A 55899-nucleotide genomic window follows, 5' to 3' on the forward strand; every position below is an offset into this window, starting at 1 on the left:
CTCGTCCGTGAGAACCAAACGGTCGTGATCGAGGACCTGACCGTCCGTAACCTGCTGAAGAACGGCAAGCTCGCGCGCGCCATCTCGGATGCGGCGTGGACGGAACTGCGCTCCATGCTGGAGTACAAGTGCGCCTGGTACGGGCGCGAACTCGTCGTAATCGACCGCTTCTTCCCCAGCTCGAAGCTGTGCGGGGTCTGCGGCACGGTTCGCGGGAAGCTGCCGCTGAACGTCCGCGAGTGGACGTGCGCCTGTGGCGCCGTGCATGACCGCGACGTGAACGCGGCACGCAACATCCTGGCCGCCGGGCTGGCGGCGTCTGCCTGTGGAGACGGTGTAAGACCTCAACGGGAGTCCTCCCGGACGGGGCGGTCGTCGGTGAAGCAGGAACCCCAGCGGGCGACCGCTGGAATCCCCCGCCTTTAGGCGGGGGAGGAAGTCAACGGGATGCCCTCCAGATACTCCCTGGGCAGGTCGAACGCCTCGACCAGGTCGGTCATGTGCGGTGCGAGGTCGCGCAGGACGTCGTCGAGCAACTGGGGGAGGGCGCGTACCTGATCGCCGGACAGGTGGCCGTCGGCCAGCAGGTCGCCGGTGAACTCACCGAGCTGCTGCAGCAGGAACAACCGGCACACTTTCTCCAGCAGTTCGCCCGCCTCCGGGTGCCGCGCCCGGGCCACCGCGGCCAGGAAGGCGTCGGCCGCCCGCAGCCGGGCGTGCACCGAGACCATCTCCAGGGCTGCGGAGGAGGCGCCGTTCCACCGCTGCACCGGATCACCGGACGGCCCCCGGCGCAGCGCCGCCCGCGCCCGGTCCTGCCAGACGGCCTCGGCCCGGGCCAGCAGCCCGCGCAAGTGCCGGACGTCCGCCAACCGCTCCACACCGCCCGGGGGTTCGGGGTCCTGGCGGGGCGGCTGATGCTCGAACAGCATCTCGGCGGCCGCCTTCACCCAGATCACCAGGTTGTCGCCCTCGGCGGTGATGGTGCCCTCGATGTACTGCGGGAACTCCGACAGGCCGTTCGCGGCGAACAGGCCCCGGGCGCCGCAGCGTTCCCGGCACTCGACCGCGATGTCCCGCGCCTGCCAGGTGATCCAGCCCTTGGCCACGGCGATCAGCCGCTCGGCGTCCGCCCGCTCCCCGGCGTCCGCCGCGGTGTGCGCGGAGGCCCAGCGGGCGAGCGCCGCGCGGTGCAGGAAGGTCATGGCGTAGGCCGTGGCGACGCCCTTCAGCAGCCGCCCGTGGTGCGAGCGATGGGCGTTCACCGGGATGCGCTCACCCGCGCGGGGCCCGCTGACCAGCCGTTGGCCGCCGTAGTGCACGGCTATCGCGAGCGCGGCCCGGGTCGCGCCGACGGCGGCGCCGCTCATGCACAGCTTGCCCATGGTCACCCGGCCGATGGAGTGCAGGAACCGCTTGCGCCGGTTGCCGAGGCCGCTGTGCAGCCGGCCCTCGGTGTCCAGCCGGCCGTGCTCGGACTCCAGCAGGGCCTCGCGCGGCAGGATCACCCGGTCGAACGAGGTCAGGCAGTGGTCCACCGGGGCCCCGGTGCGCAGCGGCAGCCGGCGGACCCGGACGCCCGGCAGCAGCCCCCGCTCGTCGCTCAGCGGGGTCAGGAACAGGAAGACACCCTCGTCCCGGCCCTCGACGATGAGGCGGGCGGCGACCACGGCGCTCTTCGGGCCGCCCGTCATGCTGGTGTTGGGCATGAACTTCTGCGCGCCCGGGTGCGGGGTGTCGAGCACGAACCGGCCGGTCACCGGATCCAGTTCCGCGGTGGTCTCCAGCGCCGAGGCGTCGTTGCCGTGGTCCAGCTCGGTGCACAGGAACGTTCCGGTGCGCCGCAGGGCCGTGAAGTCGGACAGGTCCCGGCGCCCGGCGCCCCCGTGGTCGAGCAGGCTGCCCAGGAAGAGGTTGTAGTGGATGCTCGCCACCGTGCACAGGCCCCCGCCGCCGTCCACGATCGCCGCCCACTCGTGCAGTGCCGCCAGCAACGGGGGGTCGTTCGCGAGCCGTTCGGCCCCTCCGGCCGTGTCGTTCACCAGGCGCAGCCACTCGTAGGAGAGAGCCGCGCGCTCGGCGGCGCCGAGTCCGGGGCGGTGGCGGAACGTGTCCTTGGCGATGAGGTCGCGCCACATACCGTGGACGCGCTCGCGGTCGTCGCCGTCGAAGAGGAGCCGGGTCAACTCGCCGTGGTCCTCGATCTCCGGCGAAGGAGGGAGATGTACCTGGGACGTCAAAAGGGTCATGACCCTCTCCCGTGGTCGCAGATCCGGCAGGGTGGGTTGCGCAGAGTCAGAAGATACGGACCTCCCGGTTTGCTTATCAAGCCAAATTTCTGCCAACGGTGGCCGAACAGGAGCGTCTTGTGAACCCCGGCGGACTCCGTCGGGAACGGAATGACCAACTCCCCGGGGGTGCGGCCTCCTTCCTTGTGCGGACAGGTCCGACGGGGCATTGAGATACCGGGCGACAGGTTTTATCGTGGCGTCGGCGACGGCCCGGGGAGCCCGTGCACCGGGTGAGGGGGAGGTATCCATATGGTTGAAAGGGCATCTTCCGCGGTGGCACGATACGTACCTGTCGGTTTCTTTTCGTGGCCGACCGGTCCGTGAAGCGAGTGCGGAGGATGTGCCGTGGCCCTGCAGGAGCGAGCGATCAGGACGAGGCGCAACATCCTGGTGGCAGCCGCCGACGTGTTCGCCGACGTCGGCTACGAGGCCGCGACCATCTCGGAGATCCTCCAGCGGGCGAACGTCACGAAGGGTGCCCTCTACTTCCACTTCGCCTCCAAGGAGCAGCTCGCCCAGGCGGTGCTCACCGACCAGCTGAAGTCGGTGCCGGAATCGCCGCCGCGGGAACTGGTGCTCCAGGAGGGGCTGGACGCGGGCTTCCTCCTCGCCCACCTGCTGGGCTCGGGGGATCCCATGGTGCGCGGCAGTATCCGCCTCACCGTGGACCAGGGCTCACCGCACGACGGGCTGGACCGGCGGGTGCCCATGGCCTCCTGGGTCGACTACAACGCCATGCTGCTGGAACGGGCGAAGGCGAACGGGGAACTGCTGCCCCAGGTCGACGTCCGGGCCGCGGCGAAGGCGTTCGTGGCCGCGTTCACCGGGGCACAGGTGCTCTCCAAGATCATGAACGATCACTCGGACCTGATGGAGCGGGTGGTCGACCTCTACCGGCACCTGATGACCAGCATCGCGGTCCCCGCGGTCCTGGTGCGCCTGGACATGTCGCTCGACCGGGGCAGACGCGTCCACGAGGAGGCCATGGAGCTGCGCGGGGAACCGCAGGAGGCCCCGGCCGCCGGCTGACCGGGAGCCCTCCGCGGAGCACGGCCGCCGGTCCTCTCCCCGAGTGGGGGAGCGGACATCGCTGCCATGGGCGCGTCGCCACGCCACAACGTGATGCAGGACCGACCCAGGGAGCACACCGATGGAACAGAACGCCTGCCCTTACGCCTTGGACCTCATGGGCCGGGACCACATGGGTGAGGCAGCGACGCTGCGCGCCCAGGGCCCCGCGGTACGGGTCGAGTTGCCCGGCGGAGTCCTCGCCTGGGCCGTCGTGGGGCAGAGCCACGTGGAGCGGCTGCTGACCGACCCGCGCGTCTCGCGCAGCGCGCGGCTGCACTGGCCGCCGTTCATAGCGGGGGAGATCACCGAGGAGTGGCCGCTCTACCCGTGGGTGGCGAACGAGAACATGCTGTTCGCCTACGGGGAGCACCACACCAGGCTGCGCCGCCTGGTGGCGGGCGCGTTCACCGCGCGGCGCTCCGAGGCGCTGCGGCCCCGTGTCCGGGAACTGTCGGCCGAACTGCTCGGCGAACTCGCCGCCCTGCCGTCCGGCACCCCGGTCGACCTGCGCACCGCCTACGCGGAGGTGCTGCCGCTCAGGGTCATCTGCGAACTGTTCGGGGTGCCGCGGGGCGCCGAGACGGACGCCCTGTCCGCCGCGCTGAGCACCGTGTTCAGCTCCACCGTGCCGGGCACGGAGATGGAGGCCGCCCGGCTGGAGGCGTTCGGGCGGCTGGCCGCGCTCGTCAAGGACAAGCGGGAACGGCCGGGCGACGACCTGACCAGCTCGCTGATCGCGGCCCGGGACCACGGTGACCGGCTGACCGAGGACGAACTCCTCGGCTCCCTCTTCATGTTCATCGCCGCGGGCCAGGACACCACCGCCACCCTCATCACCAACGCGGCCGGCGCCCTGCTCACCCACCCGGACCAGCTCGCGCACGTGCGCGAGGGCCGCGCCACCTGGGCGGACGTGGTCGCCGAGACCATGCGCGTGCACACGCCCGGTGCGTACGCGCCGATGCGGTTCGCCGTGGAGGACATCGACCTGGACGGGGTGCTGATCCGCAAGGGCGACTGCATCCTCGTCAACTTCGCGGCGGGCGGCCACGAGACCGAGCGGCACGGGCCCGACGCGGACCGCTTCGACCTGCTGCGCGACCGCGACCGGGACATCCTCGGCTTCGGTCACGGACCCCACCGCTGCCTCGGTGCCCCGCTCGGGGAGATCGAGGCGGCCTCCGCGCTCTCCCGGCTGTTCGAGATGTTCCCGGACGTGGAACTGGCCTGCACGCCCACGGAGTTGGCGCCGCTGCCGACGTTCATGCTGAACGGCTACCGGTCGCTGCCCGTCCTGCTGCGCCCCCAGGACTCCTGAGCGCGCGGGCGGCCGCCCGCCGGAAGTCCGCCGTCCAGCCCGGGCGGCGGACTTCTCCCGCTCCCCCGCCGACCAGACGCGCGGTTTCCAACGGTGAGTCACACCGCGTACTCCCCATGCGACAAGGGCATTTGAGAGCGCTTACGGGTTTTGGCACCCGGCGTGACGCCAGGCCTTGCCGTGCCCGTCCGGCATAAACATACTGAACATGCGGTTTACGGGGCTGAGGAGTGGCCCGCCTCCGCGCAGGCCCAGGAGGAGGGCGTCATGGTCAAGCAGGTACGGGCGGTTCGCACCCGGCAGGCCCTCATCCGCGCGGCGGCGGAGGCCTTCGCCCACGACGGCTACGCCCGCGCCTCCCTGCCCGCGATCAGCGGACGGGCCGGGGTCAGCGCCGGCGCGCTGCACTTCCACTTCCCCAGCAAGGACGCCCTCGCCCGCGAGATCGAGGGGGCCGCCGCCTGCTCGGTGAGGGAGTTGGCCGAGTGCGCGCGGTCCACGGAGACCGGGGCGGCGGGGACGCTGGTCGCCGCGATCCGCCGGCTGGTGGTGGCCCTGGCCGCCGATCCCGTGGTGCGCGCCGGGTTCGTACTGAGTGCCGATCCCGCGCGGCACAACGGGACGGCGGTGCTCGACACCTGGCACGACTGGGTGCGCGACACGGCCCGACGAGCCCACGCGGCGGGGGAGTTGCGGGACGGCGTCTCACCCGAGGGCGTGGCCACGGTCGTGGTGGCGGCGACGGTCGGCTTCGAACGGCTCGGCGGGCCGGACCGCGACCCGGAGTCGGAGGACCGCATGGTGGAGTTCTGGACCTGTCTGCTGCCCCGGCTGACCGCCGCTCCCGCCGCCGTCCCCGCCCGGCCGCCGGCCGGTGAGCCGGCCGTCGGCCGGGGCGCCGAGAACAGCATGGCCGGTCTGTAGGCCGCCGTCCCGCCGGTTGAGTCACGAGCGGTCCGCGGCACGTACCGGGGCACGACGAGGAACGCCCGGATGCGAGGATGAGGCGCGATGACGGCAGGGTGGGGGTCGCGCGCGGCGCGTGCCGCGGTGTTCGCGGCCGTCTGTGTGCTGCTCGCGGCCCTGGGCCACGTCCTGATGTCCGGCCGGCACGTCCCCGGCTGGGCGCTCGCGGCGGGGCTGGCCGTGACCGGCGCCGCCGGCTGGTCGATGACGGGACGTGAGCGCGGCCTGCCGCTGGTCGTGGCGGTCGTGGTCGCCGCCCAGGCGGTGCTGCACGAGGCCTTCTCACTGGCCCGGCCGGCCTCCACCGCGACGACTCCCATGGACCCGGCCTCGATGCGGACGGGCTCCACGGGCTCCCTCGGCGCAGGTTCCGCCGACATGGGCGCCATGGACATGGGCTCCATGGGCTCCATGGGCCCGGACGGCACCGGCCTCATGAGCCACATGGCGCACATGGCCGGCGCGGGGCACACGCGGCACTCCCCGGACAGCGTCGGCTCCTCCGCGGGCATGCTCGCCGCCCACCTGCTCGCCGCGCTGCTGTGCGGCCTGTGGCTGGCGTACGGCGAGAAGGCCGCGTTCCGCATCCTGCGGGCCGCGACGGCCCGGCTGGCGGCACCGCTGCGACTGCTGCTGGCCCTGCCCGCCACCCCGGCGCGTCCGCACCCGCGGCTCCGCCGCCGCCGTTCGGCACGGGCGCCGCGGCTGCTGCTCCTCGTCCACTCGATCGTCTCCCGGGGTCCGCCCGGCGGGGCCGCTGCCGCCTGACGGCAGCAGGAACCCCGGGGCCGCTCCGCGTGCCCCGGGCCCCGGCCGTACCCGCGCACACCCCGCACCTCCGCGCGCGTGCCGCGGCGGCCGGCCCCCCTCACCGGACCGCCGGCGCCGAACCGTGCCCGCGGCCCGGATCCGGACGATCCGAGAAGGACACCAGGTGATCACTCCTGCCCTCCTGCCCACCGCACCCGAAGATCCCGCCCCGGCCGACGAGCCGGTCACCGCGTGGGCCCTCGCGGCCCGGGCCGGCGACCCCCGCGCGCTGGAGCACTTCGTCCGCGCGCTGCACCGCGACGTGCGGCGCTACGTCGCCCACCTGTGCGCCGACCCCCAGGCCGTCGACGACCTGGCCCAGGACACGTTCCTGCGCGCGCTCGGCAGCCTGCACCGTTTCGAGGGCCGTTCCTCGGCGCGCACCTGGCTGCTGTCCATCGCGCGCCGCGCGGTCGCCGACAGTCACCGGCGCGCCGCCGCCCGGCCCCGGCTCTGCGACGCCCCCGACTGGCAGACCGCCGTGGAGGGCGCCCAGCCGCGCGGCCTGCCCGGATTCGACGAGGGCGTAGCCCTGCTGGACCTGCTGGCCGCGCTTCCGGACGAGCGCCGCGAGGCGTTCGTGCTGACCCAGCTGGCCGGGCTGCCGTACGCGGAGGCGGCGCGGGCCGGCGGCTGCCCGGTCGGTACGGTCCGCTCCCGCGTGGCGCGGGCCCGGGCGACGTTGACCGGCCTGCTGGACGAGGCCGCCTGACGGAGAATCGCCCCGTGTCCTGCCCCCGGCTGCGTATCCGCGCCTCCGGGGGTACCCGTGGGGCATGGCACGACTGCATCTTCCAGGGCACAAGGACCATCACGACGACGAGACCAAGGCGCCCGAGCCGCCGTCACCGGAGGAGGCCGGGCCCGGCCCGGAGGTGGAGCGGCGCGCGCCGGACGCGCCGACGAAACTGCCGAAGGCCGCGTGGGGCCGGGTTCTCAAGGGCTCGCTGCGCGAGTTCAAGGACGACGAGCTGACCGACCGGGCCGCGGCGCTGACCTACTACGGCGTGCTGTCCCTCTTCCCGGCGCTGCTGGTGCTGATCTCCCTGCTGGGCATCACGGGGAAGTCCGCCACGGACAAGGTGCTGACCAACCTCAAGCACCTCGCCCCCGGCCCGGCCCGGGACATCCTCACGCGCGCGGTGGAGCAGTTGCAGGGCAGCGCGGGCACCGGCTCCGTCCTCGCCGTCGTCGGCGTGGTCCTGGCCGTCTGGTCGGCCTCGGGCTACGTCGCCGCGTTCATCCGCACGGCCAACGCCGTCTACGACGTCCCCGAGGGCCGGCCGATCTGGAAGATCCTCCCGGTCCGCCTCGGTGTGACGGTCGTCCTGATGGTGCTCGCCGTGGTCAGCGCCCTCATCGTGGTGTTCACCGGCGGCATCGCGCGGCGCGCCGGGGAGGCCCTCGGCATGGGGGACGCGGCCCTGACGGCCTGGGCCATCGCCAAATGGCCGGTGCTGGTCGTCCTGGTCACCGTGATGATCGCGATCCTGTTCTGGGCGACCCCGAACGCCAAGGTCAAGGGGTTCAAGTGGATCACCCCCGGCAGCTTCCTCGCCCTGCTCCTCTGGCTGCTCGCGTCGGCCGGGTTCGCGCTGTACGTCGCCGGGTTCGCCTCGTACAACAAGACCTACGGGGCCATGGCCGGCGTCATCGTCTTCCTCGTCTGGCTGTGGATCAGCAATCTGGCGATCCTGCTGGGCCTGGAGTTCGACGCGGAGACCGCACGGCAGCGGGCGATCGCCGGCGGGAACCCGCCGGAGGCGGAGCCGTACGTCGAACCGCGCGACACGCGCGCGTGGGACGAGGAGGACGTACGCCGGCTGGACGACGCGTGAGCCTGTCCGGCCGGAACCCGGTAGGGCGGCCCGCGCGCGGGGAACCTGTCGTCGCATGCACATCGATCTGACTGGACGCACCGCCCTCGTCACCGGTTCGACGCAGGGCATCGGTGCCGCCATCGCCGCCGGTCTCGCCCGTGCCGGCGCCCGGGTGGCGGTGAACGGACGCAGCGAGGAGAGTGTGTCGGCCGCGGTCGCGGCGCTGGCCCGGGAGGTCCCCGGCGCGCAACTGGTGCCGCTGGCCGCGGACGTGGCGGGTGAGGAGGGCGCCGACCGGGTGGCCGGGCTGCTGCCGCGGGTGGACATCCTCGTCAACAACCTCGGCATCTTCGGCTCCGCCGACCCACTGGAGATCACCGACGCCGAGTGGCGGCGGTACTTCGAGGTCAACGTCCTGGCCGCCGTACGGCTGACCCGGACGTACCTGCCCGGTATGACCGAGCGCGGCTGGGGGCGGATCCAGTACGTCGCCAGCGACTCCGCCGTCGTCATCCCCGCCGAGATGATCCACTACGGGATGTCCAAGACCGCGCTGCTCGCGGTGAGCCGCGGATTCGCCAAGAAGGCGGCGGGCACCGGCGTGACGGTGAACTCCGTCATCGCCGGGCCCACCCACACCGGCGGGGTCGAGGACTTCGTGTACGAACTCGTCGACCGGTCCCTGCCCTGGGACGAGGCCCAGCGGGCCTTCATGCGCGAGCACCGCCCGCAGTCCCTGCTGCAACGCCTGATCGAGCCGGAGGAGATCGCCAACATGGTCGTCTACCTCAGTTCCGAGCAGGCCTCGGCCACCACCGGGGGAGCGCTGCGCGTCGACGGCGGGTACGTCGACGCGATCCTGCCCTGACCGGCCCCGCGCTACCAGGTCACCGGCAGGACGCGGGGCCCGCGGATCAGCCCGTCGCGCTGGAACTCCACGTCCTCGGCCGCCACGGCGAGCCGGAGCCGCGGGAACCGGCCGAGCACTGCCCCGATCATGACCTCGGCCTCCATCCGGGCCATCAGGGCCGCCAGGCAGAAATGCGGTCCGTGTCCGAAGGCGAGGTGCCCGGCGCCGTCCCGGGAGAAGTCGAGCGTGTCCGGGTCGGGGAAGACAGCGGGGTCCCGGTTGGCGGCGACGTAGGCGTTGTAGACGACATCGCCGCTGCGGATGAGCCGGCCGCCGACCTGCACGTCCTCGGTGGCGACCCGGGGGATCCCGACGCCGTTGCGGTGGGGCACGAACCGGTACAGCTCCTCCACCGCCTTCGGCACCAGCGACGGATCGCGCCGGAGCCGGTCGCGGTGGGCCGGATGGGTGAGCAGCGCGTACATCATGGAGCCGCTGTTGTTGCGGACCGCGTGACCGCCGCTGACGTAGACGGCCATGGCGAGCGAGACCGCTTCGTCGTCGCTGATCTCGCCCGCCGCGGCGGCCTGGGCGAGCACACTGGCGAGATCCTGCCGCGGCTCCTCACGCCGGCGCGCGAGCAGATCGACGACCCGGCCGCGGGTCGCCTCGCGCGCCGCCCGGTTGCGGTCGCCGCCGTCCGGGTCCTTGGTCAGCAGCGCCTCGTTGTTCCCGGCCCAGTCCCGCCAGTCGTCCTCGTCCGCGCCGAGGAAGAAGCACACGACGGCGATCGGGAACGGCGTGTGCAGGTGCTCCATCAGGTCGGCCGGCGGTCCGGCCTGCTCCATGCCGTCGAGCATCCGTTCCGCGGTGCGCTCCGCCAGCGGGCGCAGCCGGTCCATGCCCTTCGCGGTGAACGCCCGGGCCACGACCCGGCGCAGCCGGGTGTGCCGCGGCGGGTCGATGTACTGCAGCCCCGCCGTCTGCGACGCCACGGCCTGCGGCGCCATGCTGGTCACCGTGCGCCCGACCAGCTCCGCACGGGAGAAGCGCGGGTCGGAGGTCACGAAGCGGACGTCCTCGTAGCGGGTGACCAGCCAGGCGTCCCCGGAGCCGTACGGCAGCGTGATCCGGGTGACCGGTTCGTCGCGGAGCACCTCGTCCAGGAACGGGTCGGGCTCCAGGGCGGGCAGGTCGTCGACGGGCCAGTGCCGCACCTGCGGGGCAGGTGCCGAGGGCTCGGTGTCGAAGCTCATGTCGCATCACTCCTGACTGTCCCCGAGTCCCAAGCGCGGCTCCGGCGAGCGGCCGCGCGTCAGCAGGTCCCGTGCTCCACGCCGGAGTATCCGGGGGAGGGGCCGTCGCGGTGCGGACGCGGTGCCCGCCGTACGACCACCCGGACCGGCCGTGGGGTCCGGGGCTGCCCGCCCGGTCGAGGGGCCGGCTCGTGTGCTCGCCCGGCGCCGTCCGCGCTGCCTCGCCCGGACGGCCGGGGCGGTCTGCCGCCGTCGGCCACGCTGCGTCCCTTCGCCGAACCTGTCTGTAGCGTGCCGCAGCCACCGACGGCCCGCACGCCGGGGGTGACGGCGACACCCACCGGCGGCCGGCGCGCCGAACCCCGGCGGCATGTGTGCTCATGCCATCGCTGCCGCTTTCGATGTGTGGCTGTCGACCATGGCCGGGCGGGCGTGGGAGGCCAAACATGTGCACGGCACGCTCCAGCTCCCTCCGTACCCGCACCACCGGACCCGGAAGGCCGCACCATGCACCCCAGCCGTCGAAGCACCCTCCTGTCCGCCGCCCTGCTCGCGGCGGCGTCCGTCACCCCCGCGGCCTCGGCCCGGGCCGACGACGGCTCGCCCGGCCGGGGCGGCGGCCGGCGCCGGATCACCGTTCCGGGCGCCGAACTGCAGCAGATCTCCCGCCACGACGACCTGACGACCAGCGCCCTCGCCGGCACGTCCTACACCGACACCGCGGACTGGGCCGGGCTCGCCGCCAAGGGCACCCGCAACCCCACCGGCGTGCCCGGTCTGCAGATCGACGGCTACTTCCCCGGCTCCTCGCGGCTGAACACGCTGCACGGCTGGAACCACGACGCCCAGTTCGTGATCCGGCTGCCCGAGGACTGGAACGGCAAGCTGGTCGTCACCGGCGCCCCCGGCGTGCGCAAGCAGTACGCGATGGACACCCTCGTCTCCGACTGGGTGCTGGCCCAGGGGTACGCGTTCGCCGCCACCGACAAGGGCAACAGCGGGCCCGACTTCTACACCGACGGCAAGCGTCCCGGCGACGCCGTCGTCGAGTGGAACCGGCGCACCACCCAGCTGACCCGTGCCGCCAAGGCGGTCGTCGCCCAGCACTACGGACACGCCCCGCGCCGCACCTACATGACCGGGATCTCCAACAGCGGCTACCTCACCCGGTGGCAGCTGGAGAACCACCCCGAGCTGTACGACGGCGGGGTGGACTGGGAGGGGCCGCTGTGGCGCCCGGAGGGCCCGAACCTCTTCACGTTCCTGCCCACCGCCGTCGCCCGCCAGCTCGGCCGGGCCGGCGACGAGGACATGTACGCGGCCGGGTTCGCCCGCGGCTCGGAGTTCCTGTGGCCCTACCACGAGAAGGTCTACTGGGGGCTGACCCAGAAGACCTACCGCGCCGAGTTCGACCCCGGCTACGACCCCGACCGCCCCGGCGCCTCGGCCGGTTCGACGGTCGAGGAGATCCTCGCCCCCTGCCCCTCCGACGCCGGCTACGACTACGCGTCACGGCCCCGCGCCGTCCACGACGCGGTCGCCCGGGTCTCGCTCACCGGCCGGATCGGCAAGCCCATGATCACCGTGCACGGCACCCTGGACGCGCTGATCCCCATCCGGGTCCAGTCCGACCTGTACGCGCGGATGATCGCCGAGCAGGGCCGCTCCCGGCTGCACCGCTACTACCGCATCGAGGGCGGCACCCACGTCGACAGCCTCTACGACACCTACCCGGACCGGCTCCGCCCGATCCTGCCCTGCTACCGGGCCGCCTTCACCGCGCTGACGGACTGGGTGGAACACCACGAGGAACCCCCGGCGAGCGGCACGGTGGCCCGGCCGGCCACCGGTGACCTGGTGAACTCCGGGTCGCTGACGTGACGGTGGGCCGGCCGTCGCCGAGGGCCGCGCGACCCGTCCGGCACCGGCGCGTCGCGAGCGGCGCACCGGCCGGCACACCGGCGAGCCGACCGGCACGGGGCCGCGGGCCCGACCGCGTGACGGCTCCCCCCGAGCCGAGGCGCCCCGCCGGCCGTCCCCGATGGCGCTCCCGAGGGGCTCGCCGGATGTGACCTCGTCGGCAAGCGTCCCCGGGTACCCGGTCCGGTGCGGGCCGGGCGGGGACTGCCCGGACTCAGCGGTGCCCGGCGGCCGCCCGCTCCAGTGCGTCCCGGGCGGTGGTGAGTGCCTCGGTGCGGTCCTCGGGGACCAGGCCGATCCGGGTGCGGCGGTCCAGCAGGTCCGACGCCTCCAGGGCGCCCTCGTGCAGGGCGGCCCAGACGAGCTCGGCCCGGGTGACCGGATGGCCCGGCAGAACCGGTTCGGCCAGCGCCGGATCGCGTGTCGCCAGGGCCTGGACGGCCGGCGCCTCGGTGCCGTGCCGGCGGACCAGGCGGCGGGGCGCGGGCAGGGCCCGCAGCAGTCCGGGCGGGGCGGCACCGACCAGCGGGAGATCCATGGTGGGGGAGGGCCGGGCGGACAGGCCGCGGGCCTCGAGGGCGGCGTCCACCGCGTCCTGCGCCATCCGCCGGTAGGTGGTCAGCTTGCCGCCGACGACGGTGGTCACCCCGTCCGCCGAGGTCAGGACCGCGTGCCGGCGGGAGATGTCGGAGGTCCGGGCCGGTGCGTCGCCCGCGCCCCGGGACCCGCCCGTGTCCAGCAGGGGCCGCAGCCCGGCGAAGGCCCCGACGACCTCGTCCCGGCGCACCGGAACGTCCAGGACGGACCCGAGCACGTCCAGCAGGAATCCGATGTCGGTCTCGGGGACCTCCGGCACGTCCGGCAGGGGGCCGTCGACCGGCTCGTCGGTGAGGCCGACGTAGACCCGGCCGTCACCCTGGGGCAGGACCAGCACGAAGCGGTTGGTCTCGCCGGGGATCGGGATGTGCAGCCCGGCCGGCAGCGTGCCGAGCCGCTCCGAGCGCAGGACCAGGTGGGTGCCGCGGGAGGGGCGGATCCGGATGCCGTCGACCAGCTCGCCCGCCCACACGCCGGTGGCGTTGATCACCGCGCGGGCGCGGATCTCGCCCTCCTCCCCGGTCAGTTCGTCCCGGACGCGGGCGCCGGTCCCGGTCAGCTCCAGCACCCGCACCCGGGTCAGCACCCGGGCGCCGCGCGCGGCGGCGGTGCGGGCCAGGGCGGTCACCAGCCGGGCGTCGTCGGTCACCCGGCCGTCCCAGGACAGCAGCCCGCCGCGCAGCCCGTCGGCGCGCACCGCGGGCGCCAGATGCCGGGCCTCCGTCGCCGACAGCCGGCGCGGCGCGGGCAGCGCCTGCCGGGGCGTCCGCGCGGCCAGCCGCAGCATGTCACCGGCCCGGAACCCGGCCCAGGCCAGCGAGGCCTGGGCCCGCGACACCAGCGGGGTCAGCGGCAGCACGAACGGCTGGGCGGACACGAGGTGCGGGGCGGTGCGGGTCATCAGCACCCCGCGCTCGACGGCGCTCTCGTGCGCGACGTCGAACTGCGCGGAGGCGAGATAGCGCAGCCCGCCGTGGATCAGCTTGGAGCTCCAGCGCGAGGTGCCGAACGCCAGGTCGTGGGCGTCGACCGCGACGACGTCCAGTCCGCGGGCGGCGGCGTCGAGGGCGGCTCCGGCACCGGTGGCGCCGAGCCCGACGACCAGCACGTCGCGGACCCGGCCGTCCGCCGCCTCGGCGAGTTCTCGCGAGCGCCGGCCCGCGCTGAGGGACGAGCCGGGTACGGCCTCGGGGTGGCTCATGGCGTCAGGGTCCTCTCCAGAAGGGCGCGCAGCTCACCGAGCAGGGCGGCGGAGTCGAGGTCGGGGTCGTCCTCGTCGGTCATCGTGCGCAGGGACAGGGCGAAGGACTGCACCACCAGCAGCAGCGCGCGCGCCTGCCGTTCGGTGTGGGTGATGCGCACCGAACCGTCCGTGTGGCCCTCGCGCAGCGCCTCGGCCAGCAGCCCCAGCAGCGCCACCTGGCTGGTGCCGCGCCGGTCCAGGACGTAGGGGAGCAGCAGTTCGGGATCGACGTCGACGATCTTCCGGAAGAGCGGGTGCGCGCGGAACGCCTCCACCCCCGTCACCAGCCCGTCCACGATCCGGGCGCGGGTGACGGTGTCCGGCGTGGGCTCCGGTATCGCACGGGTGGCCACGTCGATCCACTCGCGGGTCATCAGATCGCCGACCAGGGTGCGCAGATCGGGCCAGCGCCGGTACAGCGTCATCCGCGAGACGCCGGCGCGGCGGGCCACGTCGGCCAGGGTCGTGCGGCGCACCCCGACGGCCAGCACACAGTCGCGCACCGCGTCGAGCACGGGATCGCTGTCCGGACCGTTGTGACGAATAGGCGTCATGTGTCACAGTGTAACGCCCCGGGGGCCGGGCGGAGCCGCCGCCGCGCGAACCGAGCACACCGACCTGTGAGGACGACCCTTCGATGGACATGCTGTGGAACGGCTGGGGCGACCCGGCGAAGGCCGCACCCCTGCCCGGCACGGTGACCGGACTGCTGCGCGACCTGCTGGGGGTCACCCCGCGCACGACGCCGGCCCTCGCCCTCGAGGACATCAGGCTGCCCGGACCCACCGCCGGACCGGCAGCCCTGAAGGCGCTCGCCGAAGCCGCCGGCGGCGAGGAGCACGTCCTCACCGACGCCGAGAGCCGCATCCGGCACACCCGCGGCAAGTCCACCCCCGACCTGCTCCGGCTGCGCGCCGGTGACGTCACCGACGTCCCGCAGGCGGTGGTCCTGCCGGCCTCCCACGACGAGGTCCTCGCCGTGCTGGGGGCCTGCGCCGAGCACGGTCTGGCCGTCGTCCCGTTCGGCGGCGGCACCTCCGTCGTGGGCGGGCTCGCCCCCGAACGGCGCGCCTTCGTCGCCCTGGACCTGCGCCGCATGAACGGCCTGCTCGACCTCGACCCGGTCTCCCGCACCGCCGTGCTCCAGCCCGGCCTGCGCGCCCCCGAGGCCGAGGCCCTGCTGGCCGAACAGGGCTTCACCCTCGGCCACTTCCCGCAGTCCTACGAGTGGGCCACCATCGGAGGCTTCGCCGCCGCCCGCTCCAGCGGGCAGGCCTCCGCCGGCTACGGCCGCTTCGACGACATGGTCCTCGGCCTGACCCTCGCCACCCCCGAGGGCACCATCGAGACCGGCCGCGCCCCGCGCTCCGCCGCCGGCCCCGACCTGCGCCAGCTCGTCCTCGGCTCGGAGGGCGCCTTCGGCGTCATCACCTCCGTCCTCGTACGGATCCGCCCGCTGCCGAAGGTGCGCGTCTACGAGGGCTGGCGGTTCGACTCCTTCGACGAGGGCGCCGCGGCCCTGCGCCGCCTCGCCCAGGACGGACCCCGGCCCACCGTGCTGCGCCTGTCCGACGAGACCGAGACGCTCATCGGCCTCGCCCAGCCGGACGCCATCGGCTCCCGTCTGGAGCGGGGCGACGCCGGATGCGTGGCGATCACCGGATACGAGGGCACCGCCGAGGACACCGGGCGGCGACGCGAGCGCGCGGCGGCCGTCCTGCGGGACTGCGGCGGCACCCTGATCGGCGCCGAACCGGGCGAACGCTGGGCCCACGGCCGCTACGCCGCGCCCTACCTGCGCGACGCCCTGCTCGACGCGGGCGCCTTCGCCGAGACCCTGGAGACCGCCGCCTTCTGGTCCCGCGTCCCCGAGCTGTACACCGCGGTGCGCACGGCGCTCACCGAGACCCTCACCCGGGCCGGCACACCTCCGCTGGTGATGTGCCACATTTCCCACGTGTACGAGAACGGCGCCTCCCTGTACTTCACCGTCGTCAGCGCCCAGGGCGAGGACCCGGTCGCGCACTGGGCGCCCGCCAAACACGCCGCCAACGACGCCGTCCTCGCCGCCGGCGGCACCATCAGCCACCACCACGGCGTGGGGACCGACCACCGTGACTGGTACGTACGGGAGGCGGGCGCCCTCGGCGTGGCCGCGCTGCGCGCCGTCAAGCACCGCCTGGACCCGGACGGGCTCCTCAACCCGGGCGTCCTGCTGCCCACCGACTGACCCACCCGCCGGCCCCTTCCGTTCCCACCGTCACCGCCCGGAGGCACACCGATGCGACAGTTCACCGCCGTCGTCAACCCGACCGCGGGTGACTCGACCGGAGCGGCGTCCCTGCTCCAGGTGGCCCGCCTGCTCCGCGAGGCCGGGGCCGGGCTGGAGACGGAGTACAGCCACAGCCTCGCCCACGCCCAGGACATCGCCCGGCAGGCCGGAGCACGCGGCCGGGTGGTCCTGGCGGTCGGCGGCGACGGCATGGCCGGCGGCATCGGCGGCGCGCTCAGCGGCACCGGCACCGTCCTGGGCCTCGTACCAGCCGGGCGGGGCAACGACTTCGCGCGCGCCCTCGGCCTGCCCCGCGACCCCGCCGCACTCGCCGACATCCTGCTGCACGCGGAGCCCGGACGGGTGGACACCATCGAGGTCGAATCGGCCGTCCACCGGCGCACCGTGGTCCTCGGAAGCGTCTACGCCGGCGTCGACGCGCTCGCCAACCGGCACGCGAACCACACCCGGCTGCTGCGCGGCGCCGCCTCGTACTACGCGGGCGGCCTGCGTGCCGTCACCACCTGGCGGCCGGCCGACTACCTGGTCACCGTCGACGGCGAGGAACACCACCACCGCGGCTACACCGTGGTGGCCGCCAACTCCCCCTACTACGGCTTCGGCCGCCTCATCGCCCCCGGGGCGCGGGTCGACGACGGACTGCTCGACGTCGTACTGATCCGTGAGGCACCGCGCCTGCTGTTCTTCACGCTGATGAACGAACTGAAGACCGGGGCCCATGTGAAGCGCCCCGAGGTACGGATCCTGCGCGGACGCGAACTGCGCATCGAGGCCTCCCGGCCCGTGCCCTACGGCGCCGACGGCGAGGTGGAGGCCACCTTGCCGGTGACGCTCCGGGTGCGCCCCGCCGACCTGCCCGTGCTGTACCGGCCCGGCACCGCCGTCGACTGACCGGCCACCGGGCGGCCGGGAGGAGCCCGTACGTCAGCCGGGAGCCGGCGGCCGGAAACAGGCGTGCACGACCTTGCCGTCCGGGCAGGGGCGGGCCTGCCAGGTGTCGGCCAGCGCGTCGACGAGCAGCATGCCCCGCCCGCCCGGTCGCTCGGTGTCGGCCGGGCGCGGAACCGGCAGCCGCCGGGAACGGTCGTGGACGAACACGTGCAGACAGGTGCTGTCCCAGGTCAGCACCAGGTCGGCCGCGCTGTGCGCGTGCACGTGGGCGTTGGTGACCAGCTCCGAGATGGTCAGCAGAACGTCGTCCACGGTGTCCGGCGCGGACTCGGTCCAGCCCAGTGACCGAAGATGCTCCCGTGCCCAGTCGCGCGCGGTCTTGACGCTGGAGTCCAGCGGCAGTGAGCGTGCCCAGCCCACCGCCCGCAGTGATGAATCGCTCAAGGTGTGCCCTCCCGCTGTGGCGGCCCTGCGACGCGCATACCCGCTCACCGGGTATCGACGCGACCAGTACCCGGCGACCAGTACCCCATCGGGCACACCGGGCACCGGGCATCGGGCGGATCGCCTCGATTCCGTCCGGAGGACCGCGCGGCCGTCCCGGGCTCAGGTCCGGGTCTCGGCCTCCCACCGGTCCGGGCCCATGCCGCGCCAGTCGATCAGCGGCGAGTCCGCCACGTCCTCCGGCTCGATCTCCAGGCCCGCGCGGCGCAGGAACTCGACCAGGTCGCGCACGCTGTGCGCGAGGCCGAGGATCTCGCCGTCGACCCGTACCCGGCGTCCGCCGGTCGGGGACGGCAGCTGCACGATCACGGGACGCTTGCCGGGCATGGCTCCAGCATCGGCCGATCCGGCCGCCCTCGCACGCGGGACGCGGACACGTGTCGGGCAGGGCCGGAGCGGGCACTCGGCGAGAACAGTCAAACGGACATATCCACCAGGAGGCGCACGTGGCGGTTCGGCATCGTCTGATCAAGGCCAGTCCGGCCAGGGTGTGGGAGGTCCTCGCCGACGGCACCCGGTACGCGCAGTGGGTGGTGGGAACCGCCGCGTCCCAGCCGAAGGACGGCGAGTGGCCGCAGGAGTCGGCGTCGATCAGCTACCAGATCCGGCTGGGCCCCTTCGAGGTCGGCAACGAGACGGTCGTACGGCGCTGCGTGGAGGGATCCGTCCTGGAACTCGAGGCCCACGCGGGCCCGCTCGGCACCGCCCGCATCTCCATCGAGCTGCGCAAATGGGGGGAGCACTGCCTGGTCATCGTCGACGAGCACCCGCTCCAGGGCGCGGGCGGGGCTCTGCACAACCTCGGTTTCGAGGCACTGATCCAGCTGCGGCACCGGGCCATGCTCGCGCGCCTGGCGAAGACCTGCGAGGGCGACGACACCGCCGAGGAGCGGGAACGGCACCCGAGGCCGGGCGGGCGGTACGCCACGGGCGGGAGCGGAGCCGGTCATGCCTGACGCCGTGGTGATCGGGGCCGGCCCCAACGGCCTGGTGGCCGCCAATCTGCTGCTGGACGCCGGGTGGAGCGTGACCGTGCTGGAGGAGCAGCCGGAGCCGGGCGGCGCCGTACGGCACGACCGCGGTGTGGATCCCGACTTCGTCAGCGACATGTTCAGCTCGTTCTACCCCCTGGCGGCCGCGTCGCCCGTGCTCTCCGCGCTGCGCCTGGAGGAGCACGGACTGCGCTGGGGCCACGCGCCGAGCGTGCTGGCCCATCCGCTGAGCGACGGCAGATGCGCGGTGCTGCACCGGCGGACCGACGACACGGCGGCATCCCTCGACTCCTTCGCGGAGGGCGACGGAGCCGCCTGGCACCGGCTTGTCGAGCTCTGGCGGAAGCTGCGCCCCGGTGTGCTGGGCGCCCTGTTCACCCCCTTCCCGCCGGTCAAGTCCATGGCGAAACTGGCCCTCGACCTGCGCGCCTCGGGCGGCCTGCGGGTGGCACGCTCCCTGATCCTGCCGGTGCGCCGCATGGGCGAGGAGGAGTTCCGCGGCGAGGGCGGCCGGCTGCTGCTGGCCGGCAACGCGCTGCACGCCGACCTCGCCCCCGAGTCCGCGGGCAGCGGAGGCTTCGGCTGGCTGATGTCCATGCTGGGACAGACCTACGGCTTCCCCGTGCCGGTGGGCGGGTCCGGGGAGCTGACCGGCGCGCTCGTGCGCCGGCTGCTCAGCCGCGGGGGAGAGCTGCGCTGCGGGCGGCGCGTCGAGCGGGTCGTCGTACGCGGCGGCCGGGCGGTGGGCGTCCGTACGGCCGACGGGCAGGCGGTGTCCGCCCGGCGCGCCGTGCTCGCCGACGTCGCGGTGCCCGCCCTGTACGAGGAGCTGGTCGGCCCCGAGCACCTGCCCGCACAGGTGCTGGAGGATCTGCGGCGCTTCCAGTGGGACTTCGCCACCTTCAAGGTCGACTGGGCGCTCGACGGCCCGGTGCCGTGGCGGGACGAGCGGGCCGCCGGCGCCGGGACCGTCCATCTGGCCGACGGCATGGACGAGCTGACCCGTTTCGCCGCGCAGATCGCCATGCGCCAGGTGCCCGACCGCCCCTTCGCCCTGTTCGGCCAGATGACCACGGCCGACGCCTCCCGCTCCCCCGAGGGCACCGAGGCGGCATGGGCCTACACACACATCCCGCACGACATCCGGGGAGACGCGGGTGACGAGGGCATCAGCGGGAAGTGGGGCCCCGACGACCAGGAGCGCATGGCGGACCGGGTCGAGCGCCAGGTCGAGCGCTTCGCGCCCGGCTTCCGGTCCCGCATCCGCGCCCGGCGCGTCCTGGCCCCGCCCGCACTCGCGGCACTCGACGCCAACCTCTGCGGCGGTGCCATCAACGGCGGCACGACCGCCATGCACCAGCAGCTCGTCTTCCGTCCGCTGCCCGGCACCGGACGGCCGGAGACCCCCGTGCCGGGTCTTTACCTGGCCTCCGCCGGCGCCCACCCCGGGGGCGGCGTACACGGAGCGTGCGGGGCGAACGCGGCCCGGGCCGTGCTCCGGGGGCACCGGACCAGGGGCCTGGCCGGCGCCCAGCGGATGCTCGCCCGGCGCGACCGGACCGGCCGCCGGCGCTGACGGCCGGCAACAGCGAAACAGCAGGGAGCGGCATGAGCGAACACCAGGACGGCCCCGACCGCCGGCACCGGCGCCCGGAGGGTGTCGACGACAAGACGGTCGAGGCCCTCGGATCACTGTCGAAGGCCCTGGAGACGACGGAACGGGCCCGGGGCAGCCTGTACGACTTCCACCAGCTCACCGGCGGTGCCGACCTCGAACTCGACCGTGCGGTGCGCCTGTTGCGGGAGGCCGGGCACCCGGAGTGGGCCGACAAGGTCGAGACGGAGATCCTGGGCCGCAACGTCATCCCCGGCCACTGGACGTTCCAGATCGTCGAGGCCTACGACCAGACCTACTACCGGCCGTTCCGGGAGCTCGAGCGCAGGGCGGTCGACGAACTCGCCCAGGGACGCGACCACTTGTACGAGGCGGAGATGAAGGAGGCCCGCCGTACCGCCGGGCACCCGGACCACACGGCCCGCCCCGCGGCGGAGGATTCATGACGCGCGCGGGCGGCAGCCCCCTGCGGGACCGGGTGGTCGTGGTGACCGGCGCGGCACGCGGCCTGGGCGCCGCACTCGCGTACGCGGTCGCCCGCCGCGGCGGGGTACCCGCGCTGCTGGGCCACGAGCCGGCCCTGCTGGCGGAGGTCGCCGCCCGGCTGCCGGGGCCGGCCCTGGCCCACGAGGTGGACATCACCGACGCCTCCGCGCTGCGGGCCGCCGCCGAGGAGGTGCGCCGCCGCCTCGGGCGCCCGTCCGCCGTGATCGCGAACGCCGGCGTCGCCGAGGGCGGCCCCTTCGCCTCCTCGGACCCCGCCGAGTGGCGCCGCGTGATCGAGGTGAACCTCGTCGGCAGCGCCCAGACGGCCCGGGTCTTCCTGCCGGACCTGACGGCCACGGCCGGCTACTACCTGCAGATCGCCTCCCTGGCCTCCATGGGCGCCGCTCCCATGATGAGCGCCTACTGCGCCTCCAAGGCAGGCGTGGAGGCCTTCACGCACTCGCTGCGGGCCGAGGTGGCCCACCGCGGGGTCGGTGTGGGCATCGCCTACCTCAACTGGATGGACACGGAGATGATCCGCGACGCCGACCGGCACGCCGTGCTGCGGGAACTGCGCGGCCACATGCCGCCGCCCGCCCGCCGGACGTACCGCGCCGACGACGTCGCCGAGCGGGTCGTCCGCGGCCTGGAACGCCGCCGGACGGCGATGTACGCACCGGCCTGGCTGCGGCTCGTGCAGCCGGCGCGGGCCGCCCTGCCCCCGGTGGTCCTGCGGCTGTCCCGTCGCGAACTGCCCCGGCTGGAAGCGCGGGAACCCCTCCCGCACACCGGGCTGCTCGGCGCCGGCGGCGACGCCGACCGCGCCGCGGCCGGGGCCGGGGGACGGGACGACCGGTGATCAGGACGGGGGAGGGTACGGGACGGGAAGCGGGCCGGCGCCGGCTCAGTACGTGAGGGTGCCGGGTGGTACCGGAGAGTGCCGCGGCGGGGGCCGCGGCACTCTCCGGAGCGTCAGCCCCGGTCGGCGAGCTTGCCGATCAGGTTGACCGCCGTACCCACGCCGTCCTCCGCGCGGAGCCGTTCGCCGATGGCGGCGGCGCGCTCGCGCAGGTCGTCGCCGACCAGCCGGTCCAGCACCCCGACCAGGTGCTCCAGCCCTAACTCCTGGAAGTTCGCGTACCCGCCGACGCCGAGGCGGGCCACCCGGTCGCCCCAGAACGGCTGGTCGCTGAAGACGGTGTAGATCCAGGTGGGCAGCCCGGCCGTCAGGCCGGCGGCCGTGGTGCCCGCACCGCCGTGGTGCACCACGGCCCGGCAGCGTGGGAACAGCCAGTCGTGGTCGACGGCGCCCACCAGCCGCACGTTCTCCGGCAGGTCGCCGGTCAGTCCGGACAGGTCCGACCAGCCGACGCCGACCAGCAGCCGCAGCCCGGTGCGCGCGGCGGCCCGCACGATCAGGTCGACCAGCTTCGGCGGGTCCAGCACCGGCATGCTGCCGAAGCCGAGGAACACCGGGGCCGGCCCGGCGGCGAGCCAGTCGGCCAGTCCGCCGGGGACCACCGCCTCCCCGACCCGTTCGCGTACCGCGTGCGGAAGCCGCCAGAAGCCGGTGACCGTGTTCTGCGGCGCCCAGTCGTGCGGGCGCGGGACCACCTGCTCGCTGAAGGCCTGGAGCGTCGGAAGGCCCAGGTCAACGGTCCAGGTCAGCGCCGCGCCGGGGGCCGGCGGCAGGCCGAGCGAGTCGCGGAACTCGTTGACGTCGTCCTTCTTGCCCTGCCAGTAGACCTCCTCGGCCACCTGGTGGGTCTGGAGGTGGTACTGCTCGGGCGGGACACCGTCCGGCACCGCCTGCGGGGTCAGCGGCTGCGGGAACTCGTCGGTGAGCAGCCACGGCGTCAGGTGACCGAGGACGACAGGCATGCCGCGCGACTGGGAGACCGCGAGCGCGTAGTCCTCGGTGTTGACGCCGCTCACCAGGATGTCGGCGCCCTCGGCCGCCGCCAGCACCGAGTCGCCGATGGTGTGCCGGGCCTCCGACAACATCTTCGCGATGCCCGCCAGGTAAGCCTCCACGTTCCCGGCGGCCAGCCAGCGCCGGCCCTCCTCGGAGCGCAGCACCTCGCGGACTTCCAGATCCATCTCGACGAACTCGGCGTCCGTCCCCGCGACCAGGTGGCGGGCGTCGCGGGGCGCGGCGAACACCACCTCGTGCCCGGCGTCGATCAGGCCCTGGGCGAGGGCCACGTACGGTTCGAAGTCGCCGCGGCTGCCGGCCGTGGACACGCCGATCCTCATACCGCCACCTCCGTCCGGAGAGAAACGGCCGTGGTGCGTCCGGGGGTTGGCTGTTCCATCTGTTACCTCGCTTCGTGGGGTGCTGCGTTCGCACGGTTTGCGGTTCTCGCGGGTGTGCCGACGGCAGGGATGGGAGCGCTCCCATCGGCCGCCGGCGCGGGAACACTTCTTCGTGGCCGCCGAGGTGGCCCTCGGTGAGGGGATCTACCAGACGACCGGCAGACTCTTCAGGCCGTAGACGAGTGTGTCGGTGCTGGCGGCGACCTCCTCCCGGGGGACGGCGAGCCGCAGTCCGGGCAGGCGCCGGAAGACGGCGCCTATCGCCACCTCCAGTTCCATGCGGGCCAGCGGGCCGCCGGGGCAGAAGTGCGCACCGTGTCCGAAGGCCAGGTGGTGGCTGTTGTCCCGGTGGATGTCGAAGTCCGCCGCGGCGGCGAACACGGTTTCGTCGTGGTTGGCGCCCGGGATGGAGATGATCACGGCGTCCCCGTCCGCGATGCGGGTGCCGCCGATGGTCAACTCCTCGGTGGCGACGCGGACAACGTTATCCTGGGCGATCGACCAGTAGCGCAGCAGTTCGTCGACGACGTCCGGCAACAGGCCGGGATCGGCGTGGAGTTCGGCGAGCACGTCGGGCCGGTCCAGCAGGGTGAAGACGCTGAGCGCGATCTGGTTGGCCGTCGTCTCGTGCCCGGCGATGAGCATCAGCCGTACCAGCGCCACCAGGTCCTCGCCGGAGAGCCGGCCGGTGCGGACGTAGTCGACGGTCAGCCGGCTGAGCAGGTCGTCCCGCGGTTCGCCGGCCCGCACCTCGGCCAGCCGGGCGAGGTACTCGGTGGTGGCGATGAACGCCTCGATGGCCTTGTCCGGTTCCGCCTGGTTGAGTATGGCGCTCGTACTCGCCTTGAATTCGTTCATGTCCTCGTCCGGAACTCCGAAGATCCGGGCGATCACGATGCACGGGAGAGGCAGGGAGAAAGCCGCGTGGAAGTCCACGGGCCCGGTCGACTTGGTCATTTCGTCCAGTAACTCGTCCGCCACCGACTCGATGAACGGGCGGATTATCTGGGTACGGCGTGCGGTGAACTCCGGCGCCACCATTCGCCGGTAGGTGCCGTGCTCGGGCGGATCCATGCGCCAGAAGGAAACCGCTCTCGGCGGTACCGGGAACAAGAGTCGATTCGGCCAGTTCGGGTGCTGGTCGTCGACGCTCAGCCGGGGCTCGGCGAGCGCGTGGCGCACATCGGCGTGACGGGCGATCAGCCAGGCGCGCCCGCCGTCCCGGAGCAGGACTTCACGAGGCGGGCCGTCGCGGTACTCGGCCAGGGCTGGAGGCTGGGACATCGGACACGTGCGCGGCAGCGGCCACTCCATGGGGGTCGCCTCAGCGTGGATCATGATTCCCTTTCTCGTTGCGCGGTCGGCTCGGATAGCGCTTTCTCGCAGGGTGTGAATGTGGATCCCGACCAGCTTGAGCAGGCCCGCTGACGCGACGCTGACATGGCCGAATTCTTTCCTTAAGTCGTATGCGAAGATGTTTCCGGTGTCCTGGGCGCCATGGAAGCGAATATTTGTGCACGTAACGACGCACGCCATTCGAAACGTACTGAGGTAAATCCCCGAGGGGGCATTCATGACGACCGAGGAGTTGTCCGGGCCGGAACTGACGGAGGCGCCCGCCGCGTCCTCCGCGGAGCCGCCGCGTTGGAGTCCGCTCGTGCTGGTGTCGCTCGGCACCTTCATCACGGTGCTGGACTTCTTCATCGTGAACGTCGCTGTGCCGGACATCCAGAGCGAGCTGCACGCGAGTTCCGTCGCCGTGCAGTTCGTCCTCGCCGGATACGGCCTGCCGCTGGCCACCTTGATGATCACGTCCGGGCGGATGGGCGATCTCTACGGCAGGCGGCGGCTGTTCGTGCTCGGGCTCGCGCTGTTCACCGCCGCGTCCGCGTGTGCCGGACTGGCGCAGAACCCCGGACAGCTCGTCGCGGCCCGGGTGTTCCAGGGTGTCGCCGCCGCGCTCGTCACCCCGCAGGTGCTCGCCCTGCTCGGCGCGATGTACGAGGGGCGCGCCCGGGCGGTGGCGTTCAACGTCTACGGCCTGGCGATCGGCATGGCCGCCGTGTTCGGGCAGCTCATCGGCGGCTCGCTGATCGCGCTCGACCCGGGCGGCCTCGGCTGGCGGGCGATCTTCCTGGTCAACGTGCCCATCGGGCTGGTCGCGGTGGCGCTGGTGCCCCGGCTGGTCCCCGAGTCGCGCGGCGGCGGAGGCGCCGGTCTTGACGTCGTAGGGATGCTCCTGGTCATGTTCGGCCTGGTCGCCGTCGTCCTGCCGCTGACCGAGGGCCGCGAGTCGGGCTGGCCGCTGTGGTCGGTGCTCTGCCTGGTCGCGGCGGTGCCGGTACTGGGGGCGTTCGCGCTGCAACAGCACCGGGGCACGGCGAGGGGCGGCTCACCCCTGGTCAACACGACGCTCTTCCACTCGCGGACGTTCTCCGTGGGCCTGGTGGCCATGATGTTCTACTTCGCCACCATGGGCGCCTGCTTCCTGGTGCTGTCCCTCTACCTCCAGCAGGGGCGTGGCATGTCGCCGCTGGGCTCCGGACTGATGTACCTCCCGATGGGCGCCGGTTTCTTCGGCGCCACCGCCCTCGGCGGCAGGGTGGTGAGCCGGCTGGGCCGGTGGGCCCCGGCGGCCGGTGCCTTCCTGGTCGCCCTCGGCTACGGCGGACTCGCCCTCCTGGTACGGGAGATCGGCGCGGGCGGCGAGGTCGCCCCGCTCGCCCTGCCGCTGCTGGTGGCCGGCGTCGGTATGGGCCTGACGATGGCGCCGCTCTCGGCCATGGTCCTCGCTCCCGTGGGCGCCGACCACGCGGCCGCCGCCTCCGGCATCCTCTCCACCGCCCAGGAGATCGGCGCGACCGTGGGCACGGCCCTGACCGGCAGCATCTTCTTCCGCCTGGTCTCCGACCACTCCGGCCCGGCCGCGGCCCCCCACGCCTTCAGCGTCTCCCTGACGGTCCTGGTGGCGTTCGACCTGCTCGTCGTCGCCCTGGTGGGCTTCATGGGACGGGCGAAGGCGGGCGAGGTGTGACCGGGGGCTTCTTACGGAGACCGGCCCGGGCGCCGGACGTACCGGTGCCGAGAGGCTGAACCCGAGCAGGCGGCCCGCCGCTCTCCCGCATCCGCGGGACGACGTACTCGACGTCCCGCGGCCACGGGTTGCGGGGTCCCGGCCGCGACGGCCTTCCGGACACCGGGCGGGAGCGGCGCCGCGCCTCCCGGCGCCCCGGCCGTCGCGGTGGCGGCCGAACAGAGGGGACCGGGCGGGTGGCGCACGAGACCGACGTCGGGCACCGGCTGCGCGAAGGTCCGCGACAGTCCGGCGGTGGGCCCCGTGCGTCCGGGGCCGGCCCCGGGGGTACACGGAGTCGCGGAGGGCAAGGCCGGGAGCCCCGCGGCACGTCGAAGACCACGGCGCCCACCCACCCCGCGACCGGACGGAAACGAGATGACGCGCCACGCCGACCAGCACGCCGTACCGCGTCAGGTCCGTGTGGGCCGCCCCGCCCCGGTGGTGGCCCTGCTGCGCACCCGACCGCTCGACGCCGACCGCGCCGCAGCCCTGACCGGGGGACGGGACGACCGGTGATCTCGGCAGGGGGACGCGAGGAAAGGAGCGATGACCAATGGCCAGGAACAAGCGCGAGGGTTCCGGCAAGGATCTCTCCAAGGGCGACACGGTGGCCTGGAAGAGCCACGGAAGCACCACGGAGGGCGAGGTCGAGCGGAAGCTCACCAAACGCACCGAGGCCGCCGGACGCACGGTGGACGCCTCGTCCGACGATCCGCAGTACGAGGTCCGCAGCGCCAAGTCGGGCAAGCGGGCGGTGCACAAGCCGTCCGCCCTGCGCAAGAAGTGACCGCGGACCATCGCCGGAGGTGAGGACGGCCGTCATGCAGACATTCCTGCCCGACCCCGACTTCCACCGCTCCGCCCTGCTCCTGGACCGCCGGCGCCTCGGCAAACAGCGGGTCGAGGCGCTCCAGGTCCTGCGCGGCCTGACCGTCCCGGGATACGGATGGCGCCGGCACCCCGCCGTGCGCATGTGGACCGGATACGAGGAGGCCCTGGTCCGCTACGGCCTGGAGATCTGCCGGGTCTGGCGGGACCAGGGCCACCAGGACAGTTGCGCCGCCTCGCTGGTCGCCGGGCTCGCCGCCGAGCGTCCCGGCGCGCCGGTACGCGACCAGCCGGCTCTCGCGGCCGCCGGTGAACTGCCGCCCTGGCTCGGCGACGAGGACTTCCACCGCAGCCACCGCTCCGCGCTCGTCCGCAAGGATCCCGACGCCTACGGCCACACGTTCCCCGGTGTCCCCGACGATCTGCCGTATGTGTGGCCGCGGTCCGACCGGGAACGAGACGGGGTGTCCGCCGGCGAGTGACGCGGGCGGCCGACGGGAGACGGGAGAAGCCGTGCTGCCGGACCTGCGCGCCCAACTCGGCGCGATGCTCTTCCGCCGGGTGGCGGGCCCCGACGGACGGGAGATCCGCGCCCGGATCCACAACACGCCCGGCCCCCGCTGGTTCGGGCCCGACCGGCCCATCCGTACCGTCCACGGCGACGCCTCGATGTTCATCGGCGGGGTGAGCGCCCTCCTGCTGCAGTCCCTGCACCCTCTCGCCATGGCCGCCGTCGACGCCCACTCCGGCTACCGCGGCGACCCCTGGGGGCGGCTGCAGCGCACCAGCGCCTTCCTGGCCGTCACCACCTACGGCACGGCGGCGGACGCGCGGGCGGCCGTCGACCAGGTCCGCGGCATCCACGAACACGTACGCGGGCACACCCGGCGGGGTGAGCCGTACCACGCCGCCGACCCGCACCTGCTCGGCTGGGTGCACACCGCCGAGACGGAGTGCTTCCTGCGCGCCCACGAACGCTACGGCGCCCACCGTCTCGACGCGGCCGGCTACGACGGCTACGCGGCCGACACCGCGACAGTCGCCGAGGCCCTCGGAGTGACCGCCCCGCCGCGCGACCGCCGCGCCCTGTACGACCGGCTGGAGAGCTACCGGCCCGAACTCAGGGCCACCCCCGAGGCCCGTGCCGTGGCACACTTCCTGCTCCTCGAACCGCCGGTGCCGCTCGCGGCGCGCCCCCTGTACGGCGCCCTGGCGGCGAACGCCGTGAACCTCCTGCCGGACTGGGCCCGCGGTCTGCTGCGGCTGCCCCGGGTCCCGCTGGTCGAGGACCTCACGGTGCGCCCGGCCGGTCACCTGCTGACCCGCGCCATCCGCTGGGCCATGGCGCCGCCCCCGCCGTCGCGCTGACGGTGCGCGAATGCCTGGGGGCGGCTTGCTTCCCGGCGGTGGATGCGGGACGGTTGCCGAAGGACAACATCCCCCGAGGCAGGAAGGTGGTGGGGTGCGCGGCGTGCGTGCCCCCGCTTGTGTGCGCTTCCCCGAGTTCTTTTGCCGACCCGCGGGACGCCGGCGTCAACGTCGGCGCGACCTGGGGTGATGCCCCCTACCCGGTCCTCGTCATCGACCGGAGCGGTGTTCTCGTGGGCCTGAACGCCGCCGCCCGCCGGCTCCTGCCGCACCGGGACGGCGACGGCGCGCGGCAGCGCCTCGTGCCGTCCTGGCTGTCCGCGGCCCACCGGCGCCTCACCGAGGGACCGGCCGTCACCTTCACCGGCCCGCTGACCGGCGAGATCGACGAACGCCGCTACGAGGCACATGCCACCCCGTCGGAGGACGGCGCCGTGGTGTGGTGGCTCATCGACGACACCGACCGGCGCGTGGCCGAGACCGCCCTGCACAGCTCGCAGGAACGGGTGGCCATCCTGTCGGCCGTGTCCAGCAGGCTGCTGTCCACCCTCAACGTGCCCCGCTGCGCGGACGCGACCGTGGGCATGGCCGCCGAACACCTCGCCGAGGCCGCCGTGCTCGTGCTGCCCCCGCAGGGGCGTCGGCACTTCCTGACCTACGCCCAGCGCGGTCGCCCCGTCCAGCGGGCCGTGCGGCAGATCGACGCGCGCGCCGTGCACGGCCTGGCGGAGGCCCTGCAGGGATTCCCGCCGGTCCCGGCCCGGTGGATCGACCCCGACGGCCTCCCCGGCTGGGTCGTCCCGGAGGGCTTCGCCGGGCCCGTCGGCTCGGTGATCGTCACCCCGCTGCCCGGTCACGGCGTCCCCGCCGGGGCCCTCATCCTGCTCCGCTCCGGCACCGAGCGGGTTTTCACCGAGGGCGAGGAGGTCTTCGCCCGGCTGTTCGCCGCCCGGGCCGGAGCCGCCCTGTCCGCGGCCCGCCTGTACACCGAGCAGACCGCCATAACGGCCACGCTGATGCGCGAACTGCTGCCGCCGGCCCTGCACACGGTGGACGGGGTCGAGTACGCCGGGCAGTACCGCCCCGCCGGGGACGAGGAACGGGTGGGCGGTGACTTCTACGACTTCCACCCCGGTGCCGAGAGCTCGCAGGAGACCCTCGTCGTGCTCGGAGACGTCGCGGGCAAGGGGCTGGACGCGGCCGTGCTGACCGGCAAGATCCGCAACACCCTGCACGCCCTGCTGCCGCTGGCCGGAAACCACGACGAGGTGCTGAAACTGCTGAACGGCGCCCTGCTGACCACCCAGCACACCCGGTTCGCCACCCTGGTGCTGGCCTCCGTGCGCCGCCGCGACGACCGGGTGCACGTACGGCTGACCAGCGCCGGACACCTGCCGCCGCTGATCGTCCGCCGCGACGGCAGCGTGGAGGAGGTGCCCACCCGGGGCACCCTGGTCGGCGCGCTGCCGGAGATCCGCTCGGTCGGCGCCGAGGCGGTGCTCGGCCCCGGAGAGACCTGCCTGCTGTACACGGACGGCATCACCGAGGCACGCGGCGGGCCGCTCGGCGACGAGATGTTCGGCGAACGGCGGCTGAGGCGGACCCTGGCCGAGTGCGCCGGGCTGCCCGCCGAGGCGGTCGTGGAGCGGGTGCAGATGCTCGCCGCCCAGTGGATCGGGGCGGGCCGACACGACGACATGGCGACCGTGGCCGTCAGCGCCCCGGCGAAGGTCTCGCCGGGCACCGCGGACCACGACGGCGCGGGCGAGCGCGGGAGGCGCAGGTGAGCCTTCCCGGACAGGTGAGCCTTGCCGACCGGGTGAGCCGGATCGAGGACCGGCTCTGGCAGGCCGTTCTGGACGCCGACGAGTACAGCGCGGTCGCTGTCGTGCACGGCGCGCTCGCCGAGGGTGTCGACGAGGAGACCCTGCTGCTGGACGTCATCGCCCGGGTGCAGGCGAAGGCCGGCACCGAATGGGCCGCCAACCGCATCAGCGTGGCCCAGGAACACGCCGCCACCGCCATCAACGAGCGGGTGGTCGCCGCCCTGGCCCACCGTCAGGACGGCGGCCCGTACCTGCGTGGGTACCGCGGACGTGTGACGGTCGGCTGCGTGGACGGGGAGTGGCACGCCTTCCCCGCCCGGCTCGTGGCGGAGATCCTGCGCCTGCGCGGCTGGCAGGTCGACTACCTCGGCGCCCAGACACCCACCCCCCACCTCGTCGCCCACCTGCACCACACCAACCCGCGGGCGGTGCTGCTGTCCGGGTCCATCCCCACCCACCTGCCCACCGCGCACGCGGCCATCACCGCCTGTCAGGCCGTCGGCGTCCCGGTGCTGGCCGGAGGCCGCGCGTTCGGCCCGCAGGGCCGCTACGCGTTCGCGCTCGGAGCGGACCGGTGGGCGGCCGACGCCCGCGGCGCCGCGCAGGCGCTGGAGGCCGACCTGCCGCACCCCGACCCGGCCGCCGCCCGGCAGATCGTGGACGACCTGCCGCACCTGGCCGACCAGGAGTACACGATGGTCGTCCAGTCGCGCGGCACGCTCGTCAAACAGACGCTGAGGGATCTGGAGAACCGTTTCCCCGCGCTGCGTGAGTACAGTGACGAACAGCGGGAGCGGACCGCCGAGGACATCGCGCACATCGTCGACTTCCTGGCCACGGCGCTCTACGTGGACGACGTGGAGGTGTTCACCGGTTTTCTCCTGTGGACCGCGGAGATCCTCGAGGCGCGAAACGTCCCGGCGGTCTCCCTGGTCAGCGGCCTGGACGCGCTGTCCGACCGGCTGCGTGACTTCCCGCGTACCCTGGAACTGCTCCGTGAGGGCGCCACCGCCCTGCTCGAGCGTGCTCACTCGCCCGGACCCGGACCCGACCTGCGCGTATGACCCAGCACTCTGCCACCGACTTCAGCCTCACCACGGTCAGCGCGCCGTCCACCCTGACCGTGCGCGTCGCCGGGGAACTCGACTACGACACCAGCGACGAGCTGGTGGACACCGTCGTCGCCGGCCTCGCCGGCCCGCCGGCCCCCCGCCATGTGCGCCTGGACTTCGCCGCACTCACGTGGATCGACTCCATGGGACTGTCCGCGCTGCTGATGGTCCACCGGCACACCCGGGCGGCCGGGGCCGCGCTGCATCTGGACCACCGGCCCGACGTCCTGGAGCGCATGCTGCGGCACACCAACGTGCTCGGTCATCTCACCGCACCCGTCGCGGCCGGCGAACCGGGCCCGCCGGACGAGGGCGGCGGCACCGGGGCGGTGGTGTCGTGACACCGGCCTCGCCTTCCCCCGACCGCGGATGGCAGGATGACGGCATGCGGTGGGGTTCCGAGACAACAGTGCAGGTCGCGCGGCACGCGCGCGTCCTGGAGATCAGGGTGCGCGGGGAGATCGACTTCGACGAGTGCGACCTGCTGCGCGCCGCCTGGGCCGAGGCCGACGAGTCCGATCTGCCCACCACCGTCGTGGACCTCTCGGGGGTCACCTTCGGCGACAGCCAGTTGCTCAGTGCCCTCCTCGACGCCCAGCGGCGCCACCGCGCGCGGGGCCGTGAGTTCGTCATTCTCGGCCCGCTGCAGGAGGCTCTGGTCCGGCTGCTGGCCATCAGCGGCACCCTCGAACACTTCACGATCACCGACTCCCGCGACAGCGCGCTGCCCAGCGACACGCCCTGACCCGCGGTGCACCACCTGAAAGACCGGGAAGGATGCCGGGAACACCGAGGGGGACGGAATGTCCGTGACGCATGAGAGCGAGGGCGGCCCCGGGCCGCACACGACGCCGGGCCCACAGAACGGCGTGTCCGGTGCCGGGTCACCCGAGCCGGTGGACGCGCTCCGCTTCAGCGCGACCTGGGCCGAGGGCGCCCTGCGCATCGCCGACGCGCGCGGCGCCGTCCGCACCCTTCTCGCCCGGGCCGGGCACCCTCCCGTGCTGCGTGCCAGTCAGGACGCGCAACTGGTGGTCAGCGAACTGATCACCAACGCGCTGCGCCACGCTCCCGGCCCCTGCGGGATGCTCCTGGAGGTCGCTCCCGGCCGGCACGAGCTGCGCGTGACCGTCTCGGACACCTCCCAGCGATCGCCCGTGGTCCGGCCCGTGGACGCCGAGCGCATGGGCGGCCGCGGCCTGCACCTCGTGCTCCGGATCTGCGGCCGGGTGCGCGTCACCCGGCACGACCGGGGCAAACGGGTCACGACCACCGTGCCGCTGCCCGGCCGGGCCGGGGACGCACCCTAGGACGCCGGTTCAGACCTCGCGCCAGCGGGCGTTGCACCAGGAGAAGACGCCGAACGCGGCCAGGCCCAGGGCGACGAGGGCGAGCAGCCACGGACCGGCCGGCAGATCGCGGAACGAACGCAGCGTGTCGTCCATGCCCTTGGCCTTGCCGGGCTGGTGCTGCACCGCCGCGACCAGCGCGAAGACCCCGGCGACGGCGAAGACGAGGCCTCGGGCCGTACCGCCGGCGACTCCGAAGAAGTCGGTGAACCGCTTGGCCTTGTGGGACATCTCCATGGTCCGCAGATGCTTGCGGAACTTCTTCATCACGGCCCGGACGGCGATCCACAGTCCCGCGACCACCACGGCGGCCCCGGCGACACCGACGATCCACTGTCCGCCCGGCCACTTGAGCACGGTGGCGGTGACGTCGTCGGTGTTCCGGTCGGAGGAGCCGCTTCCGCTGCCCTTGTCCCCGGCCGCGTACGACAGGACAGAGAAGGACAGGAAGGCGTAGAACACGGCCCGCGCGGCGGCCATGGCGCGCTTGGACGCCTTGCTCCCGTCCGCGCCGGCCCCGCCGAACACCGCCTCCGACAGCCGCCACAGCGCCATGCCGGCGAGGGCGACGCCGACGATCCACAGCATCGCCGAGCCGAATGGCTTGGACGCGAGTTCGCCAAGCGCGCCGCCGCGGTCGGCCTGCTTGCCGCCGCCGCCGAACGCGATCTGCAGGGCTATGACGCCCACCAGTACGTAGATCAGTCCTCGGGCGGCGAATCCCGAGCGGGCCGCCGCGGCCATCGCCGTGCTGTCGGCCGCGCGGCGGGCGTGGCCCCGTCCACGCAGGGCCCATGACTGTGCATTCATACTGCGCCGATGCCCCCGGACCGGGGTTCGACACCTGCCCGGCGCGGGTGCCCGTCCCACCGCGTGCGATGGGACGGGGCGAACCCGCATGAGGCGGGGTGAAACGCTCATACCCGACGGGGTGAACCTCTACAGGAACCTGCGGATCGGTGCGACCGAGAGCTCGCGGGCCCGCTGGAGCACCGGCCGGCGCCGCCAGCGCACGGGGTCGACCGGCTCGCTGCGCTCCAGGTCCTCGTCGAAGTCACGGTCGAGGCCGGCGGTGAACTCCTCGTCGAGCACGGCGAGCATGACTTCCTCGTCGTGCTCCAGGGAGCGCCGGTTGAAATTCGTGGACCCGATCAGCGAGGCGACCGAGTCGACCGTGATGATCTTGGTGTGCAGCATGGTCGGCTGGTACTCGCGGATCTCGACGCCCTCGTCCAGCAGCCGCTGGTAGTGGTTCTGCCCGGCCAGGCGGCACGCCCGCTGGTCGGTGTGCGGCCCGGGCAGCAGGATCTGCACCTGCACGCCGCGCCGGGCGGTGGCGGCCAGCAGGTCGACGAAGTAGTCGTCGGGCGCGAAGTACGCGGTGGAGAGGCGGAAGCGCTCCTGTGCCGACGTCAGGACGACCCGCACGAGCGTCTGCATGTCCTGCCAGCCGAAGCTGGCCGACCCCCGGACCACCTGCACGACCGCCTGGCCCGGCTGCTCGTGCTCGACGAACCGGTCCCGCTCGTCGTAGAGAGTGTCGTGGCACTCGGCCCAGTTCTGCGCGAAGGCGGCGGCTATGCCGTCCACGGCGGGTCCGCGCACCTCCACATGGGTGTCCCGCCACTCGCCGGGACCACGGGCGTCCCCGCACCACTCCTCCGCGATGCCGACGCCGCCGGTGAAGGCGAGGCTCTCGTCGACGACGAGAGCCTTGCGGTGACAGCGGTGGTTCTGCTTCAGCGGGGACAGCCGCACCGGTTTGCGGAACCAGGCGACCTGGACCCCGGCCTCGTCCATGGCGTCCAGCAGGCTCGGCTCGATCTCCTTCGCCCCGAACCCGTCCAGCAGCAGCCGGACCCGCAGCCCCGCCCTGGCCCGCTCCGCCAGCGCGTTCGCGAACTCGTGCGCGATCTCGCCGCGCCAGTAGACGAAGGTCATCATGTCGATGGTGTGCCGCGCCGAGCGGATCGCCTCGAGCATGGCCGGGAAGATCGCGTCGCCGTTGCGCAGCCGCGTGAGCCGGTTGCCCTCCGTCGCGGCGATGCCGAGCAGACGCTCCAGCCGTCTTCGCAGCCGCTGCTTGCGGGCCTCCGTGTCCTCCGTCGTCGTCGCGCCCGCGTCCGGGTGCCCGTCTTCCTCCGCCGTCCGCTGCAACATGCCCTGCCTCCCCTGTCGTGGCCCGCCCCCTGGCCATGGCTTCGGGGCGGGCGCCGGATCCGCCGGGCGTACGTATACCCGCAGGGCGCGTCACATGCCTTCGGGGACGGGCGGTGTCCGCTCACCGGACACGCGCCCCGCGGCGGCTCACCCCGCCGCGTTGTCGACGCGCAGCCGTACCTGTTCCTCCAGGTGCCGCAGGCTGTGCTCGAGGGCGTCGCACACCTGCCGCTCGCCCGGGTCGTGGCTCTCGTCGAAGAAGGACAGGTGCACGGTCACCTCGCTGGCGCCGCTGCCGATTCCCGCGACCTGGAGCCAGCCCGCGTAACTGCCCTGCTCGCGAGTGCCCCACTCGATGCGCATCTGGTCCTTCTCGGCGCGCATGAGGGCCGCCGTGTCCCTGTCGGTTTCGTCCTCGTGGACCGTGACGGCCGGGGGATCCTCCACGTGCACGTGCAGCTCCCGCGGCAGCCAGGCGTCGAGCTGGCCGACGTTGGCCGCCTGGTCGAAGACATGCTCGGGCTGTGCGGGCATCGTGCGGGAACGCTCGTACTCGGACATCGGGACACCGCCCCTCCGGTCGGAACACGTACCCCGGACGCGTGCCCCATTTGCGCCCGCCGAAAAGCCCCGGTTCGTCCCGGCGCCGGACGGCCCCGGCAGCCGTTCTTGCCGATCTCTCACCTGTGAATTGCCCCAGTATCCGTGCTGTTCGCGCCATGGGTTTGTTAGATTTCGCCACCAAAGAAACCCAGGTGAAGCCCGCCCGTGCACCCGAACGGTCCGGTCTGCCGGGCCCGACCGTTCAGGGGGAGTGGAAGATGAGCGACCCGTGGGACGGCCCGGGCGGGCAGGCCACGCGCGGCACCGCCCGGGTGCCCGCACAGCGCACCGACGAGTCCGGCGCCCCGCACCCCTCCGGCGGCCGCGGTGCCGCCCGGCAGGCGGCAGGGGAAGCCGCCCGGCCCCGCCGCAGCGCACGGGCGCGGCGGGCCCGGCCGGTCCGGCGCGGCAGGCGCGCGCTGCGGATCGCCGGAATAGGCCTGTCGCTCGCGGTACTGGCCACCGCCGGTGCCGGCTGGTGGTTCTACGAGCATCTGAACGGCAACATCCACAGCGTCTCGCTCGACGGCAAGGGCGGCACCGAGAAGGCCGACGCGTTCGGCCGCACCCCGATCAACATCCTGGTGATGGGCTCGGACGGACGCACCAGCAAGGCGGACTGCAAACTCGGCGGCGGCTGCTCGCGTACCGGCGTCCAGGACGGCAGCAACGCGGACGTGCAGATGGTGGTGCACATATCCGCCGACCGCTCCAACGCCACCGTGATGAGCATCCCCCGCGACACCATGACCAAGGTCCCGGCCTGCAAGGACGCCGCGACCGGCCGGTCCACGGGCGGGTACTACGGCCAGATCAACAGCGCGCTGCGGTACGGCCCCGCCTGTCAGGTGGCCACCGTGCACCAGCTCACCGGCATCCCCATCGACCACTTCGTCAAGCTCGACTTCTCCGGCGTGGTCAAGATGTCCGACGCGGTCGGCGGAGTCTCCGTCTGCGTCACCGACGACGTCTACGACACCTACTCGCATCTGAAGCTGTCCGAGGGCAGCCACACCCTCAAGGGCGTCGCGGCCCTGGAGTTCGTCCGCTCCCGGCACGGCTTCGGCGACGGCAGCGACCTCGGGCGCACCATCTCCCAGCACATCTTCCTCGGCGCGATGATCCGCAAGTTCAAGAGCGCGGGCACGCTCACCGACCCGAGCGCGGTCTACGATCTCGCGGACGCCGCCACCAAGGCGCTGACCGTGGACGACGGCCTCGGCACCGTGAAGAAGCTGATCGGTCTCGCCACCGATGTGAACAAGGTCCCCACCGAGCGGATGACCTTCACCACGATGCAGACCGGCGCCGACCCGGGCGACAGCAACCGGGTCGTGGTGGGCTCCGGCGCCAAGGCGCTGTTCTCCGCCATCGCCGACGACCGTTCACTGACCACCGGCTCGGGAAAGAAGTCCGGGGCGGCCTCGGCGACCGCCGAGGCGAAGGCCGTGCCCGCTTCCGACATCGCCGTCACGGTGGAGAACGGCACCGGGATCACCGGCCGCGCCTCCGCCGTCGCGGCCGCCCTCACCGGCAAGGGCTTCAGCACCGGTACGACCACGGCCAACGCCCCCAGCTCCGCGGCCACCACCACGCTCACCTACGGCACCGGCCAGAAGGGCGAGGCCCGGACCGCCGCCAAGGCCCTGGGCCTGCCCGCCTCGCATCTCGAGCAGGGCACCGGCACCGGCCTCACCCTCGTCGTCGGCGCCGACTGGCCGAGCGGCACCACCTGGCCCGGCACCTCGGCGTCGCCGGAACCGGCCGACACCGGGGCGGCCGTCTCCAACGCCCACGCCCAGACCGCCGACCAGGCCAAGACCTGTGCCAAGGTCAGCCCCTACAAGACGGTCAGCCTGGGCGGTGTCCCGATGACACCGGCCCAGGCGTACACCGCCGCGCGCGGCAAACCGGACTCCGACGACTGAGACGTCGCTCCGGAGCGCCGCGCCCGGGCCGCGGCCGGGGGCGCGGTGCCCGCCGCGGCGGGGCTACTGTTGATCGAACCGGTGAGCGAGACGGGTGGTGACGGATGGAGTGGCGGGAGTACGCGGAGGCGATGGCCCGGCTCGCCAGGGACCTGCTGGAGCAGGACTCGGTACAGGCGACGCTGGACGCGATCTCCGCCGCGGCGGTGGAACTCGTCGAGGGCTGTGAGTTCGCGGGCATCCTCGCGGTGCGCAAGGGCAAGGCGGTCACCCTGTCCGCCACCCACGACATCGTCCGTGAGTCCGACCGGCTCCAGGGAGAGCTGGGGGAGGGGCCGTGCTTCGACCTGGCCCGGCGCAGAAGCGGCGACCGCGTCTACCGCATCCCCGACATGACCGCGCCCCAGCCCCACTGGGAGCGTTTCGCGTCGTCGGCCCGCGACCTGGGCGTGTCCAGCATGACGGGGGTGCTGCTGTACACGGACCAGGAGGACTTCGGGGCGCTGAACCTGTACGGCTCCCGCCCGGGGGCCTTCGGCGAGGAGATCGAGACGGCCGGCTGGCTGCTGGCCTCGCACGCCGCCGTGGCTCTGGCCAGCGCGCGCACCATCGACCAGCTCGAGCACGGGCTGGAGAGCCGGCACGCCATCGGGGAGGCCATGGGCATTCTGCGTGAGCGCCACGGGCTGAGCGAGGAGGACGCCTTCAACGTGATGCGGCGCATCTCGCAGGAGCACAACGTCAAGCTGCGCGACATCGCCGAGCGGGTACGCGACGCCCCTCCCGGGACGGTCTGACCGGCCGCCCGCGGGATGCCGTCCGTCCTGGTGGCGATCCGGTCCGCCCCGGTGGCGGCCCGTTGGGCGGATCAGCACGGATCCTTTCCCGCGGCGCCCGGCGCAGCGGATCCGGGTCCGCCGGCGCCGCGGGGCCGCGCGCGCCGGGCAGCAGGAGCGATACGTCGATGTGCTTGCCCCCGTCCCGCGCCGTCACGGAGAGCGTGTGGCTGATCGCCTTGACGATCTCGAGGCCGTGGCCGCCGATCCGCTGTCCGTCGCGGGACCGGACCTCGGGCATCCGGTGGGAGGAGTCCCACACCGAGATCCGGAGACGGTCACCGTCGGGAGACACCTCCAGACCGAGCCCGCAGGGCCCCGACGCGTGCTGTACGACGTTCGTGATCAGTTCGCTGACCACCAGTTGCGTGTCCTGCACCACGCGGTCGGGGACGGGGACGCGGTCGGTGGCACGGACACGGACGAGAAAGCGCTCCGCCGCTGCGCGGGCCTGGGCGGCGCTGATGGCGCCGCTGTCCCAGGTGGTGTTCCACCGCAGCGAGGCGTCCCCGTTCCGTTCCGGCTCATCCGACGCCTTCTGCCTAAGCGGGATGGCCATGAAAATGCCTCGGTTGTCACTGGGTACGTAGCTGATCTGAATCAGTCGGCTACCCCGAAGCCGGATCAGTAGCCGCTTTCCGGCCCACCAGTGTCGGAGGCGCAGGTCACTCGCCTCGGAGATGGGCCATATTGGTTGTATGTCCACTCTCGTCGTGTCTGGGTCGTGGTTCGGCGGGCAACCGGTGGGCGGGGTGGCTGACGGCTTCACTCGACAGTCGGTGGAGGCGCTATGCGGCCTGATCCCCAGGGGGACGGTTCACTGGACGAGGCGCTCGGGTCGGCGCTGACCGGCGTGGTGCGCCGCACCGGCGCGTCCATCGGCGGTCTGTTCCTCACCGAGGAGCCGCGAGGGGTCCTGCGCATGGTGGCCGTGTGCGGGGTGCCGCAGGAGTTCACCGCTCCGTGGCGGCGCCTGCCGCTCACCGCCCCCGCGCCGCTCACCGAGGCGATCAGGGAACGCCGGATGGTGTGGGTCGCGGGCCACGACGAGATGGCGCGCCGCTATCCGCGCACCGCCGCCGTGCTGCCGTACCGGTTCGCTCTCGCCGCGGTCCCCGTGACCGGTGCGCGCCGGTGCTGGGGCGGCCTGGTGCTGCTGTGGCCCGACGAACGGGCGCGCGCCGCGTCCGCGCGTGAACGCGGCCACATCACCGCCAGCGCGCACCAGCTCGCCCGTCTGCTGGACGACTCGCCCGCGCCACCGGACCTGCCCGAGCTGCCCCGCGTCTTCCGCGTCGACACCGTGCGCCACCCCCTGCTGACCGGCACGGCCGCGGCCGATTACCTCGAACGCGTTCCCGAGGGCGCCGTGTCCCTCGATCTGGAGGGCCGGGTCACCTTCGCCAGCACCACGGCCGCCCGGCTGCTCGGGCGCTCGGTGGAGGAACTGCTCGGCACCCGGCCCTGGCAGTCCCTGCCGTGGCTGGACGACCCTGTGTACGAGGATCAGTACCGCACGGTCGTCGTCAGCCGGGCGCCCGCCTCCTTCGACGCCCTGCGGCCGCCGGACCAGTGGCTGACCTTCCGGCTCTACCCCGACGGCAGCGGCATCAGCGTCCGCGTCGTCCCGGGCCGGGAGCAGGCCGCCGACCCCGCGGCACCGGTGGCGCGGCGTACCGCCACGCCGGCACCGACGGGACGGCTCTACCAGCTCGTCCACCTCGCGGCCGCGCTCACCGAGATCGTCACCGTGCGGGACCTCGTCACGCTCGTCACCGACCAGATCCTCCCCGCGTTCGGCGCCCAGGGCATGGTCCTCTCGGCCGTCGACGCGGGCCGGCTGAGCATCGTCGGCCACTACGGCTATCCCGGCCACGTGGTGGAGCGCCTGGACGCGCTGCCGTTGGACACCGAGCTCACACCGGCCGGTGACGTCCTGGCGGCCGGCGTCCCCGCCTTCATCTCCAGTCCGGCCGAGCTCGCCCGCAGCCACCCCCAGGCAGCCCGGCTCAGCGGCAAACAGGCGTGGGCCTTCCTGCCGCTGGTCGTCTCCGGCCGCCCCGTCGGCTGCTGCATCCTGACATACGACCGTCCGCACGACTTCAGCGCCGACGAGCGCGCCGTGCTCACCTCACTGGCGGGGCTCGTCGCGCAGGCGCTGGACCGCGCCGGCCTGTACGACTCCCAGCACCGTCTCGTCCACGAACTCCAGCAGGCGCTCCTGCCCCGCGCCCTGCCCCCGGTGCCGGGGCTCGAGGTCGCCACCCGCTATCTGCCGGCCGGTCACGGCCTGGACGTGGGCGGGGACTTCTACGACCTGCTGCGCCTGGACGACGGCACCGCCGCGGCCGTCATCGGCGACGTGGAGGGGCACAGCGTCGCAGCGGCCGCGCTCATGGGGCAGGTCCGCACCGCCATCCACGCCCACGCGACGGCGGGGGCGACACCGGACCAGGTCCTGGCCCGCACCAACCAGCTGCTGGCGGACCTGGACTCCGAACTGCTCGTCGCGTGTCTGTACGTGCAACTCGACCTGACCGGGCACCTCTTGCGCCTCGCCAGCGCCGGGCACCTTCCGCCGCTGATCAGACCGGCGCCGCGGCACGCGACGACACTGGACGTCGAACCGGGGCCCCTGCTGGGCATCGGCACACGAGTCCGCTATCCCGTCACCGCCGCCGCCCTGCCCGAGGGAGCGATCCTCGCCCTGCACACGGACGGGCTGGTGGAACACCCGGGCACCGACGTCGCGCAGACCACGATGGAACTGGCCGCACATCTCGCCGGTGCCGACGGCGGTGACCTCGCGGACCTCGCCGACAGCCTCGTCCGGCACGCCTGGCCGGGCGGCCGGCGCACCGACGACGTGACCGTGCTGCTGCTGCGGGCCCTGGCCGGGCCGGAGCGGTGAGGTGGAGCGAGGCGGACGCGGCCTAGCGGGCGGTTCCGAAGTCCTGGGTCCAGTAGCTGTTGGGCTGCGCGAGACCGACGCCGATCTCCTTGAACGAGCAGTTGAGGATGTTGGCCCGGTGACCGGGGCTGGACATCCAGCCGGCCATGACCTGCTCCGCCGTGGAGTAGCCGTAGGCGACGTTCTCGCCGTAGGAGCTCCAGGTGTAGCCGGCGCCGGTGATCCGGTCGCCGGGGGAGGAGCCGTCGGATCCGGTGTGTGACATGTTCTGGTGGGCGGCCATGTCCTGGCTGTGCTGCTGCGCGGCCTTGGTGAGGGTCGCGTTCAGGGTCAGCGGGGAGCAACCGGCCTTGCCGCGCTCGGCGTTGACCAGTTCCAGGATCTGGGCGGTGACGCCGGAGGCCGTGGCGGTGGCGGTGGGCCTCGGGGTGCTCGGCGCGGTGGTGGCCGCGGGTGCGGTGGGCCGGGGCGTGGTCCTGGGAGCCGTGCCGGCGGGCTTCGGGGCGCGCTGGGGCGTGGTGGCGGTGGGCCGGGGAGCGCTGGGGGACACCTTGACGGTGTGCTTGTGCCTGTGCACGTGCCGGTGGTGGTGCTTCGGCACCCGCTTCTCGGGGGTGGCCGCGGGGGCGCTCGATGCGGTCGTGCTCGGTGCGGTCGTACTCGGGGCGGTCGTGCTCGGTGCGGTCGCACTCGGCGTCTGCGACGGCAGCCAGCTGGGCGCGATGCCACCGTCACCGTGCCAGTAGCGCTGCCCGTGGTCGTCGTACCGGCTCTGGGCGGCGGCGGCCTGCGCGGCGACGGGGCGGTCCGCTCCGCCGTCCGGCCACTCGCCGCAGGCCATGGCTATGGACGGCACTCCGACGGCGCTCACCGCGACCGCAGCGATGACCACCCGCCGGTAATGCTGCTTCTTGCGATGCTCTCCCATTGCGTGACCTCACTCGCTGGTCGTTGCGCGTCCGGATGTCGCCGACGCGTCGCGGACTCCGCTCCCGACCTGCGGGAACGCCTTGCGGATCGTCATTCTTAGGAAGCCTTCACATGGCATGCAAAGAGGCCGTCGTACTACCGCGCCTAGTAGCCGCGGGCGGCCCTTGCCAAGGGTGACCGGGCGTGCAGGCCGGGCGCGAGCGGTACCCACCCACCACTGCCGCTCCGTCAGAAACCGTCGTGCGCCACGAGGACGGGAGGCGCGCCCGGCCGGACGGAACGCCGTCCGGCCGGGTCTGATCCACTTCCACACCAAGACGGACAAATCCCATATGTCGCCAGAGTGACGTCTACTAACCGACCCGCTCATGTCGCGGGAGCGCTGTGAGGGATGTCACGGAACCACGGATTCCGGTTGTTGCCGGAGCGCCCGGGCCCCGGTCCGGCCGGTCCGGCCGGTCAGAGGCGCACGGTCATCGCCACGGTCACGTCGTCGCCCGCGGACAGGCCCCGCCGCGCACCGCCTTCTTCAGCGGCAGCGGACAGCCGCCGTCCTTCGGGAAGAGCGACGTGGAGAAGCCGCTGCCGCCGATCCGGGCGTCGACCGGAATCACGCCCCAGCCCTACGTGGCCACCGAGGCGATCTGCCGGATGTCGGCGGACTCCTCCGCGGGCACGGCGACGAAGTAGAACGGTGACGGCCCCCGCCACTCGATCACCCGACCGTCGAAGACAAGTACCATGCGCGCTGCTCCAGTTGACCGAGGAGGGCCGGATCGTGCTCAGAGTGCCCGCGGTGGGAGGGCAGGGCCTTCGCCGCCGTCCGGCCCGGGGCGTCAGGCCGGTTCGCCCCGCCAGGCGCCGTCCCGCAGAGCCCAGCGCACGGCCGGTGCCACGCAGAGCCCGGCCAGGGCGAACACCACACCGAGCACCGCCCAGCCGAAGGTGCCGTGGGCGATCGCGGTGACCGTGACCAGGGCCGGCCCCGCCATCATCCCCGCCGACGCGCCCGTGCCGAACACCCCCTGGTAGACGCCGTGCGCGCGGGCGTCGGCGAGTTCATAGCCGAGGGTCCAACCGCCCGCCGCCGACAGCACCTCGGCGAACACCTGCACCACCGCCCCGGCCGTCAGCGACAGCACCGCCCACACGGGGGAGAGGCCCGCGGACAGCGCGTACACCGCGCAGGCCGCCGCCAGCAGCAGCCCCGACCAGCCCATCGCCCGTACCGCCGTGTGCACTTGGGAGGCGCGCCGGGCGACCCGCACCTGAAGCAGCGCCACCAGCACACAGTTGACGATCATCAGCAGGGCCGCCGTCCAGCGCGGAGCCGTGGTGCGCTGCACGATCCACAGCGGCAGCCCCACCTCGGCCAGCGTGTACTGCACCACCAGCACCGCGTTGAGTACCGTCACCGTCAGGAAGGGCAGGTCGCGCACCGCTCGCCAGCGCTCGGCCGCCGGAGCGCCGGCGGCCGGGACCGCACGTTCCCGCGCGTGCGACGCCGGCGCCAGCCGGGGCAGCAGCAGCGCGGGGCCCGCGAAGGACAGCGCGTTCAACGCGATCACCGTCAGGTAGGCGCCCTCCGTGTCCACCTGCAGAGCGACCGCGCCCAGCGCGCCGCCCACGCCCATCCCGACGTTCGTCACCATCCGCAGATACGCCCGCGCCTCCACGCGTGTCGCCGGCGGCAGCACCTCCGCGTACAGCGCGCCCTGCACCCCGCGGCTCGCCATCTGCAGTCCCGTCGCGCAGATCACCGCGACGAGGAACGCGGCGTAGGAACCCACGAGGACGTACGAAGCCGTGGCGATGCCCGTGCCGCCCCACAGCAGGGAGCCGACCCGCCGGGCGCCCCACCGGTCCGCGGCCCGCCCGGCGGGCACCCCCGCGGTCACGCCCACCAGGCCCGCGACCGTCATCCCGAGCCCGACGGCGGTCGCCTCCAGGCCGACGACACGCGTGAAGTACAGGACGCCCAGCGGGAAGTACAGCCCGTTGCCCAGGGAGTTGACCGCGGTCAGCACGGTGGCGAGGCGCAGCACCGGGTCGGCCGGCAGCAGCCCGCCCGCCCGGGTCGCCCGCCCCGCCCGCGAACCGCCGTCCTCGTCAACGGACTTCGGAAGTGGTGTGGTGGTCATGCCGGACAGCCAACCCCGTCCCCGCCCCGGTCCGACAATGATTTAGCGTGACACTCAATGATCGAGTTCCGCTTCGCCATCGGCGACCTGGCCACCACCTCCTTCGCCTACTCCCCGCTGCAGGAGGCGGTGTTCTCGCTGCGGTGTCTGCACGACCCCGCGCGGTACCCGCACCACCGGCCGTGGCTGCGCCGTTTCCGCCCGAGCCTGGAGCACCTGGACCACGAACTGCTCACCGCCCTGGTCGCTCCCTGGCTGTGGGTGCCGGACTTCCTCACCCCGCGCCCGGCACGGGCCCGGCCGGTCTTCGCGCACGAACTCGACGAGGTCCGACGTACCCCACCGGACGTCGTCGCCGCCGACTTCCGGGCCACCTACCGCGCCGCGGACACGCTTCCCCCGCTCGTCGCGCGGGGCCTGGCCGACCCGGCGGCCTTCCTCGTCCGGCTCACCGACGCCCTCGACGCCTACTGGCGCATCTGCCTCGCCGACGCGTGGTGGCCGCGTACGCAGAGCATCATGGAGGCCGATCTCGCCCACCGGGCACGGATGCTGGCGGAACAGGGCGCGGCCGCCCTGTTCGCCGGGCTCGACCCGCGACTCGTGTGGACCGGCGGTCACCTCCGTCTGCACCGCGAGGGTGACACCGCTCCGTGGCCGTCGGCCGACATCCGTATCGCGGGACGCGGCATGGTGCTGGTGCCGACGCTCTTCGCGCGCGGCGCCCAGACGATGATCGACGCGTCCCGCCCGCCGCTCCTCGTCTATCCGGCCCGCGGCCGCGCCACGCTCTCCGAGACGCCGCCCCCGGTCACCGACCGTGCCCTGGTCCGGCTCCTCGGCCGGCCCCGCGCCCGGCTGCTGCGCCTGCTCGCCGAACCGGCTTCCACGACCGAACTCGCCCACCGTCTGGACGTCACCCCGGGCGCCGTCAGCCAGCACCTGGCCGTCCTCTACGACGCGGGCCTGCTCAGCCGCACCCGTAGCGGCCGCACCGTCCGCTACCGGCGCACGCCGCTCGGCGACGCGCTGTGCCGGTAGCGGACGGCGCCGCCGGGGCGTCCGGTCAGCCGGCGGCGAGCAGTTCGAGGGTGTCGATCACACGGTTCGAGAAGCCCCACTCGTTGTCGTACCAGGCGACCACCTTCACATGACGCCCGTCGACCCGGGTGAGGGCCGAGTCGAAGATCGACGAGGCCGGGTTGCCCGTGATGTCGGACGACACCAGCGGGTCCTCGGAGTACTCCAGGACGCCGGCCAGCGGCCCCTCGGCCGCGGCCCGGTAGGCCGCCAGCACGTCGTCGCGCGTCACGTCACGCGCGACGGTCGTGTTCAGTTCGACGATCGAGCCCACCGGAACCGGCACCCGGATCGAGTCGCCCGACAGCCGGCCGTCGAGGTTCGGCAGCACCAGACCGATCGCCTTGGCGGCGCCCGTCGTGGTCGGCACGATGTTGACGCCGGCGGCGCGGGCCCGGCGGGCGTCGCGGTGCGGACCGTCCTGCAGGTTCTGCTCCTGCGTGTAGGCGTGCACCGTCGTCATGAAGCCGTGCTCGATCCCCGCGAGTTCGTCGAGCACCGCGGCGAGCGGGGCGAGCGCGTTGGTCGTGCAGGAGGCGTTCGAGACGATCGTGTGCCGGGCCGGGTCGTAGGCACCGGTGTTCACCCCGAACGCGAGCGTGACGTCCGCGCCGTCCGACGGCGCGCTGACGAGCACCTTGCGCGCTCCCGCGGAGACATGGGCGTGGGCCGCCTTCGCCGACGTGAAACGGCCGGTCGCCTCCAGCACGATGTCGACGCCGAGTTCGCCCCACGGCAGCCGCTCCGGCTCACGCTCGGCAAGCACCCTGATGCGGCGGCCGTCGACGACGAGGGCGTCACCGTCGGCGGTCACCGGCCGGCCGAGCCGGCCGGCCGTCGTGTCGTAGGCGAGCAGCCGCGCCAGCGTGGCGGGCTCCGTGAGGTCGTTGACGGCCACGACCTCCAGGTCGCTGTCACGCTCCAGCAGGGCGCGCAGCACATTGCGGCCGATGCGGCCGAAACCGTTGATGGCGATACGAGTCATGAGTGGTGTCCCTTCGCTCGCCACCAGGTTCGCGGGCGGCGGCGGCCGCTGACAGAGGCGGGATCGCCACAGTTCGCAAGGATCGCGCCAGCCGGTCGCGGGCTACTCGCCGCGGGTGAAGGTGCGCCGGTACTCGCTCGGGGTGGTGCCGAGGACCTGCTGGAAGTGCAGCCGCAGATTCGCGGCCGTGCCGAGACCCACGTCGGCGGCGACCTGCTCGACGCTCCGCTCCGAACGCTCCAGCAGCTCGCGCGCCACGTCCACGCGGGCCCGCATCACCCACTGCATCGGCGTGTACCCGGTCTCCTCGACGAACCGGCGTGAGAACGTGCGCGGCGACACCGCCGCGTGCCGGGCGAGCACGTCCAGGGTGAGCGGCCGGCCGAGCCGGTGCAGCGCCCACTCGCGGGTCGCCGCGAACCGTTCGCCGAGCGGTTCGGGCACGCTGCGCGGCACGTACTGCGCCTGGCCGCCGCTGCGGTAGGGCGCCGCGACCAGACGCCGGGCCGCGTGGTTCGCCGGGGCCACCCCGAGATCGCGGCGCAGGATGTGCAGGCACAGGTCGAGGCCGGAGGCGGCACCGGCCGACGTCAGCACGCTGCCCTCGTCGACGAAGAGCACGTTCTCGTCGACCCGGACGAGCGGGTGCCGCGCCGCCAGCGCCCGGGCGTAGTGCCAGTGCGTCGTGGCGCGGCGGCCGTCCAGCAGACCCGTCGCGGCGAGCGCGAAGGCGCCCGTCGAGATCGCGGCGAGCCGCGCGCCCCGTTCGTGGGCGGCGAGCAGCCCGTCGACGACGGCCGGCGGCGGATCCTCACGATCCGGGAATCTGTATCCGGGGATGAAGACGCTCTGGGCCCACGCGAGCGCTTCCAGGCCGTGCGCGACGTGGTACGACAGACCGTCGCCACCGGTCACCAGGCCGGGCGCCGCCCCGCACACCCGCACCTCGTACGGCATGCTCGCCCGCGTCGTGAACACCTGGGCGGGAATGCCGACGTCCAGCGGCTTCGCACCCTCCAGGACGAGCACGGCGACACGGTGCGGATGCGGGGCTGAGGTGGACACGAGCAGCAGGCTACGCGGCGCCCGGACACACCGCGGACCGGCGAGTCCGGCCCTGCGTCCGGGCAGCCGGTCCGCGTCCCTGCCCCGAGAACGGCCCCGGTCCTACCAGTAGTGCCGGCGCCCCGCGACCGCGTGCCCCATGGAGCCGAGGATCCACAGGACCGCGCCGATCACCACGAGGATGATGCCGATGGTCCACAGGATGGAGATCCCCGTGAGGAAGCCGATGATGAGCAGGATGACTCCGAGGGCGATCATGACGTGCCTCCTGTCGAAGTAACACTCCATATGTCCGTGTGCCCCGAAGTGAGGCGTCAAGCCACCCACCGAAGCAACAATTCAGGACAGATCCAAAACTTTAAATAAGTCTGAAGCAACAAATCTTGACGCCATCGATCGCGCTTCGTACGTTCCGCAACGGCCGCAACGAAAGACGAACTCGGCTGACACCCCACCTTGTTGGCAGCACGTCCCGTCCTTCGAGGAGCAGACGATGCGCGGAGAGAGATCAGCAGTCACCGGACCCGGGCCCGCACAGGGACACGGACCCGGAACAGAAACCGAGGTCACCGGCACCGGGCCCAGGCCGCCGCGGCGCCCCTACGCACGCGTGCGATCCCTGCTGGCCGTCCTGGCGCTCGTGCTCGGCGCGCTGGCCGGCCTGAGCGGGCCGGCCGAGGCCGCCGGCGCGCAGCCCTGCGACATCTACGGCGGGGCCGGCACCCCGTGCGTCGCCGCGCACAGCACGGTGCGCGCCCTCTACGGCGCCTACAACGGACCCCTGTACCGGGTCACCCGCGCCTCGGACGGCGCCGCCACCGACATAGGACTGCTGGCGGCGGGCGGCTACGCGGACGCCGGCCGCCAGGACACCTTCTGCGGCGGAACGACCTGCCGCAGCACGAAGATCTACGACCAGACCGCACGCCACAACGACCTGACCCCGGGACCCGCCGGAACCGCCGGCATGGGCGCGGACCGCGGGGCGGACGCCAGTGAGATCGCGGTCACCGCGGGCGGCCACAAGGTCTACGGCGTGTGGATCTCACCCGGCGTCGGCTACCGGTACACCGGCGTGGCCTCGGGCGTCGCGGTGAACGGACAGCCCGAGGGCGCCTACATGGTGGCCAGCGGCACCCACGTCGGCTCGGCTTGCTGCTTCGACTACGGCAACGCCGAGAGCACACCGGCCGACACCGGAAACGGCCACATGGACGCGGTCAGCATCGCCACCACGTGCTACTTCGCCCCGTGCACCGGTGCGGGGCCCTGGGTCGAGGCGGACCTGGAGAACGGCATGTTCCAGGGCGGCGACGGCTCCAACACCGCCAACCGCGGCAACAACAGCGCGTACGTGACCGCGGTGCTGAAGAACGACGGCCGGACGAGATACGCCCTGAAGGGCGGCAACTCCCAGTCCGGCGCGCTGACCACGTGGTGGGACGGGGCCCTGCCCACCCGGGGCGGCTACCAGCCGATGCACCAGGAGGGCGGCATCATCCTCGGCACGGGCGGCGACAACAGCAACTGGAACATGGGCACGTTCTTCGAGGGCGTGATGGTCGCCGGCTATCCGACCGACGCGGCCGAGAACGCCGTGCAGGCCAACATCGTGTCGGTCGGCTACTCCGGGCGGACGGACGTGCCCAACGGCCCCCAGGGCACGGTCACCGGCCCCGGTGGCAAGTGCGTCGACGTCGCGGCGGACGACACCGGCGTCAACGGCACCGCCGTACAGCTCTGGGACTGCCAGACGTACGCCGAGGACCAGTTCTGGACCCACAACCCCGACGGCTCGCTCGGCACGCTCGGCCGGTGCCTCGACATCAACGGCAACGGTACGGCCAACGGCACGAAGGTCGAACTGTGGGACTGCAACGGCGCCGGCGGCCAGAAGTGGGTGCAGCAGACCGACGGTTCGCTCCTGAACCCGCAGTCGGGCCGCTGCCTGGACTCGCCCAGCGGCGCCACCGGCAACGGCACCCGGCTGCAGATCTGGGACTGCAACGGCGCCTCCGCCCAGAAGTTCTCCGCCAACGGCGGCGCGCCCGTCGCCGGCCCCGGTGGCAAGTGCGTCGACGTCGCGGCGGACGACACCGGCGTCAACGGCACCGCCGTACAGCTCTGGGACTGCCAGACCTGGGCGGTCGACCAGCACTGGTTCCACCACGCCGACAACTCCCTGAGCACACTGGGCCGTTGTCTCGACATCGAGGGCAACGCAACGGCGAACGGCGCGAAGGTCGAGCTGTGGGACTGCAACGGCGCCGGCGGCCAGAAGTGGGTGCAGCAGACGGACGGTTCGCTCCTGAACCCCCAGTCGGGCCGCTGCCTGGACGCGCCCAGCGGCGCCACCGCGAACGGCACCCGGCTGCAGATCTGGGACTGCAATGGATCGGCGGCGCAGAGGTTCCGGCTCAACTGAGTGCGCATCATGTGCAGAGAAAGTCACAAAGGCTCCTCCGGTGTTGTTTCTTACTTCAATCACTGCCGGGAGCTGGGGCTATGCCCACGGGTTCCGTCGAGGGCGAGGGGATCTGGTGGAGGTGTGTGCGGGAGTCGCTTCCCTCCCGCACACACGGGGTTGATCTGTGCGTGACAACTGGGCACGCTCCGGGACGCACCGGTCTTCGTCGCCGGTGCGTCCCCCCACTCAACCCCCCACATACGACGAGGAGATCCCTCTTGACGACCCATCAGCACCGCATGGGGAAGGCAAGGATCGCCACCGCGATCGCCTCCGTGACGGCCGTCGTCGGTACCGCCATGGCCGTTTCACCCACGGCCCACGCCGAACGCCCCGCCGAGGGCACGGTCTACGGGATGCACGCCCGGGGCGCGGTCGCCGGCAGCTACATCGTCCTGCTGGACCAGAAGGCGTCACAGGCGCGGAAGGCGGACCTGGCGGAGCAGTACGGCGGCGAACTCGGCCGCACCTACGGATCGGCGGTCAACGGTTTCTCGGCCACGAGCCTCACCGAGACCGAGGCCAAGCGGCTGGCCGCCGATCCCGAGGTCTCGACCGTGGTCCAGAACAAGAAGTTCCACATAACCGCCACCCAGGACAACCCGCCGTCCTGGGGCCTGGACCGGATCGACCAGGCCGACACGGCCGGCGACCACAAGTACACCTACCCCGACAAGGCCGGGGAGGGGGCGACCGCGTACGTCATCGACACCGGCGTCCGCATCAGCCACAAGGACTTCGGAGGCCGCGCCTCCTACGGCTTCGACGCCGTCGACAACGACGACAGCGCCGACGACGGCAACGGCCACGGCACCCACGTCGCCGGGACCATCGCCGGGACCGCCCACGGCGTCGCGAAGAAGGCCAAGATCGTCGCCGTCAGAGTCCTCGACAACAACGGTTCCGGCACCACCGAGCAGGTCGTGGCCGGCATCGACTGGGTGACCAAGAACCACAAGGGTCCCTCCGTCGCCAACATGAGCCTCGGCGGCGGCGCCGACCCGGCCCTCGACGCGGCGGTCGGCAAGGCCATCGCCGCCGGGGTCACCTTCGCGGTCGCGGCCGGCAACGAGTCCACCGACGCCAAGAACAGCTCGCCCGCACGGGTGCCGGAGGCCCTCACCGTGGCCTCCAGCACCAACGTCGACGCGCAGTCCGACTTCTCCAACTTCGGTTCCGTCGTCGATCTGTACGCGCCGGGATCGGACATCACCTCGGACTGGAACGACAGCGACGAGGGGACGAAGACGATCTCCGGCACCTCCATGGCGACCCCCCATGTCACCGGTGCCGCCGCCGTCTACGTCGCCGGCCACCCGGACGCCACACCGGCTCAGGTCGCGACAGCCCTGACCGGCGGGGCGAGCGCCGACAAGATCACCGGCGTCGGCAGCGGAACGCCCAACAAGCTGCTGAAGGTGACCGAGTAACGACACCGTCCGCGGCCCGGCGACCCCACTCGCCGGGCCGCTGACTGTTACTCACTTTCGGGTGAGACCGGTACGACGGGCTTGGGTCCGATGTGCCGGGTGGCGTCCTCACATGACTCATTCACCGCATTAATGGACATTGCATCCGAGAGTCACGGAAATGTGCGTGAATCGTAACGGGCTTCGTGTGTCCGCCGGCGACGCGGCCCGCTGCCTGCACGGTGTGGCTGTGCGGCCGCCCGGCCGCCACCCGCACAACCCTGAGAAGGGGGACACCTTGTCCGCTTCTGTCTTCGTGACCGCACGTCGTGTCGCTGCCGCCACTGTCGCCGCGGCGGCCGTCGTGGGCGCGGCGGCACTGCCGGCCTCGGCTGCCGACCACGGCCGTTACCAGCGCGCACAGGTCGTCATCAGCGCCGTGCAGCACGGCTCCCACGTCCGCGACGCCCGCGCCCTGAACAGGGAATGGGTCGAGATCACCAACGAGGGCCGCCGAGACGTCAACCTGAACGGCTGGACGCTGTCCGACGCGGACGGCCACACCTACGTCTTCCGCTACTACCGGCTCGAGGGGCACGAGACGGTCCGCGTCCACACCGGCAACGGCCGGGACCACGTCGGTGACGTCTACCAGGACCGCGGCCGCCAGGTGTGGGACAACAACGACACCGCGACCCTGCGCGACAGCCGTGGTCGCTACATCGACTCCGCCTCCTGGGGCAACGACCGCCACGGCCGCTGGGGCGGCGACTACCGCGACCACCGGGGCGACGACCGCCACGGCCGCTGGGGCGGCGACTACCGCGACCACCGGGGCGACGACCGCCGCTACGACGGCGACCGCCGCGGTGACCGCCGCCACGACGACCGCGGTGACCGCCGCCACGGCGGCTGGCACGGCAACCACCGCTGATCCGACACTCGGCAGTTCTTGACCCGCGGCGCGTCACTCACTCGAAGTGGCGCGCCGCGGGCCGTTTTTCGCCAGTTGGCCGATGAATGGCCGTATTGCCCGACAGGGCCGGTTCCCGCACACTGTGCGGTGACCAGGGGGAGGGGCGCATGGCCACGGCCGCGGACGAACTGCGTCAACTGTTGGCGGAGTTCATCGGACAGCAGCGCAGACTTGAACGACTCATTGGTTGGGGCAAGCCGACGCCTGACCGGCTGGCCGCCGCGACGGAGGTCTTGTTTGCCGCGCGGTTGCTGCTCGCTGAGGCCGAGGACGTGATCAGGGACGGGCCCGGGCCGGCCGACGGGTTCGACGCGGAGGACGCATGTACGTGCCTGGCGATCCTCGTACCCACCCTCCTGGCTTCTGTGGGCTACGAGGATCCGCCACCGCCCACCTTCACGGGGATTCTGACCGACCTGGCCGAGGCCCGGGTAAGCCTCAACCGCCCGGGGGCCGAGCCGGCCAAAGCCGAAGCACTGGCGAGTCTCAACGAGATCATCGAGGTCGTAGGAAGGGAAGCCGACAAGGTCGCGGCCGGTGAGACGCCCAGGTACTGGCGGTCCCGCCTCCAGGGAGCTGTGAGAGTGTCCCGGGCACTCATCCCACACGTGGCCACCACCACCGCCATCGCTCTGGCCTCCACGGCTTCCGGCGGGCCGTTCGCCGCCGCGCTGTCAACCGTCGGGAGCTCGCTGGCGGCGCTTCTGCTGCCGGACGGTGAAAAGCTCAAGGCGTTGTTCGAGCCGCCGAAACTCGGGGCGTCCGCCATCGCCCTGCACAAGACTGCGGCGGAGAGGGCCTTGAAGGAAGGGCGTAGCCTGCTCAAGCAGTCCGAGGAACCGGCCGGAAAGACCGATTCCTTGGAGTGGGTGGAGCAAGCCCATGCCGCCGTGAGGCTCCACCTACGCGTTCTCGGGGACGTGCCGGGGGCCGACGTAGAAGACCTCGAGCGTGACGCCGACACCCTGTTGCAGGCATTCGAGCACGCGAAGAGTGTCGCCGACGGCACGCCGGAGGCCGAGCCCGACGCCCGCGGTCTTGACGAGGTGTTGGAGAGCTGGGAGGAGGAGACCGGCGGACAGACGATGATCGGTCAGACACGTTCCAGACGGCGGGTCCGCCAGGTCAACGCACCCGAGACCCCGCCGCCAGGCGGCACACCCAACGCCTCGCGCCCGGACACCCCGCCCCCCGGCACCCCGCCCCCAGGCGCCTCGCGCCCTCCCCGGCCTCAGAACGGCCCAGGCACCCTGGGTGTCTGACCCGCGGGGTCCGGACGCCCGTTCCGGCGTCCGGACCCTGAGTCACGTCATGCCGCGAGCGCGTGGCCCGGGTGCAGCACGACCTTCGTGTAACCCTCGATCCGCTTGTCGAACTTCTCGTACGCCCCAGGCGCGTCCTCGAGCGGCAGCTCGTGCGAGACCACGAAACTGGGCTTGGCGCGCCCGGCGATGATCATGTCGCGCAACTGGCGGTTGTACCGCTTGACGTTGCACTGACCGGTGCCCATCTGCTGGCCCTTCTCGAACATCCGGCCGATGGAGACCAGCAACTGGCCGTGCTTGGCGTGCTCGTCGGGACCGCCCGGGTCGGACGGCACGTACAGGCCGGGCACGCCGAGCATGCCGGTGGGCCGTACCGTCTCGACGAGGGTGTTGAGGACGACGGCGGGCTCCTCGTGGCTGACGTCCTTGTGGGACGTGGCCTGGTAGCCGACGGCGTCCACGCCCTTGTCGGTGCCCTCGCCCGAGGTCTGCTCCTTGATCTGCTCGGCCGGGTCGCCCTTGGTGAAGTCGATGGGGATGGCCCCGATCTCCTCCGCCTTGGCGAGCCGCTCGGGCACCCGGTCCACCGAGAACACCTTGGACGCACCGCGCAGCAGTGCCGAGTAGGCGGCCATCAGGCCGACCGGACCGGCACCGAACACGGCCACGGACTCACCGGGCGACACCTGCGCCAGCTCGCAGCCGTGGTACCCGGTCGGGAAGATGTCGGCGAGCAGCACGAAGTCCGTCTCGAACTCCTCGCCCGGCGGCAGCTTCAGGCAGTTGAAGTCGGCGAACGGCACCCGCAGCCGTTCCGCCTGGCCACCGAGGTAGGGACCCATCGCGACGTAGCCGTACGCTCCGCCCGCGAACCCCGGATTCACCGTCAGGCAGAACCCGGTCTTCCCGGCGAGGCAGTTCTTGCAGAACCCGCAGGCCACGTTGAACGGCATCACGACCCGGTCGCCCTTGGACAGGGAGACCACGCCGCTGCCGACCTCCTCGACGATGCCGAGGTTCTCGTGGCCGAAGACGATCCCGGCCTCCGCGGCCGTACGGCCCTCGTACATGTGCAGGTCGGACCCGCAGATCGCCGTCGACGTGACCCGTACGATCACGTCGTTCGGGTGCTGTATCTGCGGATCGTCGACGTCCCTCACCGTCACGTTGAACGGCTTCTCATAGACGACGGCTTTCACCTTCGGTCACCTCCGCGTCGAACGCCGGACGGCGGCGGCGACGGGCCGCTCCGTGGGGCACCCGGACAGGCGGGCCTGCGGCCGCGCCTCGCGGGCCCAGCGGAGTCCTCGCCGCGCTGCTGAACACTTCCAGCAAACGCCCGCCCGGCCCGATCCGCAAAGGCACGCCTCCTGTGGCCCCCAACCACCGTTTAAGTCGACGATCTTGGGCACGCGTAGCCGGGTGATCTTCGTCGTCGTTCCTCCGGAGGGAAGCCCAGCATGACCGTCCCCGCGCGCCCTTTCCGCCCCGTCGACCGTGACCGGCGGCGCTTCGATCTGCGTACGACCGCCATGTTCTTCGGCCTGCTCGCGATCATTGTGTGCGTCATGAGCTTCGTCGCCCGTACTCTTGTCGGCATCGTCGAACGCCGTCCGTTCTGGGCCTGTTCACTGGCCATGGTGAGCCTCGCGGTGGCGCTCATGTGCAGGTCACGGTGGCGGCGTCTGTCCGTCGCGAGATGTGCGCGCCGTGCCACCGAGACCCTGGAGGCGGCGGCCGAGAAGGCCACCGACACGCTGTGCGACCCCGCACCGGCTCCGGTCCCGGCCGAGTCGGTGCGGATGACGGTGGCCGCGTCGCCGGCCGTACCGGCCGACGCACCGAGCGAGGCCGAGAACCCCGGTCCGGAAGCCACGTACCCCGGCGCCGGGCCGCTCGGGCCCGGTGGTGAGGAGGCGACCGTCCCCCTCGACGACGTGGTCGATCACGCCGAGCTCGACCCCGACGCCTTCGAACAGGCCATAGCCGACCTGTGCGCACGCGACGACTGCCGACAGGTGGAAGTGGTGGGCGGCGCGGGCGACTTGGGTGCCGACGTCACCGCGGTCACCCCGGACGGCCGGCGCGTGGTCATCCAGTGCAAGCGCTACTGCGACACCAACAAGGTCGGCTCGCAGGACATGCAGCGCTTCGGCGGCACCTGCTTCACCGTCCATGAAGCCGACATAGCGGTGGTCGTCACGACGAGCGACTTCACCGCACCGGCCCTCGAGTACGCCCAGCAGTGCGGGATCCTGTGCGTCAACGGCGCCGAGCTGAGCGCCTGGTCCGACGGCACCGGACCCTGCCCCTGGGATCTCGCGGAACCCGGCCTCTGAGGGGCG

Annotated in this window: 52 protein-coding genes and 1 pseudogene; 34 read left to right on the plus strand and 19 right to left on the minus strand. The window is 72.9% G+C overall.

Annotated elements, in window-relative coordinates; translation table 11 throughout:
- On the plus strand, positions 1-426 hold a 426-nt coding region (locus tag ABZ478_RS20265; RefSeq protein WP_359551271.1), incomplete at its 5' end, for an RNA-guided endonuclease TnpB family protein.
- Here ABZ478_RS20265 and ABZ478_RS20270 read toward each other — a convergent pair.
- Positions 423-2249, minus strand: coding sequence for an acyl-CoA dehydrogenase (locus ABZ478_RS20270; protein WP_359551273.1), 1827 nt, complete (start codon positions 2247-2249; stop codon positions 423-425). The two genes, ABZ478_RS20265 and ABZ478_RS20270, sit on opposite strands and share 4 nt — an antisense overlap.
- Before the next feature lie 387 nt (positions 2250-2636).
- Between ABZ478_RS20270 and ABZ478_RS20275 the strand changes: the two genes are divergently transcribed.
- The 7 genes from ABZ478_RS20275 to ABZ478_RS20305 all read left to right on the plus strand — a co-directional run bounded on the left by ABZ478_RS20275 (position 2637) and on the right by ABZ478_RS20305 (position 9144).
- Positions 2637-3320: a ScbR family autoregulator-binding transcription factor gene (locus ABZ478_RS20275; RefSeq protein WP_359551275.1), complete on the plus strand. Its 684-nt coding sequence runs from the start codon at positions 2637-2639 to the stop codon at positions 3318-3320.
- A 121-nt stretch (positions 3321-3441) separates the two neighbouring features.
- Positions 3442-4680 carry a cytochrome P450 gene (locus tag ABZ478_RS20280; RefSeq protein WP_359551277.1) on the plus strand — a complete coding sequence of 413 codons (1239 nt, stop codon included), beginning with the start codon at positions 3442-3444 and terminating at the stop codon, positions 4678-4680.
- 267 nt (positions 4681-4947) lie between these two features.
- Complete coding sequence (locus ABZ478_RS20285) at positions 4948-5604, plus strand: ScbR family autoregulator-binding transcription factor (RefSeq protein WP_359551280.1); 657 nt, start codon at positions 4948-4950, stop codon at positions 5602-5604.
- 87 nt (positions 5605-5691) lie between these two features.
- A complete protein-coding gene (locus tag ABZ478_RS20290) occupies positions 5692-6414 on the plus strand; it encodes a hypothetical protein (RefSeq protein WP_359551281.1) in 723 nt (240 codons plus the stop codon).
- A 166-nt stretch (positions 6415-6580) separates the two neighbouring features.
- Positions 6581-7168, plus strand: coding sequence for a sigma-70 family RNA polymerase sigma factor (locus tag ABZ478_RS20295; protein WP_359551283.1), 588 nt, complete (start codon positions 6581-6583; stop codon positions 7166-7168).
- A gap of 64 nt (positions 7169-7232) precedes the next feature.
- Complete coding sequence (locus ABZ478_RS20300; RefSeq protein ID WP_359551286.1) at positions 7233-8294, plus strand: YihY/virulence factor BrkB family protein; 1062 nt, start codon at positions 7233-7235, stop codon at positions 8292-8294.
- A gap of 55 nt (positions 8295-8349) precedes the next feature.
- Positions 8350-9144 (plus strand): SDR family oxidoreductase, encoded by a 795-nt coding sequence (locus ABZ478_RS20305; protein WP_359551288.1) that lies wholly within the window; start codon positions 8350-8352, stop codon positions 9142-9144.
- Positions 9145-9155: 11 nt separating this feature from the next.
- Here the strand turns inward: ABZ478_RS20305 and ABZ478_RS20310 are convergent, their stop codons facing one another.
- Positions 9156-10382: a cytochrome P450 gene (locus ABZ478_RS20310; protein ID WP_359551291.1), complete on the minus strand. Its 1227-nt coding sequence runs from the start codon at positions 10380-10382 to the stop codon at positions 9156-9158.
- A gap of 507 nt (positions 10383-10889) precedes the next feature.
- Between ABZ478_RS20310 and ABZ478_RS20315 the strand changes: the two genes are divergently transcribed.
- A complete protein-coding gene (locus ABZ478_RS20315; RefSeq protein ID WP_359551294.1) occupies positions 10890-12263 on the plus strand; it encodes a tannase/feruloyl esterase family alpha/beta hydrolase in 1374 nt (457 codons plus the stop codon).
- Between the two features lie 253 nt (positions 12264-12516).
- On the opposite strand, the gene ABZ478_RS20320 is transcribed toward ABZ478_RS20315, so the two are convergent.
- Together ABZ478_RS20320 and ABZ478_RS20325 are read right to left on the minus strand one after the other, a co-directional pair.
- Positions 12517-14100: a glycerol-3-phosphate dehydrogenase/oxidase gene (locus ABZ478_RS20320; RefSeq protein WP_359551295.1), complete on the minus strand. Its 1584-nt coding sequence runs from the start codon at positions 14098-14100 to the stop codon at positions 12517-12519.
- Positions 14097-14696, minus strand: coding sequence for a TetR/AcrR family transcriptional regulator (locus ABZ478_RS20325; RefSeq protein WP_359551298.1), 600 nt, complete (start codon positions 14694-14696; stop codon positions 14097-14099). The genes ABZ478_RS20320 and ABZ478_RS20325 overlap by 4 nt, the downstream gene beginning before the upstream one ends.
- An 83-nt stretch (positions 14697-14779) precedes the next feature.
- Here ABZ478_RS20325 and ABZ478_RS20330 point away from each other — a divergent pair, with 83 nt between their 5' ends.
- The gene (locus tag ABZ478_RS20330; protein WP_359551301.1) at positions 14780-16372 is read left to right on the plus strand and encodes an FAD-binding oxidoreductase; all 1593 of its coding nucleotides are present in this window, start codon (positions 14780-14782) and stop codon (positions 16370-16372) included.
- Positions 16373-16423: 51 nt separating this feature from the next.
- Complete coding sequence (locus ABZ478_RS20335; protein ID WP_359551303.1) at positions 16424-17326, plus strand: YegS/Rv2252/BmrU family lipid kinase; 903 nt, start codon at positions 16424-16426, stop codon at positions 17324-17326.
- A 33-nt stretch (positions 17327-17359) separates the two neighbouring features.
- Here the strand turns inward: ABZ478_RS20335 and ABZ478_RS20340 are convergent, their stop codons facing one another.
- Positions 17360-17770 (minus strand): ATP-binding protein, encoded by a 411-nt coding sequence (locus tag ABZ478_RS20340; RefSeq protein WP_359551305.1) that lies wholly within the window; start codon positions 17768-17770, stop codon positions 17360-17362.
- A 162-nt stretch (positions 17771-17932) separates the two neighbouring features.
- The gene (locus tag ABZ478_RS20345) at positions 17933-18157 is read right to left on the minus strand and encodes a hypothetical protein (RefSeq protein WP_358933639.1); all 225 of its coding nucleotides are present in this window, start codon (positions 18155-18157) and stop codon (positions 17933-17935) included.
- A 119-nt stretch (positions 18158-18276) separates the two neighbouring features.
- Between ABZ478_RS20345 and ABZ478_RS20350 the strand changes: the two genes are divergently transcribed.
- From ABZ478_RS20350 to ABZ478_RS20365, 4 genes are read left to right on the plus strand one after another with little or no spacing between them, the layout of a single operon-like run.
- Entirely contained in the window at positions 18277-18786 is a 510-nt protein-coding gene (locus ABZ478_RS20350; protein WP_359551308.1) for an SRPBCC family protein, read from the plus strand.
- Positions 18779-20398 carry an NAD(P)/FAD-dependent oxidoreductase gene (locus ABZ478_RS20355; RefSeq protein ID WP_359551310.1) on the plus strand — a complete coding sequence of 540 codons (1620 nt, stop codon included), beginning with the start codon at positions 18779-18781 and terminating at the stop codon, positions 20396-20398. The genes ABZ478_RS20350 and ABZ478_RS20355 overlap by 8 nt, the downstream gene beginning before the upstream one ends.
- A gap of 32 nt (positions 20399-20430) precedes the next feature.
- Positions 20431-20883, plus strand: a complete 453-nt coding sequence (locus ABZ478_RS20360; RefSeq protein WP_359551312.1) for a hypothetical protein — start codon at positions 20431-20433, stop codon at positions 20881-20883.
- Positions 20880-21782 carry an SDR family oxidoreductase gene (locus tag ABZ478_RS20365; protein WP_359551314.1) on the plus strand — a complete coding sequence of 301 codons (903 nt, stop codon included), beginning with the start codon at positions 20880-20882 and terminating at the stop codon, positions 21780-21782. Before ABZ478_RS20360 ends, ABZ478_RS20365 begins: the two co-directional genes overlap by 4 nt.
- A 113-nt stretch (positions 21783-21895) precedes the next feature.
- Here ABZ478_RS20365 and ABZ478_RS20370 read toward each other — a convergent pair whose 3' ends face one another.
- Together ABZ478_RS20370 and ABZ478_RS20375 are read right to left on the minus strand one after the other, a co-directional pair.
- Entirely contained in the window at positions 21896-23179 is a 1284-nt protein-coding gene (locus ABZ478_RS20370) for a glycosyltransferase (protein WP_359551317.1), read from the minus strand.
- A 204-nt stretch (positions 23180-23383) separates the two neighbouring features.
- On the minus strand, positions 23384-24577 hold the full coding sequence (locus ABZ478_RS20375; RefSeq protein ID WP_359551320.1) for a cytochrome P450: 1194 nt from the start codon (positions 24575-24577) through the stop codon (positions 23384-23386).
- Positions 24578-24812: 235 nt separating this feature from the next.
- Between ABZ478_RS20375 and ABZ478_RS20380 the strand changes: the two genes are divergently transcribed.
- From ABZ478_RS20380 to ABZ478_RS20425, 10 genes are all read left to right on the plus strand, one after another.
- Positions 24813-26273, plus strand: a complete 1461-nt coding sequence (locus tag ABZ478_RS20380) for an MFS transporter (RefSeq protein WP_359551323.1) — start codon at positions 24813-24815, stop codon at positions 26271-26273.
- A gap of 417 nt (positions 26274-26690) precedes the next feature.
- The gene (locus tag ABZ478_RS20385; protein WP_359551326.1) at positions 26691-26831 is read left to right on the plus strand and encodes a hypothetical protein; all 141 of its coding nucleotides are present in this window, start codon (positions 26691-26693) and stop codon (positions 26829-26831) included.
- 37 nt (positions 26832-26868) lie between these two features.
- Positions 26869-27102 (plus strand): DUF2945 domain-containing protein, encoded by a 234-nt coding sequence (locus tag ABZ478_RS20390; RefSeq protein ID WP_359551327.1) that lies wholly within the window; start codon positions 26869-26871, stop codon positions 27100-27102.
- Between the two features lie 34 nt (positions 27103-27136).
- Positions 27137-27625 carry an MSMEG_6728 family protein gene (locus tag ABZ478_RS20395; protein ID WP_359551330.1) on the plus strand — a complete coding sequence of 163 codons (489 nt, stop codon included), beginning with the start codon at positions 27137-27139 and terminating at the stop codon, positions 27623-27625.
- Between the two features lie 31 nt (positions 27626-27656).
- Positions 27657-28511, plus strand: a complete 855-nt coding sequence (locus tag ABZ478_RS20400; RefSeq protein WP_359551332.1) for an oxygenase MpaB family protein — start codon at positions 27657-27659, stop codon at positions 28509-28511.
- 107 nt (positions 28512-28618) lie between these two features.
- Complete coding sequence (locus ABZ478_RS20405) at positions 28619-30298, plus strand: PP2C family protein-serine/threonine phosphatase (RefSeq protein ID WP_359551335.1); 1680 nt, start codon at positions 28619-28621, stop codon at positions 30296-30298.
- Positions 30295-31401, plus strand: a complete 1107-nt coding sequence (locus tag ABZ478_RS20410; RefSeq protein ID WP_359551338.1) for a cobalamin-dependent protein — start codon at positions 30295-30297, stop codon at positions 31399-31401. The genes ABZ478_RS20405 and ABZ478_RS20410 overlap by 4 nt, the downstream gene beginning before the upstream one ends.
- The gene (locus ABZ478_RS20415; protein ID WP_359551341.1) at positions 31398-31790 is read left to right on the plus strand and encodes an STAS domain-containing protein; all 393 of its coding nucleotides are present in this window, start codon (positions 31398-31400) and stop codon (positions 31788-31790) included. The genes ABZ478_RS20410 and ABZ478_RS20415 overlap by 4 nt, the downstream gene beginning before the upstream one ends.
- A gap of 44 nt (positions 31791-31834) precedes the next feature.
- On the plus strand, positions 31835-32194 hold the full coding sequence (locus ABZ478_RS20420; RefSeq protein WP_359551343.1) for an STAS domain-containing protein: 360 nt from the start codon (positions 31835-31837) through the stop codon (positions 32192-32194).
- 58 nt (positions 32195-32252) lie between these two features.
- The gene (locus tag ABZ478_RS20425; RefSeq protein ID WP_359551346.1) at positions 32253-32759 is read left to right on the plus strand and encodes an ATP-binding protein; all 507 of its coding nucleotides are present in this window, start codon (positions 32253-32255) and stop codon (positions 32757-32759) included.
- 9 nt (positions 32760-32768) lie between these two features.
- Here ABZ478_RS20425 and ABZ478_RS20430 read toward each other — a convergent pair whose 3' ends face one another.
- The 3 genes from ABZ478_RS20430 to ABZ478_RS20440 form a co-directional block, all read right to left on the minus strand.
- The gene (locus tag ABZ478_RS20430; RefSeq protein ID WP_359551348.1) at positions 32769-33608 is read right to left on the minus strand and encodes a DUF1206 domain-containing protein; all 840 of its coding nucleotides are present in this window, start codon (positions 33606-33608) and stop codon (positions 32769-32771) included.
- 129 nt (positions 33609-33737) lie between these two features.
- Positions 33738-34958, minus strand: coding sequence for a phospholipase D-like domain-containing protein (locus tag ABZ478_RS20435; RefSeq protein WP_359551350.1), 1221 nt, complete (start codon positions 34956-34958; stop codon positions 33738-33740).
- A 147-nt stretch (positions 34959-35105) separates the two neighbouring features.
- Complete coding sequence (locus ABZ478_RS20440) at positions 35106-35519, minus strand: SRPBCC family protein (protein WP_359551353.1); 414 nt, start codon at positions 35517-35519, stop codon at positions 35106-35108.
- Positions 35520-35779: 260 nt separating this feature from the next.
- Here ABZ478_RS20440 and ABZ478_RS20445 point away from each other — a divergent pair, with 260 nt between their 5' ends.
- Together ABZ478_RS20445 and ABZ478_RS20450 are read left to right on the plus strand one after the other, a co-directional pair.
- A complete protein-coding gene (locus tag ABZ478_RS20445) occupies positions 35780-37489 on the plus strand; it encodes an LCP family protein (RefSeq protein ID WP_359551355.1) in 1710 nt (569 codons plus the stop codon).
- Positions 37490-37593: 104 nt separating this feature from the next.
- Positions 37594-38286, plus strand: coding sequence for a GAF and ANTAR domain-containing protein (locus ABZ478_RS20450; protein WP_359551358.1), 693 nt, complete (start codon positions 37594-37596; stop codon positions 38284-38286).
- Here the strand turns inward: ABZ478_RS20450 and ABZ478_RS20455 are convergent.
- Entirely contained in the window at positions 38231-38884 is a 654-nt protein-coding gene (locus tag ABZ478_RS20455) for an ATP-binding protein (RefSeq protein WP_359551360.1), read from the minus strand. The two genes, ABZ478_RS20450 and ABZ478_RS20455, sit on opposite strands and share 56 nt — an antisense overlap.
- A 231-nt stretch (positions 38885-39115) precedes the next feature.
- On the opposite strand from ABZ478_RS20455, the gene ABZ478_RS20460 reads away from it, so the two are divergent.
- Entirely contained in the window at positions 39116-41236 is a 2121-nt protein-coding gene (locus ABZ478_RS20460) for a SpoIIE family protein phosphatase (RefSeq protein WP_359551363.1), read from the plus strand.
- 22 nt (positions 41237-41258) lie between these two features.
- Here the strand turns inward: ABZ478_RS20460 and ABZ478_RS20465 are convergent, their stop codons facing one another.
- The 3 genes and pseudogenes from ABZ478_RS20465 to ABZ478_RS20475 form a co-directional block, all read right to left on the minus strand.
- Complete coding sequence (locus ABZ478_RS20465) at positions 41259-42164, minus strand: CAP domain-containing protein (RefSeq protein ID WP_359551365.1); 906 nt, start codon at positions 42162-42164, stop codon at positions 41259-41261.
- Between the two features lie 461 nt (positions 42165-42625).
- Positions 42626-42909, minus strand: a pseudogene (locus tag ABZ478_RS20470) (DUF1905 domain-containing protein).
- Positions 42910-43002: 93 nt separating this feature from the next.
- A complete protein-coding gene (locus ABZ478_RS20475; RefSeq protein ID WP_359551367.1) occupies positions 43003-44307 on the minus strand; it encodes an MFS transporter in 1305 nt (434 codons plus the stop codon).
- Between the two features lie 57 nt (positions 44308-44364).
- Here ABZ478_RS20475 and ABZ478_RS20480 point away from each other — a divergent pair, with 57 nt between their 5' ends.
- Positions 44365-45348 (plus strand): helix-turn-helix domain-containing protein, encoded by a 984-nt coding sequence (locus ABZ478_RS20480; RefSeq protein WP_359551369.1) that lies wholly within the window; start codon positions 44365-44367, stop codon positions 45346-45348.
- Between the two features lie 25 nt (positions 45349-45373).
- On the opposite strand, the gene gap is transcribed toward ABZ478_RS20480, so the two are convergent.
- The 3 genes from gap to ABZ478_RS20495 all read right to left on the minus strand — a co-directional run bounded on the left by gap (position 45374) and on the right by ABZ478_RS20495 (position 47695).
- Positions 45374-46372, minus strand: a complete 999-nt coding sequence (gene gap, locus ABZ478_RS20485) for a type I glyceraldehyde-3-phosphate dehydrogenase (protein WP_359551371.1) — start codon at positions 46370-46372, stop codon at positions 45374-45376.
- A 102-nt stretch (positions 46373-46474) separates the two neighbouring features.
- Positions 46475-47437: a helix-turn-helix domain-containing protein gene (locus ABZ478_RS20490; RefSeq protein ID WP_359551374.1), complete on the minus strand. Its 963-nt coding sequence runs from the start codon at positions 47435-47437 to the stop codon at positions 46475-46477.
- A 102-nt stretch (positions 47438-47539) separates the two neighbouring features.
- On the minus strand, positions 47540-47695 hold the full coding sequence (locus ABZ478_RS20495; RefSeq protein WP_250402800.1) for a DUF6131 family protein: 156 nt from the start codon (positions 47693-47695) through the stop codon (positions 47540-47542).
- Positions 47696-48047: 352 nt separating this feature from the next.
- On the opposite strand from ABZ478_RS20495, the gene ABZ478_RS20500 reads away from it, so the two are divergent.
- From ABZ478_RS20500 to ABZ478_RS20515, 4 genes are all read left to right on the plus strand, one after another.
- Complete coding sequence (locus ABZ478_RS20500) at positions 48048-49862, plus strand: arabinofuranosidase catalytic domain-containing protein (protein WP_359551377.1); 1815 nt, start codon at positions 48048-48050, stop codon at positions 49860-49862.
- 341 nt (positions 49863-50203) lie between these two features.
- The gene (locus tag ABZ478_RS20505) at positions 50204-51334 is read left to right on the plus strand and encodes a S8 family peptidase (RefSeq protein WP_359551668.1); all 1131 of its coding nucleotides are present in this window, start codon (positions 50204-50206) and stop codon (positions 51332-51334) included.
- A gap of 295 nt (positions 51335-51629) precedes the next feature.
- Positions 51630-52247, plus strand: coding sequence for a lamin tail domain-containing protein (locus ABZ478_RS20510; protein WP_359551380.1), 618 nt, complete (start codon positions 51630-51632; stop codon positions 52245-52247).
- A gap of 149 nt (positions 52248-52396) precedes the next feature.
- Entirely contained in the window at positions 52397-53551 is a 1155-nt protein-coding gene (locus ABZ478_RS20515; RefSeq protein WP_359551382.1) for a hypothetical protein, read from the plus strand.
- A gap of 47 nt (positions 53552-53598) precedes the next feature.
- Here ABZ478_RS20515 and ABZ478_RS20520 read toward each other — a convergent pair whose 3' ends face one another.
- Positions 53599-54753, minus strand: a complete 1155-nt coding sequence (locus ABZ478_RS20520) for a glutathione-independent formaldehyde dehydrogenase (protein ID WP_359551384.1) — start codon at positions 54751-54753, stop codon at positions 53599-53601.
- Positions 54754-55014: 261 nt separating this feature from the next.
- Here ABZ478_RS20520 and ABZ478_RS20525 point away from each other — a divergent pair, with 261 nt between their 5' ends.
- Entirely contained in the window at positions 55015-55893 is an 879-nt protein-coding gene (locus tag ABZ478_RS20525) for a restriction endonuclease (protein WP_359551387.1), read from the plus strand.
- The last annotated feature ends 6 nt before the right edge of the window (positions 55894-55899 follow it).

Source organism: Streptomyces sp. NPDC005706 (genome assembly GCF_040631045.1).
Taxonomy (GTDB): Bacteria; Actinomycetota; Actinomycetes; order Streptomycetales; family Streptomycetaceae; genus Streptomyces.

Coding starts and splice junctions, on each gene's coding strand:
- ABZ478_RS20270 (WP_359551273.1), bottom strand. CDS start 2,249: ATGACCCTTTTGACGTCCCAGGTACATCTCCCTCCTTCGCCGGAGATC.
- ABZ478_RS20280 (WP_359551277.1), top strand. CDS start 3,442: ATGGAACAGAACGCCTGCCCTTACGCCTTGGACCTCATGGGCCGGGAC.
- ABZ478_RS20285 (WP_359551280.1), top strand. CDS start 4,948: ATGGTCAAGCAGGTACGGGCGGTTCGCACCCGGCAGGCCCTCATCCGC.
- ABZ478_RS20290 (WP_359551281.1), top strand. CDS start 5,692: ATGACGGCAGGGTGGGGGTCGCGCGCGGCGCGTGCCGCGGTGTTCGCG.
- ABZ478_RS20300 (WP_359551286.1), top strand. CDS start 7,233: ATGGCACGACTGCATCTTCCAGGGCACAAGGACCATCACGACGACGAG.
- ABZ478_RS20305 (WP_359551288.1), top strand. CDS start 8,350: ATGCACATCGATCTGACTGGACGCACCGCCCTCGTCACCGGTTCGACG.
- ABZ478_RS20310 (WP_359551291.1), bottom strand. CDS start 10,382: ATGAGCTTCGACACCGAGCCCTCGGCACCTGCCCCGCAGGTGCGGCAC.
- ABZ478_RS20315 (WP_359551294.1), top strand. CDS start 10,890: ATGCACCCCAGCCGTCGAAGCACCCTCCTGTCCGCCGCCCTGCTCGCG.
- ABZ478_RS20320 (WP_359551295.1), bottom strand. CDS start 14,100: ATGAGCCACCCCGAGGCCGTACCCGGCTCGTCCCTCAGCGCGGGCCGG.
- ABZ478_RS20325 (WP_359551298.1), bottom strand. CDS start 14,696: ATGACGCCTATTCGTCACAACGGTCCGGACAGCGATCCCGTGCTCGAC.
- ABZ478_RS20330 (WP_359551301.1), top strand. CDS start 14,780: ATGGACATGCTGTGGAACGGCTGGGGCGACCCGGCGAAGGCCGCACCC.
- ABZ478_RS20335 (WP_359551303.1), top strand. CDS start 16,424: ATGCGACAGTTCACCGCCGTCGTCAACCCGACCGCGGGTGACTCGACC.
- ABZ478_RS20345 (WP_358933639.1), bottom strand. CDS start 18,157: ATGCCCGGCAAGCGTCCCGTGATCGTGCAGCTGCCGTCCCCGACCGGC.
- ABZ478_RS20355 (WP_359551310.1), top strand. CDS start 18,779: ATGCCTGACGCCGTGGTGATCGGGGCCGGCCCCAACGGCCTGGTGGCC.
- ABZ478_RS20360 (WP_359551312.1), top strand. CDS start 20,431: ATGAGCGAACACCAGGACGGCCCCGACCGCCGGCACCGGCGCCCGGAG.
- ABZ478_RS20365 (WP_359551314.1), top strand. CDS start 20,880: ATGACGCGCGCGGGCGGCAGCCCCCTGCGGGACCGGGTGGTCGTGGTG.
- ABZ478_RS20370 (WP_359551317.1), bottom strand. CDS start 23,179: ATGAGGATCGGCGTGTCCACGGCCGGCAGCCGCGGCGACTTCGAACCG.
- ABZ478_RS20375 (WP_359551320.1), bottom strand. CDS start 24,577: ATGATCCACGCTGAGGCGACCCCCATGGAGTGGCCGCTGCCGCGCACG.
- ABZ478_RS20380 (WP_359551323.1), top strand. CDS start 24,813: ATGACGACCGAGGAGTTGTCCGGGCCGGAACTGACGGAGGCGCCCGCC.
- ABZ478_RS20385 (WP_359551326.1), top strand. CDS start 26,691: ATGACGCGCCACGCCGACCAGCACGCCGTACCGCGTCAGGTCCGTGTG.
- ABZ478_RS20390 (WP_359551327.1), top strand. CDS start 26,869: ATGGCCAGGAACAAGCGCGAGGGTTCCGGCAAGGATCTCTCCAAGGGC.
- ABZ478_RS20395 (WP_359551330.1), top strand. CDS start 27,137: ATGCAGACATTCCTGCCCGACCCCGACTTCCACCGCTCCGCCCTGCTC.
- ABZ478_RS20415 (WP_359551341.1), top strand. CDS start 31,398: ATGACCCAGCACTCTGCCACCGACTTCAGCCTCACCACGGTCAGCGCG.
- ABZ478_RS20420 (WP_359551343.1), top strand. CDS start 31,835: ATGCGGTGGGGTTCCGAGACAACAGTGCAGGTCGCGCGGCACGCGCGC.
- ABZ478_RS20425 (WP_359551346.1), top strand. CDS start 32,253: ATGTCCGTGACGCATGAGAGCGAGGGCGGCCCCGGGCCGCACACGACG.
- ABZ478_RS20430 (WP_359551348.1), bottom strand. CDS start 33,608: ATGAATGCACAGTCATGGGCCCTGCGTGGACGGGGCCACGCCCGCCGC.
- ABZ478_RS20435 (WP_359551350.1), bottom strand. CDS start 34,958: ATGTTGCAGCGGACGGCGGAGGAAGACGGGCACCCGGACGCGGGCGCG.
- ABZ478_RS20440 (WP_359551353.1), bottom strand. CDS start 35,519: ATGTCCGAGTACGAGCGTTCCCGCACGATGCCCGCACAGCCCGAGCAT.
- ABZ478_RS20445 (WP_359551355.1), top strand. CDS start 35,780: ATGAGCGACCCGTGGGACGGCCCGGGCGGGCAGGCCACGCGCGGCACC.
- ABZ478_RS20450 (WP_359551358.1), top strand. CDS start 37,594: ATGGAGTGGCGGGAGTACGCGGAGGCGATGGCCCGGCTCGCCAGGGAC.
- ABZ478_RS20455 (WP_359551360.1), bottom strand. CDS start 38,884: ATGGCCATCCCGCTTAGGCAGAAGGCGTCGGATGAGCCGGAACGGAAC.
- ABZ478_RS20460 (WP_359551363.1), top strand. CDS start 39,116: ATGCGGCCTGATCCCCAGGGGGACGGTTCACTGGACGAGGCGCTCGGG.
- ABZ478_RS20465 (WP_359551365.1), bottom strand. CDS start 42,164: ATGGGAGAGCATCGCAAGAAGCAGCATTACCGGCGGGTGGTCATCGCT.
- ABZ478_RS20475 (WP_359551367.1), bottom strand. CDS start 44,307: ATGACCACCACACCACTTCCGAAGTCCGTTGACGAGGACGGCGGTTCG.
- ABZ478_RS20480 (WP_359551369.1), top strand. CDS start 44,365: ATGATCGAGTTCCGCTTCGCCATCGGCGACCTGGCCACCACCTCCTTC.
- gap (WP_359551371.1), bottom strand. CDS start 46,372: ATGACTCGTATCGCCATCAACGGTTTCGGCCGCATCGGCCGCAATGTG.
- ABZ478_RS20495 (WP_250402800.1), bottom strand. CDS start 47,695: ATGATCGCCCTCGGAGTCATCCTGCTCATCATCGGCTTCCTCACGGGG.
- ABZ478_RS20505 (WP_359551668.1), top strand. CDS start 50,204: ATGGCCGTTTCACCCACGGCCCACGCCGAACGCCCCGCCGAGGGCACG.
- ABZ478_RS20515 (WP_359551382.1), top strand. CDS start 52,397: ATGGCCACGGCCGCGGACGAACTGCGTCAACTGTTGGCGGAGTTCATC.
- ABZ478_RS20525 (WP_359551387.1), top strand. CDS start 55,015: ATGACCGTCCCCGCGCGCCCTTTCCGCCCCGTCGACCGTGACCGGCGG.